This window comes from Achromobacter xylosoxidans (assembly GCF_001457475.1).
Classification (GTDB): Bacteria; Pseudomonadota; Gammaproteobacteria; order Burkholderiales; family Burkholderiaceae_B; genus Achromobacter; species Achromobacter xylosoxidans.
This window is the reverse complement of record NZ_LN831029.1, coordinates 3,911,788-3,969,458: the sequence shown is the minus strand read 5'-3', so window position 1 is coordinate 3,969,458 and position 57,671 is coordinate 3,911,788. Positions and strand designations below refer to the sequence as shown.

Sequence of the window (57,671 nt, the reverse complement as noted above, 5' to 3'; positions counted from 1 at the left end):
CGGCGCCGTCCAGCGTCAGGCTGGCCAGCTTGGTGGTGGCGCCGATGGCGCCGGTCAGCAGGGCCGTGCCGTCGATTTCCAGCGCATAGGCGCCGTCGGCGCCGTTGGCCAGCGTGACGGTGGTGCCGGTCAGCACCGCATCGTCGCCCAGCGTTACGTGGCCGACGTAGGTCTGCGTGCCGCTGCTGGTGACGCTGCCGCCGTTGATGGCCGTGCCGCCGGTGCCCGCCTGGTTGAGCGAGGCGATGTCGACCGCGCCGCCGTAGGTGGTGGTGCCGCTGCTGGTGACGGTCAGCGCGTTGGCGCCCGACACGGCGCCCGTGAAGGCGACCGCGCCGCTGCCGGTGGTCACGCTCACGGTGCTGGCCAGCGTGGTGGCGCCGTCGACGCCGAAGGCGCCGTTGGCGGTGGTGTACGCGCCGCGCAGCGTGGTGGCGCCGTTGTACTGCTGGGCGCCGGTGGTGGCGACCTGGCGCAGGTCGATGTTGTTGCCGGTGATGGTCAGGCTGGCCAGGTTGGAGGCATTGCCGCCCAGCGTGACGTCGCCGTCGTCGGCCACGATCACGGCCTGCTGCGCGCCGCCGTTCAGCGCGCCCGAGAGGGCGACGCCGCCGTTGGCGCCGTTGGCCGTCAGGGTGCGCTTGCCGCCGGCCAGCGTGGCGTTGCCGGTGATGCCGATGGCGCTGCCGGTCAGGTCGCCGTTGAGGGTGACGTTGCCGGTGTAGGTCTGGCTGCCGCTGGTGTTGGCGGCGGCCATGGCGATGGCCGCGCCGCTCACGGACAGGTCATGCGCGTCGGCGCTGGCGATATCGTGGCTGACGGTGACGTTGCCGGCGGTGGAGGCCAGCGCGACGTCGCCGCGGTTGCCGGCCGACAGGCCGACCGTGCTCGCCAGGTTGCCGGCGGAGGCGATGCCGATGTTGCCGTCAGCCGTCGCGACGCGGCCCAGCGTCAACGGACCGGAGGCGTCCACATAGATGTCGCCGCTGCCCAGGACATTGGCCTTGAGATTGCGGGCCGACGTGGTGAAGTGGTCGGCCTGGGTGCCGATGCCGGTCTTGCTGGTCAGGTCCAGGCTGTTGGCCGTGAGGGTGTTGTCCAGCCCCAGCAGCGAGCCCTCGGCGGCGCTCAGGATCACGGTGCCGCTGGCGGCGCCGGCGTTGACGATGCCGATCTCTACATCGCCATGCTGCGAGGTCAGCGCGATGGTGCGGTTGCTGCCGACGGCGGTGGCCGAGGCGTTCAGCGAGCCGGTGGCCGTGGCGCTGATGTCGCCGTTGGCGGTGCTCAGCGACGCGTCGAGCGCGCCGGTGTTGGTCAGCGTCAGGTTGGCCGGCGTGCTGGTGCCGGTCAAGCTGGCCCCGATGGTGCGGGCTTCGGTCACCAGCGTGGTGTTGCCGCCCGCGGCGCCGCTGCTGAAATTCAGCGTGGTGCCCTTGACGTTGATCGTGCGCGGCGTGGCGCCGGCGGCCACCACGTCCTGCGTGCCCTTGAGCGTGATGGTGCCGTTGGCCTGTACGCCGGCGCTGGCCAGCGTCAGCTTGCCGCCCGAGGACAGCAGCAGGTTGGCGGCGGTGTTCGACATGCCGCCGCTGGCGTCCAGATCGCCGGCCGTGGTCAGGTAGACCGAGCTGATGGCGCCGCTCTGCTGGATGTTGCCGCTGTTGGCGCTGAGCGCACGCGTGCCGATGTTGTTGACCACGATGACCGCGCCGTCGGCGGCGGTCGACAGGTTGCCCAGGGCGCCGAGGTTGGTGCGCAGCGCGATGCCGCCCGAGCCATTGCCCGGGTAGGCGGCCGAGCCGATGCTGCCGCCGGCGACGGCTGTCAGCGTGTTGCCCAGGACCAGGTTGTTGGCCACCGCGCCCAGGATGGAGCCGGCCGCATTCAGGCTGATGTCGCCGCCCGCCGAGGCGTCGATCGTGTTCACCGACAGGTCGCCGCTGGTGGTGGCGATCGAGATGTTGTTGCTGGCCGAGCCGTTGCGGCTGATGGCGCTGGTGACCAGGGTGGAGCCGGCGGTGGTGATGCCGATCGCGCCGTTCTGGGTGATGACCGACGCCAGCGTGGTGCCGGCCGCGCGGTTGTCGTTCAGGTAGATCGAGCCCGCGCCGGTGACTTCGGCGGTGATGTTGGCGGCGGTCGTCTGCAGGTTGTCGGGCGAGCCGGCGGCGCCGCCGATGCCCGCGCCGGCCTTGAGCACAACGTTGTTGCCGATGATGCGCGTGGAGTCCTCGCGGTCGTCGACGATGGTGCTGCCCGTCTTGCTGAAGTCGATGTTGACGCTGCCGGCGCCGGCGTCGATGTTGCCGGCCACCAACTGGCTGTTGGCGCCGTTGCCGGTGATCTTGATCGCGCCATTGGACGAGATCGCGTTGGCGATCTGCAGATTGCCGGCGGCGGCGATGTCGATGATGTTGCCCGACAGGTAGGAGTAGACGGAGTTGTTGTCCGCCGCCAGGTACATGCCGCCGCTGGTGGTGGCTTCGACGCGCTGGCCGGTGGCGTTGATGCGGCCGTTGCTGGCGCCGATGGCGTTGGCGGCGTTGAGCGCCACGCCGTAGGCCTTGACGGTGGCGCCGGCCGCGTCGGCCAGGATCGAACCGTTCTCGGCGTTGAGCGTGACCTGGCCGTGGTTGGCGCCGGCCTGCACGTTCTTGACCGTGATGTTGCCCGAGGTGGTCTTGACCGAGATGTCGTTGCCGGTGGCGTCGGTGCCCGAGGTGACGCTGGTCAGCGCCAGGCTGCCGTTGCCGGTGATGCGCGTCTCGCCATTGGCGACCGAGGTCGTCAGGCCGCCCAGCAGGTTGCCGCTGCTGTCCAGGTAGAGCGAGCCGTCGCCGGTGACGGTGGCCGACACCGGGCTGTTGGGCGCGGCGATCTTGATGGCCGCGTCGCGCGTGCCGATGCCGTTCTGCGCGGACAGCGTGATGGCGCCGGCGCCCGCGCCCGAGAGCGTGCCGCCGCCGTACAGGATGCTGCCGGTCTGGGCGTTCAGGGTCAGGGCGTTGCCGGTGCCGTAGCTGACCGTGCCGACCAGGATGTCGCCGGTGGTGGTGGTGACCGACAGGTCGCCGCCCGCGCGCAGGTTGCCCAGGTTGATCGAGCCGTTCTGCTTGAGCCAGATGCCGCCCGAGGCGGTGGCGGCGATGTTCTTGACCTGCGTGCTCAGCGCCAGGCCGGCCGAGCCGATGGTGTTGGGCGTGTCGCCCGTGCCGGTGGACAGCGTCAGGTCGCCCGCCACGATCTTGGACGAGCCGTTCATGCCCTGGATGGAGCCGCCCGTGTAGTAGTACGGGTTGGTCGACAGCGTTACCGAGCCGTTCTGCGTGACGTCGATGTCGTGCAGGTTGATCGCGCCCACGGCCTGGTAGGTGAAGTTCAGGCCGGTGGTGTCGCGCACCACGGTCAGCGCGGTGGCGTTGTTGGAGTCGCCGCCGCTGAACGTCAGGTTCTTGGCGTCGATGGTCAACATGCCCGCGCTGCCCAGGTTCGAGCCCTGCGCGTTGTTGCGGATGATGGTCAGGTCGGACAGGTCGGCCAGGTTGTCGACGTAGATGCTGCCCGGCGTGGCCATGGTCAGCTTCTCGGTGTTCAGGTGCAGGCGGGCCGAGTTCGACGCGCCGATCGAGGTGCCCGTGCCGTAGTTGGCCGTCAGGTTGACGCTCTTGCCGGTGACCAGGTTGCTGTTGTTGGCGCCGACGATGCTGCCGCGCGCGGTCGACAGGGTGACCGCGCCGTCTGTGGACGTGATGGTGCCCACGGTCAGGTTGCGGCCGTTGTTGGCGGTGTCGGCGCTCAGGGTGATATCACCGGCGCCGGAGGCCGAGGCCACCTGCAGGCCATAGGCTTCCGTCAGCGCGATGCTGCCATCGGCGCGGTCGGTCTTGGTGGCGCTGAGGTTGACCGTGGTGGTGCCGTTGGCCAGCGCGGTGGTGCGAATGGCGCTCTTGTTGCCGATCGAGCCATTGGCCGTCAGGTTGACGGTGGTGGCGTTGTTGATCGTGCCGCTCAGGATCGAGCCGCCGGTGTTGTTGACGGTGAAGGCGTTGCCGTTGGTGTTGACCGTGCCCAGCTCGATGTCGCCGGTGGTGTTGCTGACCGAGCTGGCGCCCGTCGAGACCAGGCTCGGCAGGCTGGTGTTGCCTTCCACCGTGATGTACGCGCCGCCGCCATTGGCGCGGCCGTTCAGCGTGCTGACGCGGGTGTCGATGGCGTTGCCGGCGCCGGCCGCGCCGATGGCGTTGTTGGCCGTCAGGGTCAGGGCCGCCGCGTCGATCTTGGTGGTGCTGTCGCCGTCGCCCAGCAGCGAGCCGCCGCGCGAGGTCAGCGTGACGTTGTCGTTGCCGACATTGATCTTGCCGACCGTGATGGTGCGGTCGCTGGTGACGCTGAGGTTCAGGCCGCCCTGGTCGATCACTTGGCTCAGCACCAGGCCGGCGCTGCTGCCGCTGCCGCCGTCGGTGGCCTGGAATCCGATGTTGCCGCCGTCGCGGGTGGGCGAATTGATGCCGTAGCTGCGCGCGGCATTGCCGGTGGAGTACAGCGTCAGCGAATCGATGTGCGTGTCGGAATCGACGTAGACGTCGCCGGCGTTCTGGATGCTGACGATCGGCGCCGACAGGTTGATTTCGCGGCCGACCGCGCCGATGGCGCCCGAGCCCTGGGTGGTGATGTTGACCTGCGCGGCGGTGATGCGCTGGCTGTCGTCGGCGCTGCCCAGGATGCTGTTGTTGCTGGACAGGCGCACCGTGCCGGTTGGCTGCGTGTCGATGATGCCGATGTCCTGGCCGACGTTGCTCGACAGCATCAGGTTCAGGCCGGTGTTGTCGCGCACCTGGTTGACCTGCAGGCGGCTGCCGTTGTGGGCCACGTCGAACAGCAGTTCGTTCGACTGGATCTGGTAGGTCGCGGGCGCGCTGCCGGTGGCGTACAGCGACAGGCTGGCCAGGTCGCGGTCATTGTCCACGTAGACGTCGCTGCCGGCGGTGAGGTAGAGCTCGCTGGTGGTGGTGTGGATCGAGCCCGAGTCGTCGCCGGAAGCGACGCCGATCTGGCCGCTGGTACGCAGCGTGACCACGTCGCCAGTGATGTGCGAAGTCGGCGACAGGTTCAGGATATTGGCCCCCGAGCCATAGGCGTCCAGGCTCACGGTGTTGGCCGGGCCAACGTCGACGTTGCCGACGTACAGCGTGCGGTCACCGCCGAACGAGAAGTTCAGGCCGGTCAGGTCGCTGACCTCGGTCATGGCATAGGCGCCGGCGTCCGTGACATTGAACGTCAGGCCCTTGGCCGCGACCTGCAGCACGTTGTCCACTGCGCTGTTGGCGTGGTTGGCGGTGATGTTCAGCGAGAACAGGTCGCTGGCGTTGTTGACGTACAGGTTGCCGCCCGATTGCGTAGTCAGCTGGCGCGTGTCGGTCTGCACCGCGTTGCCGGCGCCACCGATGGACTGCGCGGCGGTCAGTGTCAGCGCCGGGGTGACGAAGCGGCCGGCGCCCTGCGTGATCGAACCGTTGGTCACGTTGACCTGGGCCGAGCTGGTGGCGCTGTTGTCCAGCAGCGTCAGGCTCTTGTTGTTCGACACCCACAGGCTGCCGCGGATGTTCGAGGACAGTGAGTCGACACTGACGAACAGCGGCTGGTTGGTGGCGTAGGTGCCCGTCACCGAGCTGGCGTTGAGCGTCAGCGCGCCAGTGGTGATATTCGGCGCGCTGGCGCCGTTGCCGTAGATGGTGCCGTTGCTGGCCAGAGTGACCGAGCCGCCGGCGGCGGTGGTGACCTTGTTGACGGTCAGCGCGCGGTCCGACGAGATCGACAGTGCCAGGTTGTCGGTATTGATGATGTTGCTGAGTGTCAGGCCCGAGACGTCGGTCGAATCATTCAGCGAGAACTCCGTCATGCCGGTGGCGCTGATGGCGTAGGTGTTGACGACCGCGCCGTTGGAACTGCTGTGATTGGCCGTCAATGACAGCGAATCGAGCTGCTTGTCGTTAGCCACGTTCACATTGCCAGCGGAGGCGATCGACAGGTTGGACGTGCTGGTCTTGGCAAAAACGCTGCCGTTGGTGCCCAGGGCGCTCAGGCTGACGCTGTTGCCGGTGATCAGGCCCGAGCCGCCGATGCTGGGGGCCAGGTCGCTGTTGACGTAGCGCGTGGTCAGCGACACCGAGCCGCTGCCGGCGTTGATGGTGTTCGAGGTGATCGCGGTGTCGGTGTTGATGGTCAGCGCCGCGCCCTGCATGTTGGCGCCGATCGTCATGTTGGTGCCGCTACCCAGCGACAGCGACTGCCCGCCCATGCCGGCGAAGGCATAGCTGTTGGTGTCGTAGTTGACGCTGCTGCCGGCGTCGCGGCGCGACAGGTACAGGTTCAGGCTGCTGAGCGCCTGGCCGCCGTTGTTCAGGTTGATGTCGCCGTTGTTGGTGACCGCCAGGTTGCTGGTGGTCACGCGCAGCGCCCGGGCGCCGGCGCCGATGGCGCCGGTATTGGCGTCGCGGGCGGTATAGCTGTCCGAGCCGGTGGCCGATAGCGTGACGCTGTTGGCCGTGATGCGGCCGGCGCCGCCATCGCTGGTGATGCTGGAGTTGACGCCGCCGCCGGTCGTGGCCAGGTTGACCGAATTGGTGGCGGTGATCGTGCCGGCCTGGATGTTCTTGCGGCCGCTGAAGCTGAAGTCGGTCAGGCCGCCGGTGACCTGTTCGAGGTACTGGGTGGTGCCGTCGTCGCTGATGCGGATGGTCTGGCCGGCGCCGCCGCCGATCTCGAAAGTGCTGGCGCTGCCGGCGGCCTTCAGGCTGTTGATGGCCAGGCTGCGCAGCACGGTGTCGCTGCTGACGTAGAAGTGGTTGCCGGCGGTCAGGCTGAGCGCCGACGTGCCGTTCAGGACCAGCCCGCCGCCCGTGACCGACGAGCCGATGGAGCCGCCGGTGCCCGCCGTCAGCGCCACGGTCGAGGCGCGGATGGCGCCGCTGTTGGCCGGATCGTCGTTGCTGATGTTCTGGTTCGAGGTCAGGCTGACCTTGCCGTTGGCGCCCGCGTCGATGCTGCCGACCAGCAGGTTCTTGCTGTTGGCGGTGAAGCCGAAGTCCAGGTTGGTGGCGCTGGCGATGTTCTTCAGGTGGATGCCGCTGGCGTCATCCGTCACGGTGAACGCCGTCAGGTTCGGCGCGGTGATCGCATAGGTGGCGTTGGCCGTGCCGTTGCGGGTGATGTTCAGGCGCGTCAGGCCGACCAGGTTGTCGACGGCGATGCCGCCGCCGCTGGCGAGGCTGACGTCCGGGGCCTGCAGGGTCAGCGCGGCGCCCGTCGCGCCAATGCTGCCGCCGGCCGCCAGCGCGATGCTGCTGGCGCGGATCTGCGTGGCGGCGTCGCCGTCGTCCAGCAGCGAACCGCCGGTGTTGGCCAGGGTGGCCGCGCCGGCGGCGCTCAGGCTGCCGATCGTGGTGTTGCCCGACGCCTGGGTGTAGCCGATCTGGCCGCTGCCGGCCTCCAGCCGCGTCAGCTTGATGTTGCCGGTGGTGCCGTTCAGGTAGACGTCGGTGCCGGCGGTGGCCTGCACGCTGGCCTGGCCGCTGCCGCCCACGCCGATGTAGCGCAGGCTGCCGTTGTACACGCCGCCGATGGCGCCGGCGGCGGTCAGCAGGATGTCATTGCCGCCCGCGTACACGTTGCCGGTGCCGTTGCCGAACAGCGAGCCGTTGGCCACGTTCAGGGCGACCGCGCCGTTCCAGCTGCGCACGGTGCCGGACAGCAGCGCGTCGCCCTGGCGCGTGTCGATGCGCACGTCGTCGGTGGCGGTGATGTTGTTCAGCGTGACGGTGCCGGTGGTGTTGGACGAACCGGTGGGGTGGGGCAGCTGGACGTAGAAGCCGCCATTGCCCGCCGAGCCGCTCAGGCTGCCGGCGATGATGTCCAGGTAGCCCGCGCCGCTGGCGCCGACCGCCTTGCCGGCGATCAGGTTGACCGCGTTGGCCAGCAGGCGGGTCTGCTTGTTGCCGTCGTCGCGGATGTCGCCGGCGGCGTTCAGGGTGATGCTGCCGCTGTAGCCGGCGTCGATGCTGCCAGCCGTGATGTCGCGGTCGCTGGTGAAACTGAAGTTCACCGAGTTGGCGTCGCGCACTTCGCGGATGGTGTGGCCGCTGGCGTCGTCGGTGATGTTGAACAGCAGCGACGGCGCGCGCACGTCCAGCACGTAGTGGTCGTCCGCGCTCTTGTGGCGGGCGGTCACCGACAGCGAGTTGAGGTCGGCGATGTTGGTGGCATACAGGTTGCCGCGCGTGTCCAGCGACAGGCTGGGCGCGTTGACCGCCACGTAGTTGGCGGCGGTGCCGATGTCCTGGTTGGCCGTCAGGCTGACGTTGCTGGCGGTGACGCGCGTATCGGCGATGCCGTCGTCCAGGATGCTGCCCAGGGTCGAGGTCAGCGTGATGACGCTGCCGGCGCGCAGGTTGCCCAGCTTCAGGCTCTGGTCGCCGGTGAAAGAGAACTGGTTCAGCAGCGAGCTGTAGACCTGGCGCAGCTCGTAGGCGTTGCCCAGGTTGTCATTGATATCGAAGGTCAGGAACGGCGCGGCCACCTGCAGCGTGTTGCGGCGGGCCGGGTCGGCGTGGGAATTGCTGATCGCCAGGTAGGTCAGCGTCTTGCCCGGGTTGTCGATGAAGATGTCGCCGCCGCTGCCCAGCGTCAGGCTGGTGGTGGCGGTGGTGAGGTGTTCGCTGGCCGTGCCCAGGTGTTGCAGGGCCTGCAGGTTGACGCTGCTGCCCGCCAGCACGCTGTTGGCATTGGCGCGCAGGACGCTGCCGCCCTGGGCGTTGAGCGAGAGCGTGCCGTTGCCGGCGTCCAGCTGGTTGGCCGTCAGGTTGGCGACGCCGGTCACATAGATGCCGTTGTTGGCCTTCAGGTCGTCCAGCAGCACCGAGCCCTGGGCCTGGTTCAGGAAGATGCTGCCGCCGGTGGCGTGCAGTTCGCCGGCGGCGGTGCGCAGGTAGGTGCCCGCGGTGCCGACGGTGTACGAGGTGTTGGAGGCCGGGGCCAGCAGGGTGACGACGTTGCCGGTGATCAGCGAGGCCGAGGTGCCGGTGATGCTGCCGGCGCGCGCGGTCAGCGTGACGTTGCCGCTGCCCGCGTTGACCTGGCCGGCGTTGATGCTGTTGCCGGTCAGGTTGACGGCGCCGCCGCCCGAGCTGACGTTGTTGGCCGAGACGCTGCCGGCGCCAGTGATGGTGATGGCGGCGTTGGCGGCCTGCGCCTGGGTGATGTTCAGGTTGCTGCTGGTGCTGTCCAGGTACACGCCGCCGCTCGAGACGGCGGACAGGCTGCTGGCGCTGGTCTTCAGGCTGCGTGCGCCGGTGCCGATGGTGCCGTTCGCCGCCGCCAGCGTCAGCGAGGACGTGGCGATCGTGGTGGCGTCGACGCCGTCGTCCACGATGTTGCCCAGGGCCGACGTCAGGACGGCGGACGCGCCGGTCTTGATATCGCCCAGGGTCAGGTTGCCCGTGGTCGTGGCGACCAGGCTGCCGGTGGTGTCGATGGCCTTCAGGATCGCCGAACCGGTGTTGTTCAGGTAGACGCCGCCGGTGCCGCTGGTGGCGGTCAGCGAGGCGGTCTGGGTGTTCAGCCCCTGGGCAGACGAGCCGATCGCGCCGCTCCTGCCGTCGCTGCCGGCGGCGCTCAGCGTGATGAAGCCCGCCTTCAGCAACGAGGTGGGCGTGCCCAGGATGTGGCCGGCCGTCGAGGTCAGCGCCAGCGCGCCGCTACCCAGGTCGATGTTGCCCGCGGTGATGGTGCGGTCGCCGGTGAACGAGAAGTTCAGGCCCGGCTGCGTGACCGTGCTCAGCTGGTAGCTGCCGTTGTCCTGCAGCGCGAAAGCCAGGTCGGGCGAGGTCAGCTGGAAGCTGTTGTTGACGCCCGGTTGCGCGTGGCGGCTGGTGATGTCCAGCGACGTCAGCGTCTGGCGGTTGGCCACGGCCAGGTTGCCGCCGGTCGCAAGCGACAACTGGGCCGTGCGGGTGTTGACCGCCGCGGCCGGATCGCCGATGTTGCCGCCGCTGGCGTCCAGCTTGACGCTGCCGCCGGCCACGACCTGGTTGGCGCCGCCGGTGTTGCGGATCGAGCCGGCGCTGGTGCGGACCAGCGCCGCGCCGCTGCCGGCGTCGATGACGTTGGCCAGGTTGATGTCGCCGGTGGCGTTCAGCGTGATCGCGCCGCCGCGGCTGGTCAGCTTGCCGATGTTGTCCAGCGTGCTGCCCACGCCCAGCGCTTCCAGCGTGATGGAGCCGCCCTGGGTGCTGATCTCGGTGTTCGCGTTCTCGAAGCGGATGCCGCCCGTCTGGGTCGAGCGCATCGTGAAGCTGTGGCCGCTGGTGGTCTTCAGGTTGATCGCGGCCATGTCCGCGACCGTGATCTGGCCGGTGGCTTCCAGCTTGATGTTGGTGGTGCCGGCCAGGCTTTCCAGCAGGCCGCGCGACACGGTGTTGTTGGCGGTGTTGGCGTCGCCGCCGTTGATGGTGCCGTCGCCGGCCGCGCCGTCCTGCGAGCCGCTGCCGCTGGCGGAATCGACGATGCGCAGGTCGGTCGGGTCGATCAGCAGCAGGCCGGTCTTGCCCTTGGGCGCGCGCAGGTCGGCCGAGCCGGTCAGGCCGATGTTCTTGTTGCTGGAGACTTCGGCGAAGCCGCCATCGCCGCCTTGCGCGCCGCCGCGCGCCGACAGGCTGCCGGCAAACGCCGTGGCGTCGTTGGACCACATCGTCACGTTGCCGCCCTTGCCGTTGACCAGCGCGTCGGCCTTGAGGCTGGCGCCCGCCGCCACCTTGACGGTGGACGACTTGCCGCTGAACGCGGCCGAGCCGTCGTCGGGCGCGACGCCCTGGCTGCCCAGCGCGATCTCGCCGCCGCCGGCCGCGCCGGACACGTCGATGGCGGCGCCGCGCGCCACGTTGACGTGTTCGCCGGTTACCACCACCTTGCCGCCACGCTCGCCGGCGTTGGCGCCGGTGGCCTCGACCGTGCCCGCCACATTGACCGTGCCGGCGTCGCCGCCCGACAGCACGATCTTGCCGTTCTGCGTGCCCACCGCCTTGGCGCTGACGATGCCGTCGGTGTTGACCACGTTGTCGATCACGCCCTTGACCGCGCGCGCCGTCATCAGGACCGTGCCGCCGTCGGCGCGGATCACGCCGTTGTTGGCGACCAGGGCCGAGACCGGTTTGCCATCGGCGTCCTTGGGCAGCTCGCTGACGGCCGAGGTGGCGTCAAAGCTCAGCAGGCCGTCGCCGTGGAAGTCGACCGTGACGGTCTTGGCGCCGGCCAGGGCCACGCGGCCCAGCTTGGCCTCGATCACGCCCGAGTTGCGCACGGCAGGCGCCACCAGCACCGCCAGGCCGCTGTCCTTGATGCTGATCGTGCCTTCGTTGACGATCATGGCGTTGGCCTTGGACGACGGCTTGTCGAACTTGTACTTGCCGGCCAGGAAGTCCTTGTCGCTGATGTTGGCGGTGGTGGCGACCAGGCCGCCCACGTCGATGCGGGCGCCCTTGCCGAACAGCACGCCGTTCGGGTTGACCAGCATCACCGTGCCGTTGGCGTTCAGGCGGCCGAAGATGGCCGACGGATCGTTGCCGACCACCCGGTTCAGCGTGATGCTGTTGCTGCCCGGCTGGCGGAAATTGACCGTCTCGTTGGCGCCGATGCTGAAGTCTTTCCAGTTGATGATCGCCTTGCCGGTCGACTGGTTGATGTCCAGCGTGCCGTTGCCGCGGTCATTGATGGTCGCGCCGCCGGCCACGACGTTGCCGCCGGTGGGGTTGGCGTGGGCGCCGCCGGAGACCAGCGAGCCGATCACCATCGCCATGGTGGTGAGCGCGGGCAGGGGCGGGGCCTTCAGGGACTGGCGGCGGGCGGATTGGGCGAGGATGCGGGATTGACGATTCATGGTCGGTCGCTTTTCTGTCGCGGATTAGTACTGGGCCGAGAGGCTGAAGAACACGCGGGGATCCTTGTTGCCCTGGGTCAGGACGTCGCTGCTCATGGGCTTGGCCACTTCGATCGTGGCGTACAGGTTCTTGGTCAGGTTGGCGCGCATGCCGGCGCCATACGAGGAAAGCTTGGCGCGCGTCAGCGGGGCGCTTTCGCTGCGCGACCAGATGTGGCCGCCGTCCACGAACGTGTAGACGTGCGCGCCCTGCGGCAGGAAACGGTCGCTCGACACGGCGTAGCGCAGTTCCAGCGAGGCTGCCACGCCCGAGTCCGCGGACATTTCGCCGTCGTCGTAGCCGCGGCCGAAGTTGGGGCCGCCCAGGGCGAATTCCTCGCTGGCCAGCAGCGGGCTGGCGCTGTACTGGCCGGCAAAGGTGGCCACCAGGCTGAAGCGGTCGGACAGCTGCTGCAGGCGGGTCAGTTCGGCCGTCAGTTTCAGGAAGTCGGGGCGGCCCTTGGCGCGCGAGGCCAGCTCATTGCCTTCCTGCGAGGCGCCCATGGCGTCCAGGCCCTGGTGCACGGTGCCGCGCACGGCGGTGATCCCGTTCCAGCTGTCGGTGCGGTCATAGCTCAGGCCGGCGCGCAGCACCCGCAGGCGGTCGCGCGTGAAGGGAATGCCGGTGATGTCGGTGGTGACGTTGCGCACGTCCAGCATGCCGAACGCGCGCAGGTTTTCCAGGCGCGAGCGGATCACCGGATAGGTGACGGTGGCCGAATACGCCTGAACGTCGCTGGCGACGTTCAGGGGAGCCAGTTCGCGGCCCGGTTCGCTCTTGGCGTAGCTGGCCGCGACGTCGACCGTCATGCCGCTGTCGCTGACCAGCATGTCGTAATTGGCGCCCACGGCTTTGCTGCGGTAGGCCGGAAAGCCCACCCTGCCGGTCAGGGTGAGGCTGTCGGCGCGCCCGCCGAACGAGTTCAGCGTGACCTGGCCGGTCATTTCGCTCCAGCCCAGGTAGGGCGAGGCGCGGTTGTCGATGCCCAGGCGCGCATCGACCGGCTTGCGCTCGCTGCGCACCACCAGCACCGAGCCGCCCACTTCCTTGGGCGAGGCCTCCAGCGAGGCGCGCACGGTCAGGCCGTTCAGGTCGTTGGCCAGCAGCAGCTGGCGCTCGACTTCGGCCACGTTGATGGGACGCACGCCGCGCAGGCGCTGCACCAGTTTTTCGACCGCCGCCTGCGCCGGGCCGATGTCGCCGTCGTACTTCACGTCGGAGATGTAGCCCTCGACCACCATGATGCGGAACTGGCCGCCTTCGATCGTCTGCGCCGGCACGATCACGCGCGTGGTGACGTAGCCGTCGTTGCGGTAGCGCAGCTCGATGTCGCTGGCCACCTTGAAGGCGTCCGCCACGGTGATGGTCTTGCCGACCAGGTCCTGGTAGAGCGGGCGCAGCGTGTCGGCGGGGTAGCGGGTCACCCCTTCGACACGCATGTCGGTCAGCGTGAACGTCAGCTTGTCCGCGCCGGCGGGCGCTTCGGTCGCGCCACCTTGCTGCACCGTCACCGGTGGCGCGGTGGGCGTGCTTTCGGGCATGACCGGCTGAGGCAGCTGGCGGCCCGGCTCGGCGCCCGAAGGCAGGTGAAGCTGCACGTTCTGCGCCGCCACGGGGCCGGCGGCTAACGCCAGCAGCACGGCGGCAACGCCGGCGCGCAGGGAGGAAGGAGGCTGGCGGAACAGGGCGGGGCGGCGGAGTGGAATAGGGCGGCGCATGGATGCTTGGGTGATAATTCGTTACATTCAGGCTTAAATGAAGCTATTTGATATATTTCGTAAACATCAAAAAACAAAATTTCTAAAGTTCTTTACAACTGTGGGGCACTGCGGGATTCTTGCTTGGGCGGTGGCATCCAGGAGATGCCCGGAGGAACGACCTGCCGGCGTGCTGTCGAGGGTGTTTACGTGATGTTGTTGTCGCGGGACGTTGCCGAAGATCGATGGGACGCCACGGATTCCCGGTCCATGGCTTGATGTAACAAACACTATCATGTGTGAATAATGATTGCGCCCACCAGGTTTGCCGGAATGCACGACACGTTTGCCGCAAGGAAAAATATTCACAAAACCGGCACGGTTCTGTGGGCTGTTACCAACGCGTCCAGCGGCCGGCATGAAAGAATGCGCGGCATGAATGACGCCTCCTATCCGCTTATCCCGGGCCAGCTTGCCGGCCTGCGCGTGCTGGTCGTCGAGGACCGTCCCGAGGACCGCATGCTGCTGGTGGATTTCCTGACCAGCCAGGACTGCCGGGTGTATGTGGCCGAGGACGGCAACGACGGCTATCGCAAGGCGCAACTGGTGCAGCCCGACATCATCCTGATGGACGTGAACATGCCGGTCTGCGACGGCCTGGCGGCCTGTCGCCTGCTCAAGGCCGACCCGGCCACGCGGGCCATTCCCGTCATCTTCCTGACCGCGGCGTCGTTGCCCATGGAGCGCGTGGCGGGCTTGTCGGCGGGCGCCGTCGACTACGTCGCCAAGCCGTTCGATTTCGAGGAAGTGCGCCTGCGCCTGCTGATACACCTGCGCGTGACGCCGGTGGCGCAGCCCGCCAGCGCGGCCGGCCCTTGCGAGGACGGCGCCCCGGCCGCGGGCACCGGGTCGACGCTCGATGGCGTCCTGTTCCGCGCCGCGCGCAAGCTGTTGCGCGAACGGCTGGACCACACGCCGGAGCTGGTGGCGCTGGCCCAGGCGCTGGGCACCAACGCGCGTCGGCTGAACCAGGCGTTCCGGCGGTGCGCCGGCACCACTGTGTTCGAATTCCTGCGCGAAGAACGCATGCGCGAGGCGCGCCGCCTGCTGTGCGAGACCGGCCTGGACATCCAGGCCATTTCGCAGGCGGTGGGCTATGGCAACCGCGGCAATTTCTCCACCGCTTTCCGCGAGCGTTTCGGCATGGCGCCGACCGCCCTGCGCCAGGAGCAGGATCCCCATGCCTGATCGTCGCGTGGGCTGGCTGGCCTGGTTGCTGTGGCTGGCCCTGTCCTGCCTGAGCCTGCCCGCGCGCGGGCAGGATCCCCAGCCCGTCATCGACCTGAGCACCGTGGGCGGCACCCTGCCGCTGGTCGGCGAGCTGCGGGGCATCGAAGACCATGCCGGCGACCAGGACGCCAGCCAGGTCCTCGATGGCGCCTGGCAGCCGGTGACCGCCCGCTGGCTGAACCGGGGGTATTCCGCCTCGGCGTTCTGGCTGCGGCTGGAGGTCAGCAACACGTCCGGCAGCGCCCAGGAACGCTGGCTCTCGTTCGGCGTGCCGCGGCTGGAGGACGTGCGTTTCTATCTGTTCGCGCCAGGGCAACGGCAGCCGTCCGGCATCCTGCTGGCCGGCAACCGCGAGCCGCTGGCGCGCCGCGAGATCCCGGCCACCGTCTCGGTGGTGCCGTTGCGGCTCGAACCGGGCCAGCGCATGACGGTATTGGTGCGGGTGCAGAGCCGTTCCGCCATCAGCATGGAGCCCACCCTGAGGACGCCGGCGGCGTTCGTCGGCGTGACCCAGCGCAACACCATGGTGGTGGCGCTGCTGATCGGCGCCCTGATGATGGTCGGCCTCTACGCCGCGGTGCTGGGCGCGGCCCAGCGCGACCCGGTCTACCTGTTGCTGTCCGCCGCCATCTTCATCGAGATTCTCTACAGTCTGTCGTTCCAGGGGCTGCTGTACCGCTACGTCCTGACCGGCGGCGGCGAGATGGTGTTGCGCGCGCCCAGCGTGCTGGCGACGCTGGCGGCGTCCCTGTTCGGTTTCATGGCGATGCTGTTCGCCGACCTGCACCGGGTGCGCATCTGGCGCGGCGTCTATCGCGGGCTGATCGCCGCCGGCGTGGCGGGCGCGGTCTGGGCCGCGCTGGGCGACTACCGCGAGGCGGCGCAGGCGTTGATCGGGCTGATTTTCCTGTGGGCGCTGGTGTGGCTGGTGTCCATGGCCGACGGCTGGCGCCGCGGCCATGCCAACGCGCGCATCTTCCTGCTGTCCTTCGCCATCTACTGTTCCTGCCTGTTCCTGCGGGTGGCCTACATCCAGGGGCTGCTGCCGGGCCGCTGGGCGGGCGGGCCGGAAGTCGCCTGGGACCTGCTGTCGGTGTCGCTGATGCTGGCCGTGCTGCTGCATGGCCGCTCGCGCCAGCATCGCCAGGAGCGGCTCGCGGCGCAGCGCGAACTGGCGCAGGCGCGCGAACGCGAACACCAGCGGCTGGACCAGGCCGTCACCGAGCGCACCCAGGCGTTGCAGGCGGCGCTGATTCTGGCCGACGAGGCGGGCCGGGTGCGGCAGGACTTCCTGGCGCGCATCAGCCACGATCTGCGCACGCCGCTGACCTCGATCATCGGCTTTGCCGACCTGATCCAGGCCGGCGGCCGCGACGACGCGCCGCGCGGCGCCGTCATCCGCCGCAGCGCCGACCACATGCTGGGCATGGTCAATGACCTGATCGACTACGCCGCCGGCGCCGGCGGCCAGGCATTGCGGCTGGCGCCCGAATACGCGCACGCCTTGCTCGATGCCGTGGCCAAGGAAGCCGCGCCGATCGCGGCGCGCCAGGACAACCGCTTCGAACTGCGGGTGTCGGACAGCGTGCCCGCCGTGCTGGAGATGGATGGCAAGCGCGTGCGGCAGGTGCTGTCCAACCTGGTCGACAATGCCGCCAAGTTCACCCGCGGCGGCGTGCTCACGCTGACCGCGGACTACGCCGCGCCGGCGGCGGGCGAGGCCGCGGGCTGGCTGACGCTGGCGGTGCGCGATACCGGCTGCGGCATCGCGCCCGAAGACCGGCAGCACATCTTTGAACCGTTCCAGCGGCTGACGTCCGCCGACAGCCAGCCCGGCGTCGGACTTGGCCTGGCGATCGTCCAGCAATGGGTGCAGCGCATGAACGGCCGCATCCACGTCGACAGTGAAGTGGGCCAGGGCACAACGATCAGCGTGGCCCTGCCGGTCAGGCAGGTGGACGAATCACGCGTGTCGCACCACTACATCGCCGCCGCGGCGCACGTGCTGCCCTTGCTGGATGGCGCGGGCAAGCGCATCTGGCTGGCCGAGGACACCCCGGAAATCCGCGAGTTCCTGGTCGAGGAACTGGCCAGCCTGGGCTTCCTGGTGGAAAGCGAAGCCGACGGGCGCGGCATGGTGGCGCGCATCCAGGCCGACGACGCGCGCCGGCCCGACCTGATCCTGACCGACCACCGCATGGAAGGCGCCGACGGTTCCGCCGTGCTGCGGGCCGCGCGCGCGCGCTGGCCGGACCTGCCGGTGGTGGCGGTTTCGGCGACGCCGCAGGAGACGCCGCCCCTGGACGGCGCAGGCTACGACGCCAGCCTGCTCAAGCCCATCAACCTGGTGGAATTGCGGCATCTGCTGGGCCGCCTGCTGCATCTGGCGACGAATCCCGCGGCCAATGAGCCGGCGCCGGCGGCATCGCCGCTGCCGCGCCTGTCGCGCGCCGAACTGGAACAGGTGCAGCGGCTGCTGGATATCGGCGGCATTTCGGACCTGATGGATTGGGCGCGCGCCGTGCAGGCGCGCGATCCGGCCTTCACGGATTTCAGCCAGCAGGTGCAGCGGCTGGCGCGGCAGGGCGATCTCGCGGCCATCGGCGAACTGTGCGGGCGGATGCCCGTGGCCTGAGCGGGCGTCAGGGCGGGCTGTCGCGAAACAGCCGCTCGGCGAGGAAGTCGACGAACACCCTGACCTTGGGCGACAGGTTGCGGTTGGAGGGCCACAGCGCCTGGAAGCGCCCCGCGCCATTGACCTGCGCGTCCAGCAGCGCGCGCAGCCTGCCGGCCGCCAGCGCCTCGCGCGCCAGGAAATCCGGCATGCAGCCGATGCCGAACCCCTGGATGGTCGCGCCCAGCAACGCTTCCATGTTGTTGCAGGTGAACGCGGCCGTCAGCCGCGGCGCGGCCTCGCCCGCGGCCAGCGCCAGCGGCCATTCCTGCAGCGTACCGGCGTTCGGATAGCGGAACCGCACCGCCCGATGCCGTTCCAGGTCGCGCGCGCGCTGCGGCGTGCCATGGCGCGCCAGGTAATCGGGCGCCGCGTACAGCCGCAGCCGGAAGCTGCCGAGCGTTCGGGCCGCCAGGCGCGAATCGGGCAGGTCGCCGCTGCGGATCGCCACGTCGACGCGCTCGCCGATCAGGTCCACGATCCGGTCGTTGAAGTCCATGTCCAGTTCGATGTGCGGATAGCGCGCCGCGAAGGCCGGCAGCACCGGCAGCAGGAAGTGGTAGCTGACCAGCGGCGCGCTGACGCGCAGGCGCCCGCGGGGTTCGCGCAGCGTCTGCGACAGCATGGCGTGCGCATCGTCCAGGTCTTCCAGGATGCGTTTGCAGCGCTCGTAGAACAGCCGGCCTTCCTCGGTCAGCTGCATGCGGCGCGTGCTGCGCTGGAACAGCCGCACATGCAGGTCCTGTTCCAGCCGGGCCACGGCCTTGCCGACGGCCGAGGGCGACAGGTCCAGGTCGCGTCCGGCGGCGGCGAAGCCACCCAGTTCGGCGCTGCGGACAAACGGCAACAGGCCGCTCAAACGGTCCATGGCGATTCCATTGAAGAAATTAATTCCCGTATGTGTGGATTTTTACCCTATTTATCCGCCCATTGCGCACAGGTATCTTCAATGCCGTTGCCTTCCACATCGATGTCTGCCATGCCGTCTGTCGTTTCGCCGCCGCTGTCCGCGGCCCGCAAGTTCCTGGTCCTGGCCGCCGTGTGCCTGGCGTGCGCGGCCATGCCGTTCACCTTTACCGGCCCCGCCATCGCGCTGCCCGCCATCGCGCGCGACCTGGGCGGCAGCCCGGTCGCGCTGAACTGGATCACCAACGCCTTCATGCTGGTGTTCGGCAGCTCGCTGCTGGTGGCCGGCGCGCTGGCCGACCGCTACGGGCGCCGCCGCGTCTTCCTGGCGGGCGCCGCGATCTTCATCGCGGCCTCCCTCGGCCTGGTCCATGCGCCGGACATCGTCGCCTTCGACCTGCTGCGCGCCGCGCAAGGCCTGGGCGGCGCGGCGATCTTTTCCGGCGGCGCCGCGGCCTTGGCGCAGGCGTTCGACGGGCCCGGGCGCATGCGGGCCTTCAGCCTGCTGGGCGCCAGTTTCGGCGCGGGCCTGTCGTTCGGGCCCATCGCCTCGGCCTTGCTGATCGAACGCTACGGCTGGCGCAGCATCTTCCTGCTGGTGATCGGCCTGGCCGCCGTTGCATTGCTGCTGGGCGCGCGTTGCCTGCGCGAATCGCGCGATCCGGCGGCGGGGCGCCTGGACTGGCCGGGCGCCGCCACGTTCAGCGCGGCGCTGGCGTTGCTGACCTGGGGCATCATGCGGGCGCCGCAAAGCGGCTGGGGCGATCCTTCCACGTTGGCGATGCTTGCGGCGGCGGTTGCGTTGTTCGCCGCGTTCGGCGTGATCGAGTTGCGCGCGGTCCGGCCGATGCTCGACCTGACGCTGTTCCGCTATCCGCGTTTCCTGGGAGTGCAACTGCTGGCGGCCGCGCCGGCCTATGCCTTCGTGGTGTTGCTGATCCTGCTGCCGGTGCGTTTCATTGCCGTCGACGGCCTTGGCGAAATCGAGGCGGGCCGCATGATGATCGCGCTGTCCGCTCCTTTGCTGTTGTTGCCGATCGTGGCTGGCCAGCTGACGCGCTGGCTGGCGCCGGCGCTGATCTGTGGCGCGGGGTTGCTGCTGGCGGCCGCCGGCCTGGCCTGGCTCAGCCTGGCCATGACGGCCGGGCAGGTGACGGCGCTGGTGGGGCCGATGCTGCTGATCGGCATCGGCATCAGCCTGCCGTGGGGTTTGATGGATGGGCTGGCCGTCAGCGTGGTGCCCGTCGAGCGCGCCGGCATGGCGACCGGGATCTTCAGCACGACCCGGGTGGCGGGCGAAGGCGTGGCGCTGGCCGTGGTCAGCGCGCTGCTGACCGGCTTGACCGCAAGCCACCTCGCCACGGCGTTGCCCGGCGCCGCGCCGCGGGCGACGCAGGCGGCCCAGCGCTTGGTCGCCGGCGACTTCGACGCGCTGGCCGCGATCCTGCCCGGGACCGGCCGCGCGGTATTGGCGCACGCTTCCGCGGATGCCTTCGCCGTGCTGCTGTGGATCCTGGCGGCGATCACGGTGCTGACCGCCCTGGTGGTGTTTCTCTTCCTGGGCAAGCCCGAGGCGCGCGAGGCGGCGCCGGCGGCGGCGCGGGCCTGAGACCGGTGTGGCGGCGCCTCACCCCAACCGCATCGACAGCTCGACGTCGTCGCCGAACGGCGTCGACAGGTAGCCCGAGTCCGGCGAACGCACGCGCGCCAGGTACTCAGGGCAATGGTCGGCATTGTCCGCCACGATCAGCGCGCCGGGTCGCAGCCGGCTTTCCAGCAAGGCCAGGATGTCGGAGTACAGCGCCTTGGCGCCGTCCAGCAGCACCAGGTCGATGCGCTCGGGCAGGTCGGCGGCCAGCGTCTGCAACGCATCGCCCTGGCGCAGTTCCACCAGGTCCGCCAGCCCGGCTTCAAGCAGATGGTCGCTGGCCAGGGCGACCTTGGAAGGCTCGAATTCGGTGGTGATCAGCCGGCCGCCGCCGTTGTCGCGCAACGCCGCCGCCAGGTGCAGCGTCGAAATGCCGAACGAGGCGCCGAATTCGATGATGGAGCGGGCCTGCGTGCTGCGCGCCAGCATGTACAGCAGGGTGCCGGTCTCGGGCGACACCGCCAGCGGCAGGTCCTTCATGCGGCCGTAGAACTCGCGGTATTCGGTCTTGCTGCGCATCAGCCGCGCCTGCTCGGCGTTCGACATATTGGCCAGGGCGGGGTCGGCATGCGACCAGGAGGCGTCGGCCTGGGTGAACAGGCGGTCCAGCAGCGCGGGCAGGGGCGCGGAGGTCAGGGTGTTGGTCATGATGATGGGTTTCCAGTCGGGGGGTACGGGTTTAGAATACGATGAATTCGTCGCATTTCCCTATTCGCATTTCGCGCGCCGCCATGACCACACGCCGCAGCACCCGGCTTTCCGAGAGAAAACAACCGCAGCAGGCCCGCTCGGCCGAGCTGGTCGCGGCCATCCTGCAGGCGGGGGCTCAGGTTTTGGCCAAGGAAGGGGCCGCGCGCTTCACCACCGCCCGCGTGGCCGAGAAGGCCGGCGTCAGCATCGGCTCGCTCTATCAATACTTCCCCAACAAGGCCGCCATCCTGTATCGCCTGCAGACGCAGGAATGGCAGCAGACCTCGGATCTGCTGCGGCGCCTGCTCGAAGACGCGCGCCACGCGCCGCCGCAGCGCTTGCGCAACCTGGTGCACGCCTTCGTCCGCTCGGAGTGCGAAGAGGCCGTCATGCGTGTCGCCCTCAATGACGCGGCGCCGCTGTATCGCGATGCGCCCGAGGCGCGCGCCACCAAGGAAGAGGGCGGCCGCATCGTGCTCGCGTTTCTCGAAGAGGCCCTGCCCAACGCGTCCGACGCCACCCGCGTCCTGGCGGGCGATCTCATCACCCACACGCTCAGCGCCGTCGGCAAGCAGTTCTCCGAAAGTCCGCGCACCGACGCCGAGATCGAGGCCTACGCGGACGCGCTGGCCGACATGCTGTGCGCGTATCTGGACAGCCTGGCGCGGGGCGTCGGCCAGGCACGCCGGCAAGCCCGCAAGTAACCTGTGGCATCCTCCTTCCGTGATGCACTCTCATACGACTGACACGATGCATGATTCCCTTCCCGTTGCGCTGGTGACCGGCTCCACCTCCGGCATCGGCGCCGCCATTGCCCGGCGCCTGTCGCGCGATGGCTATGCCGTGGTGCTGCATTCGCGCCAGTCGGCCGAGGCGGGCCGGGCGCTGGCCGCGGAGCTGGGTTCGGCCGTCTATGTGCAAGCGGACCTGGCCGTCGACGCCGACCGTGTGCGTCTGGTCCGCGAGGCGGTGGCGGCGTGGGGCCGGCTGGACGTGCTGGTCAACAACGCCGGCATCAGCCGCGTGATCGCGCACGGCGACCTGGCCGCGGCCACGCCCGCGGTCTGGCACGAGATGCACGAAGTCAACGTGGTTGCGCCATTCCGCCTGGTGGCCGAGGCGCAAGCCGCGCTGTCGGCGGCCGCGGCGCGGGGCCGGCCGGGTTGCGTGGTGAACGTCAGCTCGCATGCCGGCGTGCGGCCCAAGGGCGCGTCGATTCCGTATGCGGCGGCCAAGGCGGCGCTGAACCATGTGACGCGTCTGCTGGCGGTGTCGTTGGCGCCGTCGATCCGGGTCAACGCGGTGGCGCCCGGATTGGTGGACACGCCGTTGACGCGGGATTGGACCCAGGCGCAGCAGCTGTGGCGCGAACGGGCGCCGATGCGCCGCGCGGCGCAGCCGGACGACATCGCCCAGGCAGTGGCGTGGCTGGCGCAGTCCGACTACCTGACGGGCGAGATCCTGTTGTCGGACGGCGGGCTGAACCTGACCTGAGGCGCGGCCATCGCCACGGTCACGCGTCCGCTTCGGCGGGCGGCACGCCCGGCACGCCGCGCCGGATATTGCGCGAGTATTGCGCCGCATCGCGCGTGGCGCGGGCGCGGTCGGTGTAGCGGCCGGCGGCGCGGTAGGCCTGGACGCTGCCAGCGCCTTGCAGCGCTCCCAGGCGGTACAGGTATTCCGGCAGATATCCCGACAGCAGCAGGCGGTAGTCCAGCGGCAGGCCCGGCACGATCTTGTCGGCCAGCCGGTACACGATGGTGATGCAGTTGGCCGTCAGGGTGTTGTAGAAGCGCGGCTGGCGCCGCAGGCGCGTGGCCGTGTCCACGTACGACAGCAGCAGCTTGCGCGGCGCGCCGGGCGGCATGTGGACGCGGTACAGATAGCCGTCCTCGCCCCGCACATTGGTGCGCACGCGCAGGCTGTCTTCCTCGGCCGAGGCCAGCACCGACAGCTCATACTGGCGGAAAAAACCGCCGATTTCCGAGAACGTGTCGTTGCGCTTGCGGCGGATCTCCACTGAGAACACCACGTACTGGCCGTCGCTGAAGCCGAACGACACCAGGGCATGCGCAATCGCCGGGCGGCCCCAATACGACAGCGCCAGGTCCACCGATGCCAGTTTCGACAGGTCGTAGTGGCGGGTTTCCCAGCGCGCGTCGAAGTCGGTGCGCGAGCGCCAATCGAAGTTGCGCACGTCGTGCAGCGTCAGGCGGTCGCCGTCGACCTCGCCATGGGTGGCGCGAGCCACTTCGGGCATCCAGTCGCGGTCGTTGGATGGCCGCATGCCCCAGATCCACCACGCCAGCAGCGCCAGCAACAGCGCGCCGAACAGCGCGGCCGGCAGCAGGTAGCCCCATGCCAGTCCCGCCAGCGCGGCGGCGGCCAACGCCATCCAGGCCAGCGGCGCCAGCAGGCGGGCGCGGCCCCGCCCTGGCGACTGGAACCACAGCGCCAGCGCGCCCCACAGGGCGCCGGCGACGACGGCGGCCGCCAGCAGCGCCGTCATGACTGGGTCTGGGTATTGCGGGCGACCGCCTCGCGGTCCTGGCGGCGCCAGCCGGCGCGCAGCGCCGCGATCTGACGCAGCGCCGCCTGCGACATCTTCCACCAGCCGAACGGCCGCGGATCGGCCAGCATGCTGAGCGCGCGCGCATAGTCCAGCGTCAGGCCCGGGGTCCAGGCCATGGTCAGGGCGCGCTTGCGGATCTGCGCCGCCACCCACAACTCGGGCGTGAACAGCAGCCGCCACAGCACCGCCCAGCCGGCCCGCGGGCCGTGCAGGCGGCCCACCACGCCGTCCAGCGCCGCTTCCAGCGCGGCCGAGACCGAACTGGAGCAGTTGCGGTGGGTCAGGTTGTAGATCTCGGTCTTGCGGTACTCGTCCCAGAACGCCTGCAGCTTGGCGGCGTCGTAATTGCGGATGCGCACCTGCATGGTCGACGGGCACCAGGCCTTGGACTCGGTGGCGTAGTCGGGCTGGTACACGCCGGGCACGTTGTTGTCGGCGGTGGCGCGCAGCAGCGTGCCGAACTGCTCGGGCGAGTGGTCGATCTCCACGGCCGGATAGAGACTGATGTAGATGCCCTCGGGCGATTCCAGCGCGGCATGGCCGGTGGACACGACGCCGTTGATGTCCACCGCCGCGATGTAGCGGTCGACCACCGGGTAGTTGCGCGTCTCGGTTTTGGCCGAGCCCGAAGGCGTCCATACGTGCACGGTCAGGGCGCGCTCGCTGGCTTGCGGCGGACCGTCGAACACCTTCTGCGCCGGGCCGTCGGCGCGCGTCGGCATGAAGGCGGGGTCGGGGTTGGTGGCCAGCGCCGGATTGGCATCCAGGTTGCGCACGCGGCGCGCCAGCCACAGCAGCTTGAGGCCCGAGATGGCCAGGAACAGCCCGATGCAGTAGGGCACCGTGCCGACATAGTGGGTGGGGTAGGGCTGGAAGAAGAAGATCGCCAGCAGCACCTCGGCCACGCCCGAGGCGAACACCACGCGCCAGCGCTGGTAGCGCACCACGTAGGCGGCGATGCACTGGATCAGCCCGTCCACCAGGAACAGCAGCCCGAAGATCATCGACAGCACGAAATGCCCGTGATGATGGCCCGCCAGCACCAGTGTGCCGGCCACCAGCACGAACACCCCCTTGGTGTAGCGCAGCACGCGCTGGCCGCCCACGCCGGACTTGGCGATGGCCAGCGTCGCGATGCCCTCGGCCACCAGCAGCGCGGCGAAGAAATTCAGGGGAAAGTACAGCGCGTTGTCCAGGGCGTCGAGGAACACGAACGCGCCTGCGGCCAGCATCAGCCAGCCGCCGATCATCAGGGCGCGGGCGCGCTTGTGCAGATAGTCGACACCGAGCAGCAGCAAGACCAGGTGACTCATGGGGCGGGGCTCCATGCAAGGGCGCAATGCCACGGGATGGCAAGTATCGCATGCAGGGTACCGCGACTGCGGCCCGCGCGTCGAGTCGCGCGCCGCCGCCGGCGCCGAGGCGCCGGCGGCGGGCCGGTCAAGCGATGGCCGGCATGGCCCGCGGGCGCAGCGTGGCCAGCACCCAGTAGACGCCGCCGCCGATCCCCACGCCGAAGAACCAGCCATAGGTGGCCCACCAGGCCGGCAGCAGGTCGGTGAAGTTGGGCAGGATGGTCGAGAACACGCTGCCGATGCCGGTGGCCGCCAGCGCGTTCATGTTCCAGCCGCCCCGGTAGCGGTATTCGCCATGCTCGTCATACAGCGCCGCAACATTGATGCGGCCCTTGGCCACCAGGTAGTAGTCCACCAGGATGATGCCCAGCAGCGGTCCCATGGTGGCGCCGATGGCGTTGACGAAGTGGGCCGCGCCGCCTTCCCACGGCGCGAACGGATACAGCACCAGCGCGATCAGCGCCGCGATGTAGCCGCCGCACTTGAAATTGATGCGCTTGGGAAACACGTTCGAAATATCGAAGGCGGCCGACACGAAGTTCGCCACCACGTTGATGCCCAGCGTGGCCACCGCGAAGGTCAGCGCGGCCAGCAGCGCCAGCACCCAGCTGTCGAACTTGGTGGAGATCTGCTCGGGGTGCAGCAGCACCTCGCCGTAGACCTTGTAGGCGGCGATGGTGGTGACGCCCGCCACCAGCGAAAAGGCCACCAGGTTCACCGGCAGGCCCCACAGGTTGCCGCGTTTCACCGCCTGCTTGTCGCGGGCGTAGCGCGAGAAATCGCAGAAGTTCAGGTAGAGCGCGGCGAAGTAGGTGATCCAGGTGGCGCCCACCGCCATCAGCGCCCAGAAGCTGCCCGGCGCGCCCGTCACGCCGGCGTCGCGGGTCTTGTCCAGCAGCACGTCCATCGGGATGCCGTGCTCCAGGCTGAAGCCGCCGGCTTTGATGCACAGGCCGACCGCCAGCACCAGCATGGCGATCCACACCGCCGGGCCGGCCCAGTCCTGGAAGCGGCGCACGGTTTCCATGCCCTTCTGGATGATGAGCAGCTGCAGCGCCCAGATGCCGACGTAGCAGATCAGCTCCAGGCCCGAATGCCCCAGCCATTGCGTGTTCTGGTGGAAGGCCAGCAGGCTGTCGTTGCGCACCAGCAGCGCCACGATGGCGCCCGACGCGGCCGCCGTCTGCGCGCCATACCAGAAGCACGCCACCACCGCGCGCACCAGCGCCGCCAGGTTGGCGCCCCAGATGCCGAACGAAGCGCGCGCCAGCACCGGGTAGGGCACGCCGGTCTTTTCGCCGGCATAGCCCATCAGGTTCATGAGGAAGAAGATCACCAGCGAACTCAGGCCGATGGCGATCAGGAAGTTGACGAAGCTGCCGCACAGCAGGAACAGGCTGGCGGCCAGGTAGTAGCCCCACAGGCTGTGCACGTCCGAGGTCCAGACGTTGAAGATGCTGAAGGCGCCCCAGCGGCGTTCCTTCGTGGGGGCCAGGTCTTCGTTGTAGAGACCGGGGGAAGGATTTCGGATATCGATGGCGAGCTCCCTGGCCCAAGGTTGGGCATGGCCGTAAAGGAAGCCGGGCGGACCAATTACAGCAGCAACACTTGGACGGAGCCTGGCGCGTACTATGGTGTGCAAAGAGTGTATACAACCTTTGCGCCAATACGCCCCTGGGGTTTTCCCTTCCGGCAAAGGGCCTGCCTGCGCAGGCCCTGGCGGCCAATCAGCCTGGCACCGCGCCCCGCAGCCACTGGCCGGCCAGGTCCAGCACGATGCGCGCCTGCTCGCGGTGCGGCACGTGGCCGCAGTTCTCCAGCAGCGCCTGCTTGCCGCCGGTCAGGCGGGCGATGATTTCGGGGTGCGCGACCGAGCCGTACTCGTCCACTTCGCCGTGCAGCGCCAGCACCGGGCATTTGACCTGGCGCAGCGCGTCGTCGAGCTTCCAGTCGGCGAAGGCCGGCGACAGCCAGGTGTCGACCCAGGCGCTCAGCACCCACGCGGCCTTGTCGCCGTGATACTTCTTCAGGCGGTCCAGCTGGCCCGGCTCGGCGAAGTTGCGCTGCGCCGCGCGGATGCCATCCAGGGTGCGGTTCTCGGCGAAGGTCTGGGCCGACTCGGTGATCAGGGCGTCGCAATCCTGGGGATGGGTCGCCGCGCAGCAGATGCCCATGCCGCCGCCGACGCTGTGGCCGAAGGCGATGAAGCGGCCGATGCCAAGCGCCTGGCGCACGGCCTGGAAACCGTCGCGCGCCTCGGCCTCGACGAAGCCGGTGGTCAGCGTGGCGGGGTTGGGATCGGAGCGGCCAAAGCCCAGGCGGTCATAGGCGATGACGGCGCGGCCGGTGGCCGCGGCCAGCTGTTCGGGGAAGTCGCGCCACAGTTCGACGCAGCCCAGCGAATCATGCAGCAGCACGATCGGCGCCGCGTCCGCATCCCGCCCGGCGGGATCCCAGCGCCGCGCGAACAGGCGGCCTTGCGGGGTGGACACGTGGACATCCTGGCTGGCAATCGACGACATGTAGGGATCCTGGGAAGCAAAAGGGCGCCGAAGCGCCGTTTGAAGGAATCCCGGGATTATAGGAAACCGCCCGCGCTATTCCTCGGCGGTCCACTCGACCTGCACGCCCAGGCTGCGCAGGTTCTCGACGAAGCGCGGGTGGGCGCGGCGGATCGGCGTGGCGTTGCGGATCTCGGAACGCCCCTCGATGCTGCTGGCGATCATGAACAGCGCGATCGCCACGCGGATGATGTAGGGGCTTTCGACCACCGCGGGCGTCAACGGATTGCCGCCGAAGGTGATGACACGGTGCGGGTCCGACGAGAACACGTGCGCGCCGAACTTGGACAGCTCGCCGGTCCAGCCCAGCGCGCCGTCGTAGACCTTGTTCCAGAACATCGCGTTGCCCTCGGCGCACACGCCCAGGGCGATGAAGATGGGTAGCAGGTCCACCGGGAAATACGGCCACGGCGCGGCCTCGACCTTGGTCAGCACGTTGCTGGTGAAGGGCGTCTGCACCTTCAGCGGGCCGTCGCGCAGCGCGCGCGACCAGCCGTTCTCGTGCACGATCCTGACGCCGAACTTGGCGAAGGTGCGGTCGATCAGCGGGAAATTGGACGGCGTGCTGTTGCGCACCACCACGTCGCCGCCGGTGATCGCGCCCAGCGCCAGGAAGGTGGTGATCTCGTGGAAGTCTTCCTCGAAGGTGAACTCGCCGCCGCGCAGGGTGGCGCCGCCGCGCACCGTCAGGCGCGAGGTGCCGATGCCGTCGATGTTGGCGCCCATCATCGTCATGAAGCGGCAGAACTCCTGCACGTGCGGCTCGGACGCGGCATTGGTCAGCGTCGATTCGCCGGCCGCGGCGGCCGCGCACAGCACGAAATTCTCGGTGGTGGTGACCGAGGCGTAGTCCAGCCAATGATGGGTCGGCTTGAGCGGGCCGGCGCTGCGCACCAGCAGCGAACCGCTGGCGCGTTCGACCTCGCCGCCGAACGAGCGGAAGATGTCGACGTGCGGATCGATCTCGCGCACGCCCAGCGTGCAGCCCTTGACGTTGTCCTCCAGCCGCGCCACGCCGAAGCGCGCCAGCAGCGGCGACACCAGCATGATGGACGAGCGCATCTCTTCCGGCAGGCGATGGCGCGCGGCGTCGAACGTGGTGTCGCGGTGATGCAGGTCCAGTGTGCGGGTGCTTTCATCCAGCCGCACTTCGCTGCCCAGCGTGCGGAAGATGTCGAGGATCTTGCGCACGTCGGTGATGTCGGGCACGCCATGCAGCCGCAGCGGCTGGTCGGTCAGCAGCGTGGCGCACAGGATCGGCAGCACCGCGTTCTTGTTGGCCGACGGGATGACGCGGCCGCGCAGGGGCGTGCCGCCGTGGACGATGAGATTGGACATGGGCGAGAAGCTTGGACGACAGGTGGAACGGCAAGGGGGATGGCAAGGGCAAGCGCGGGGGAAATTGTACCCGGCATGCCCCGGGGCCGCGTCAGGCCGCCGACCTTGGCGCGTTGCGGAACTTGCGCAGCATGACGGCGCCGCCGATCGTCAGCGCCAGGCCGCCGCCCAGGTAGGGCAGGCCGAAGATCAGCATCCAGAAGAAGAACGCCGTCTTGGCGTCGCGCGCCTCGGAGGACCCCGCCGGATGCGAACCCAGGTCCATCGTCGGCAGGGCGGCCGCCAGCGTCAGTATCAGGGTCACGCCCAGCACCAGGCAGCCCCATGCGATGCGGCGCCGGTTGTCGGCCACGCGCAGCAGCGCGGCCGCCGTCACCCCCGCCACCACCAGGCACAGCACACTGCCGGTGATCAGCATGCGATCCAGCGCCTCGGGGTCGAAGGGGGCGCCGGGCTGGTCCACGCCGAAGACCATCTGCAGCAGCGAGTTGATGACACCGTAGGCGGCGCGGCCGATGACCAGGCCAAAGCCGACGCTGGTCAGCCACTTGATTAAGGTCGGGTTCATTCAAGATATCCTTGCGGTTGCCTGAACGTCAAAGAATACGCTATTACGAGGCTTGCCCAGGATGTCCGAACATCATCAGTTCATCTTTCCCCGCTACCCCCATCTGCCGCCGCCCGACTGGCCGGCGCTGCAAGCGCGCCTGCTGGCCGGCGGCTACCTGCTGGAGCCGCGCGGCGATCGCGTGCCGCGCGAGGCTCTGGACAACCTGAGCCTCGGCCTGGCCGGCCTGAAAGAGGGCTCGTTCCAGTACCGCGAAGGCCTGCGCACGACCGGCGACGTGATCGCGCTGTACCAGTCCGCCGGCCACCTGCCGCCCGAGGTGCCGGTGCGGCATCACGACACCATGGAAGAGACGCTGGCGCTGCTGGCGGCGCATGGCATCGTGCCCGATCCGTCGTTCGACGATGAGTGCAGCAGTTGGCGCAGCCCGCATTTCTGCCTTGGACCGGCCGCCCGCGCGCTGCTCAATCCCGGGCAACGCGCCCATTACGACGCCGACCCGACGGGGTTCAGCGTGATCCTGCTGGCCTACGAGGGGCCCGAGCCGTACGTCGGCGTGGGCGAGAACCTGGAAATGCCGAGCCTGCCGGGCTCGGATGAACCGTTGGAGGAACTGCCGCCGTTCGGCTCGCACGTCGACTTCATCGGCGCGGCGTACGAGGACCCGGCGGTGCGCTGGCGCAATCCGGCCGACGGGCGCGATTACCACCTGTTCGACCTGGACTGGCATTTCAGCATGGCGCTGGGGTTTCGCATGATCCGCGCCAACTGCCTGGAAGAAGGCAGCGCCGAGGCGCTGGCGCGGCTGGTTGGCGAGCTGGTCGGCCAGCCGATGGCGTGCAGCCATCGCCATTTGTAGACACGGGCATTGAACCCGGCGCGGCGGCCCGGGGGCGCCGCGTCGGGGCCAGCGCGTCGATCAATAGTAGATGTCGACGTAGTCGGTCAGGCCGCCGCACGCTTCCATCTGCTGCAGGCGCCAGTACTTGCGCTTGCCGGTGGCGCGGAACTCGTAGTCGCCGGTGCGTTCGCAGCGGCGGCCCTTGTCCGGCGCGTCCACGATCAGGATGGTGCCGCGGAACGTGAAGCGGTCGGCCGAGATCGACAGCACCTGGCCCTTGATCGTCACCGAGCCGTTTTCGTTGGTGTGGCCGCCTTCCAGGCGCACCACGTCGTTGTCGTCGACCGCGTTCAGCTTGCCGCGCGCGTCGGTCCACAGCCATTGCACGCTGATGCCGCTGTTGTGCAGCAGGCGCTCATAGGCGGCCTGGCTCTTGATCTCGGTCTTCTGTTCGGTGCCGGCGGGAGCCTGGGCTTGCTGCTGCGCGGGGGCCGGGGCCGGCGTGCGGGCCGGTGCCTGCTGGGCCGGCTCGCCGCGCGGCGGCAGGCGGCCTTCGTCCTGGGGTTGCGCCTGTTGTTGCGTCTGCGGCTGTTGCGTCTGCGGCTGGGTGGCGGCGCCGCCGCGCGGCGGCAGGTCGCCCGCCAGGGAGGTGGCGGCGGTCGCGGCCAGGGCCAGGCCCAGGGCGACCGCACGCAGGCCGGCTATCCGTTTCTTGCCGGCCAGGGCCGGGGCGCGATCTTGGTTGTTGTGCATGATGGTCGTGAAGAAAGGAAGGGGGAAGCGCATCGCCGTTGGCGCGCCGCATGGCCGCATCAACGGGGACGTAACTTAGCACGCGGGGTCCGGCGGGGTAATTGCCGATTTCCGTCTTGTGTATCCAATTGTTAACAGAGTCGCCACGAGGATACCAGCGGCCCGTGACGGCGGCGCGCACGGCTGCGCGCCAAGGCCGGTGCGCTGTCCCGTGGATGCGCGCGTATCCGCGGGCCAGCGCCCTAGAACAGCTCGTCCAGCTGTTCGAAGAAGCGGCGCTTGGCCGGGTCGTCCGCGACGTCCAGGGTGCCGAGAAAAGTGGCCGCCGCGTCCTCGGAAATGTCGCGCAGGTTGCGGTGGATGAAGGCCACGTCCTGCCAGCGGTCGGCCACGCCGCCGCGGCCCAGGTCGATGAAATGCAGCCGGTCGCGTTCGTCGACGAACACGTTGTTGTCGCACAGGTCGCCATGGCTGAACGCCGGGTCTTCCCGCGGCAGGGTGGCATGCAGCCGCGCCACCAGGTCGGCCGGCGTTGCCAGGCCGGGCCATTGCGTCAGGTCGTGGTCGTCGGCGCACAGGCCGCGCGCCAGCAGATAGTCCAGCTCGCGCAGCCGCATCGGCGCGCCGGCGTCGAATGGGCAATCGTCCGCCGGCACCGCGCGCAATTGGCGCAGGGCCTCGCCGAACAGCCCGATGGCGGTGTCGGCATCGTCCATGCGCGCCTGCAGCGGCACGCCGGGCACGCGCCGCGTCAGCATGAATTCGCCATCGGCGTTGTCCGCCACCCGCACCACTTCCGGCACGTTCAGATGGCCGGCCAGCCATTGCAGCACTTGCGCCTCGCGCCGCACGCTGTAGGTGGTGGGCGCATACACCGCCGCCGACGCCTTGAGAAAGAAGACGTCGTTGCCGCGGGTGAAGTGGTAGACCCGGCTGGGCGATTCGCCGACCTGGTCGGCGATGAGCGGGGCGTCGCCGATGAAGTCGGCGATGGGGCCTGGCAGGGTGTAGCGGGCCTGGGCCTTCAACGCTTGATGCCGTGCTCGAATTTGGGCCGGGCGCGGAAGTTCTTCAGCATGTAGGCCAGGTATTCGGCCTTGCTGATGCGCCCGTCGCCGTCCGTGTCCATGGCCACGACCTGTTCGACGGTGGCTTCCTGGAGCAGGGGGCTGCGGCTGAGATAGCCGTCGGCGTTGACGTCGCGCTTGTTGAACGACATCTCCGCCCGGGTCATGTATTCGGCCTCGCTGATGGGGCCGGTATTGGCGTTGTCCAGGGCGTCGTCGGTGGCGGGCGCGGGCTGGGCCGGCGTGTCTTTTGCCGGCGTTTCCTTCGTTGGCGTTGCCTGCGCCGGCGCGGACTTGGCCGGGGCCGTGGAGGCGGCGGCGGGCGTGGATGCCGCCATGGCATTGCCGGCAGCGCAGGCAAGCAGCAACGCGGCGGTCAGGCTGCCCATGCGGGTGGCGTTCTTCATCGTTTTCCTTTTTATGCGACAGATGCGGCGCGCGTCGCCTTGCCGTGCCCGTCGCCGGGCCGCAACGCGGTCTCGCGCGCGGCTCATTTTACCTGAATCCGCGATGAAGGGGCCAGATACAATCCTTGGTTACCAATCACGCCATGCATATCAAGAGGATCGGCGATGACGACACTCGTGGTCGGCGCCAGCGGGGCGACCGGGCGGCTGCTGGTCGGCCAACTGCTGGAACGCGGCGAGCCGGTCAGGGCGCTGCTGCGCTCGCCGGATGCGCTACGGGCGTGGGCGGGCGATCCGCGGCTGTCGCTGGTCCAGGCCAGCGTGCTGGACCTGGACCCGGCCACGATGGCGCGCCACGTGGCGGGCTGCACGGCGGTGGCGTCGTGCCTGGGCCATGGCATGAGCTTGCGCGGCATCTACGGCCAGCCGCGGCGGCTGGTGGCCGATGCGGTGCGGCGCCTGTGCGAGGCCGTCATGGCGAATGCGCCGGGCCGGCCGGTCAGGTTCGTGCTGATGAACACTGCCGGTAACAGCAACCGCGACTTGCGCGAGCCGCTCTCGCTGGCGCAGCGCGCCGTGGTGGCGCTGGTGCGCGCGCTGGTGCCGCCGCACGCCGACAACGAAGCGGCCGCCGACTACCTGCGCGTCGTGGTCGGCCAGGCGCATCCCGCGATCGAATGGGCCGTCGTGCGGCCCGACAGCCTGGTCGACCGGGATGCCGTCAGCGGCTACGAGGCGCATCCTTCGCCGGTCCGCAGCGCCATCTTCGACGCAGGCCGCACCAGCCGCATCAACGTCGCGCATTTCATGGCGGAGCTGGCCATGGGCGGCGCGGCCTGGGAGCGGTGGCGCGGGCGCATGCCGGTGATCTACGACACGGCGGCGGGCTGAATCGCCACAGGGCGCTGGCGCGCACCGCCCGCGCTTATTGCGGCAGCAGCCGCAGCCCCGTGCGCTTGACGAATTCGTCGTAGCCGATCGGCGGCCCGGCCTTGGTGCCGGCGCTGTTGGCCTGCCAATGCACCCACGAGCGGTGCGTGGTGGCGTCGTACACGACCTTGTACAGATAGCTGGGCACGGCCACGCCGGCGCCGATGGTCTTGGGGCGGTCGCCATACACCGGCCCGGTGAACACGTATACGTCGCCCGCCGCCCGCATCACGTATTGGCGCGTGTCCTGCTCGATGCGGCTCCACGGGCCGGCGTTGTGGCTCTGGTCCTGCGGCACCATGTTGGCCAGCGAAAAGCTCTGCGCCATGGCCTCGGGCGTGGCCATGTCGCCGGCCGGCGCCATGTGGCCGCGCGAGTAGCCCGAGCCGCGGTAGTCATCCAGCTCCGAACGCTCGGCGCGCGGCACCCGCGCCTCGGCGTAGAACTTGTCGGTGCGGTGCAGTCCCTTGGCCTGCGCCAGGTTCTGGCGGTTCAGGCGCTCGGCCACGAACACAGGCGTCTTGGTCGCGCCGTTGTGCAGGATGGCGAACGAGGAAAAACAGACTTCGCGCAAGCGTTGCGCGGCGGGCACCGCGGGCGGCTGCGCGTTCGGGAAGAACTGCGGACAGTCACTGAAGGCGGTCTGCACCAGCGCCGCATTGGGTGCGGGCAGCGCCACCGGCGCGCTGCGTTGCAACGACGGCCATTCCAGGCGCGACAGCATGTCGCCGACCGCCGCCGGCATCTTCCATTGCGGATGCAGCACATAGGTGGCGGCGCCGAAACTGGCGAGCGAGGTGACGATCAGCGCGCGCAGGAAGCGCGGCACGCGGCCGGCGGCGCGGCTTTGGGATCGGGAGGGGGAGCTTCTCTTTCTGGGAGCGGGTTTCTTCGCGCGGGTCATGCTACCTGGGGCTACGGACCTGCCGCCCTGGCGGGCGACCACTATGACCCCGGATTGTAGATGAGTGATGGATTTGTCACGCCGTGCGGCATGCGCGCCGCGGGCGATGCGATGTCGCACCCGGCGAGGCCACGCCGGCTGGCGCGTTTCAGGCGGGCAGGTCCTGCCGCGCGATCGTGATGACCCACTCCACGAACGTCTTCACCGCCGCTGTCGCGCGCGCCTGGGGATAGACGATGGCGATCGGCACCGGCGCGCAACGCGCCTGCGCCAGCACCTCGCGCAGGCGCCCGCTGCGCAGGTAGATGCCTGCGGCCAGCTCGGACAACTGGATCAGGCCCAGCCCCTCCAGGCCGCAATGCAGATAGGCCTCGGTCTCGTTGACCGCGTAGCGTCCGGGCAGCGCCAGCGCCACGTCCTCGCCATCGACACGGAAGCGCCAGTCGAGCGGCCGGCCGCTGGCGTTCGACAGGTAATTGACGACCCGATGCGCCGCCAGCGCCGCCACCGAGTCCGGCTCGCCGAATCGGGCCAGGTACAGCGGCGATGCGCAGGTGAGCCAGCTCAACCGGCCCAGCGGCCGGGCCACCAGCGTGGAATCGGCCAGCGCCCCGCTGCGGATCGCGCAGTCGATGCCTTCATGCACCAGGTCCAACGGGCGATCGTTCAGGCCCAGCACCAGCTCGATATCCGGATAGCGCGCCTCGAACTCGCGCAGGCGCGGCACCACCAGGGCGCGGCCGATGGCGCCCGGCATGTCCACCCGCACCCGGCCGCGTGGTGTCTGCGCGTCGGCGGCCAGGGCATGCTCGGCTTCGGCGATCTGCGCCAGGATGGCCTGGCACGCGGCGTAGTAACGCGCGCCGGCCTCGGTCAGGCTGAGGCTGCGCGTCGTGCGCCGCAGCAGCGGCGTGCCCAGCAGCGCTTCGAGCTGTTTGATGGTCGTCGTCACCGACGAGCGCGGCAGCGCCAGCGTGGCCGCGGCCTTGCTGAAGCTCTGTGCCTGCACGACCCGCACGAAAGTCGTCATCGCTTGAAGTTTGTCCATGGGCGGCCTGCGGCGATGCGGATAGGGAAGGGCGATGTTAGCAAGCGCCCGGCCAAGCGAGGCGGCGCGGCCGGTTCGCGGATCGCGCTTTGTGTGTTCAGGCGCGGCGAACAATGGCGCTGGCGGGCGCTCCTACACTGCCTGCGTCCGACGGCCGGGCCGCGGCGCGATGTCCGCGCCGGCCGCATTCATCCTTGTCTGTGGAGTTTCCTATGTCGAATCCCGATGCAACCCTGGTGCTGGGCGCGGGCCAGCTCGGCCTGGCCATGCTGCGCGGCCTGGCGCCGCGCGCGGCCCCGGGCACGCTCGCGGTGCTGTTGCGCCCGTCGTCCCTGCGCACCGACGATCCGCAAAAGCAGCGCGATCTCGCCACCCTGCGCGCGCTGGGCGTGCAGATCGTGAGCGGCGACCTGCTGGCGCAACCGACCGCCGAACTGGCCGCGCTGTTCGGCCGCTTCGGCACCGTGGTGTCGTGCACCGGCTTCGTGGGCGGCCCCGGCGTGCAGCGCAAGATCGCGCGCGCCGCGCTGGACGGCGGCGTGCGGCGCTTCGTGCCCTGGCAGTTCGGCGTCGACTACGACCTCATCGGCCGGGGCAGTCCGCAGGACCTGTTCGACGAGCAGCTCGACGTGCGCGACATGCTGCGGGCGCAGTCCGCCACGGAGTGGCTGATCGTCTCGACCGGCATGTTCACCAGCTTCCTGTTCGAACCGGCCTTCGGCGTGGTCGACCTGGCGGCGCGGCGGGTGAATGCGCTGGGCGGCTGGGATACGCAAGTGACCGTCACCACCGCCGACGACATCGGCGCCCTGACCGCCGCGATCCTGCGCGCCGAGCCGCGCCTGGCCAACCAGGTGGTGTACGTGGCCGGCGATACCGTGAGCTATCGCCAATTGGCCGACACGGTGGACCGGGCGCTCGGCATCGAGACACAGCGCCAGGCCCGGACGGTGCCGGCGCTGATGCGCGAGCTGGCCGCCGCGCCTGGCGATCCGATGCGCAAGTACCGCGCCGTGTTCGCGCAAGGGCGGGGCGTGGCGTGGGATCCGGCGCGGACCTTCAACGCCGCGCGCGGCATCGCCACGCAGGGCCTGACGGCGTGGGTGCGCGAGAACCGGCAGGCGTTGCGGCGGGCGGCGGGCGTCGTGGCGTAGGAGCGGGGCCGAAGCGGGCAGGGGGCAAAGCGGGCAGGGGCCGGCGCATGGCCGCCGGCCGGGTGTCACTCCGCCTGCGCCTCGCGCTGGCGCGCCTCGAATTCGGCGCGGTCGAGCAGGTCGAAGTACAGCACCTCGCTCCACATCAGCCCCAGGATGTAGTCCACGCGCTGGTTGCGGCCGCCATCGAAGCTGTCGTCCAAACGCAATCCGTGCAGGGCATCCAGCGGCGCGGCGCCGCGTTCCCGGGTGGCCGCCAGCAACTGCCGGCCGGCCTCGGCCGGATCGGCCGGCAGCGCGTCGAGCGCGGCGCCCGCCTGGCGGCAACGCGCCAGCTCTTTTTCCACGCTCGCCTTGAGCGCGGCCTCTTCCGATTCGGCCATCACGTCCAGTTCGATGGTCTCCAGCAGCAGGTAGTCGTCGCGGTGCGCCTCGAGAAAGGCGATGGTCTCGTCCAGGGCCGCCAGCAGTTCGGTCGGGGCCGTGGTCGCAGGCCCGGCCGGCGCGGCGTCGGCGGACGAGAACAGCCGCCGGATCCTGCCGAGCAGCGACGGCGCCGGCTCGGCCGCTGGCGTCGCTGCCGTCGCGGGCGCGGCGGCGCCCACCGCCGCCCGCACGATCTCGGCAAAACGCTTGATGCGCGCCAGGCCGGGCTCGAAGCGGCTGCTGATGGCGTACAGCCGGGTGCGCCGATGCGGCTCGTCGTCTTCCAGGCCGTCGGCGATCAAGGACGCGCACAACTGCGGATCGCCCGACATCAGCAAGCGGTAGGAGAACGGGACGGCATACGGCCATTCGGACAGGCCGCAGATCGTTTCGGGCCGGTCGGCATAGCTGGCGGGGCGGTTGCTCAGGCTGTACAGATAGGATCGATTGGCCATGGGGGCGGGACCTCGAAAGGGGGAGGGGCGCCGGCGCAAGCGCGCGGCGGGGCCGCGGCGGGATTGTCCGGGCGCCGCGTGGCGCTATTGGACCCCAGCCAGCGCGGGGCACCGTTGCAGGCTGCCACGGTTTGCCACCAGGTGTTTCGGTGGAGCCTGGAGCGTCGGGCCGCCCGCGGCCCGCGCGAGTTCCCGGCCTTCCAAAGGTCGGCTTATCCGCTGCGCGAGATGCGTCACGGATCGGAAGCGGCGGTCATCATAATTCAGGGATCAATTCCCATTCTCATGAAAGACCCTGACCGAGGATCCGATGACCGTACGCTTTTCGCCCCGCACCCGTGCCTTGCGCCTGCCCCTGATCGTGCTCGGGCTGGGCCTGTCCGGCGCCGCGCGGGCCCAGCCGGTCACGCCGCCCGCGCCGCAACTGCCCGCCGTGACCGTGCCGGGCGCCGCCGTCCAGGAAACCGCCACCGGCCCGGTGCGCGGCTTCGTCGCCGAGCGCGCGGTCACGGCCACCAAGACCGATGCGCCGGTAATGGAGACGCCACAGTCGATCAGCGTCATCACCCGGGACCGCATGGAATTGCAGGGCGCGCAGTCAGTGCAGCAGGCTACTGGCTACAGCGCCGGCGTCACCGCCAACAATCGCATCGACCATCGCCGCGATGGCGTCAAGATCCGGGGGGCGGACTCGACCCATTATCTGGACGGACTGCTCAACAGCGCCTGGTACTACAACAATACCCGGCCGGACCCCTACGCGCTCGAACGTATCGAGATCCTGCGCGGGCCGTCGGGCATGCTTTACGGACAAGGCTCCATCGGCGGCATTCTGAATCTGGTCAGCAAACGGCCGCAGGCCGAGGCAATGCGCGAACTTGGCGTCAGCTATGGTTCGCACGACCGCAAACAGGTCCAGGCCGATTTCACCGGCCCCCTCGATGCTGGCGGCTCATGGCTGTATCGCATCGTCGCGTTGGGTCGCGATAGCGACAGCGCCGTCAAGCATGCCAAGGACAACCGCTATTTCGTGGCGCCGTCCTTGACCTGGCGGCCCAGCGCCGCCACCTCGCTGACCCTGCTGGGCAACCTGCAGGAAGACGACAGCGGCACCATGGCGGGGTTTTTCCCAAGGCGTGGCACAGTTACCGACACGCCGGCCGGGCGCATCCCGCAAGACTTTTTCGTCAGCGAACCGGACTTCGACAAATACGTAGCCCGCCAGCGCGCGGCCGGCTACCAGTTCGAGCATGCCTTCAACGACAGGCTGACCGTGCGTCAGAATTTGCGCTACACGCAGAGCGCTGTCGACTATCGCAGCATCTACACCGCCGGCTTCACTGGCGCCAGCCATGGTTGGGTTCCGGGCAGCGACACCCTGCTGCGCCGCAAGCTCTACCAGGAACAGAAGGCGTTGCGGCAAGGGGTGGTGGACACCCAGGCGCAGTTGAGCCTGCGCGCCGGCCCCGTGCGCCACACGGTGCTGGCGGGCATCGACTATCAACGCGCCATCCTCGATTCCCGGCTCGGCCTGGGAGGCACCGCGGCGCCGATCGATGTGCATCATCCGGTCTATGGCAACTATGTGGCGCCGACCTCGTACGCCTGGTCGACCTATCGCGCCCATCAGACCGGCCTGTACCTGCAGGATCAGCTTGAATGGGAGCGCTGGCTGCTGATGCTGGGGCTGCGGCACGATCATTCCCGCACCAGTGTCGACAATGATCCGAAAGGCGGCGCGGACGACAGCGCGCTGACCAGGCGTTTCGGCTTGATGTACCGTTCCGTCGCTGGCTTGAACCCTTACATCAGCTATGCCGAGTCATTCGAGGGGCAGACGGGGCTGAACAAGGCCAATGAACCGTTCAAGCCGCTGCGTGGCAAGCAATGGGAGGCGGGGGCCAAATACCAGCCTGCCGGCCGTAACCTCACGCTAACCGCCGCCATCTTCGCGATGATCGAGAACAACCGCAAAGTGCCGGGCGTGGTCAATGGGCGCGCGGATACGGTGCAGGTGGGCCAGGCGCGCACCCGAGGCCTTGAACTGGAGGCGCTGGCCTCGCAGGGCAATCTCGACCTGGTGGCCAGCTACACCTACCTGGATGCCCGCGTCGCCAGGGGCAAGCCTGCCGAAGAGGGCAGGCAACTGTCCGGCATCGCCCGGCACATGGCATCGTTCTGGGCCAACTACCGCTTCCGCGCATTCGGCGTGTCAGGCCTGGTCGCGGGGGCCGGCGCGCGCTACAACGGCACCCACGATGACGGCACCGGCCACAATGGCATGGCCGCCGTGACCCTGTACGATGCCGTGCTGGCCTACGATGCGGGACCGATGCGGATGGCGCTCAATGTCACCAATCTGTTCGACAAGCGCTACGTCGACGTTTGCCTGGCGCGCGGCGATTGCTTCTTCGGCACCCGGCGCAGCGTGGTTGGCAGCGTGACGTACCGCTTCTGACCGGGCCAGGGCGGGCCAATGCCTCCAGCGCCGCGATGATCGCTTCCTGGCATTCCGCTGAAACAGTGTGACTATAATTCCGCCTCATCATGTAATAAGACTGGTTCTTATTGCCATTCACATGCGAGCGGAGTTTCCATGGCTGTAAGCCTTTCGTCCCGCCGGCGCCCGGTGCATTTCCGGGCCCGGCAATTGCCTTTGATCGTATTCGGCCTGGGCCTGCCGGGCGCCGCCCTGGCGCAGTCCGCCCCTGCCGAGGTCCACTTGCCCGCCGTCACCGTCACGGGCAGCGACGTCGAACAGACCGCGGTCGGCCCCGTGCAGGGCTTTGTCGCCAAGCGTGCCGCCACCGCCACCAAGACCGACACCCCGGTGATGGAAACGCCGCAGTCGATCAGCGTCATCACCCAGGATCGCATGACGCTGCAGGGCGCCCAGTCGGTGCAGCAGGCGGCGGGCTATACCGCTGGCGTCACGGCCGGCGCGTTCGGGCCGGACAATCGCGGCGACTCCATCAAGATCCGCGGCACCGATTCCACCCAATACCTGGACGGCCTGCTCAACGCCGTGGGGTCCTACAACAACACCCGGCCCGACCCCTACGCGCTGGAGCGCATCGAGATCCTGCGCGGGCCGTCCGGCATGCTGTACGGGCAGGGCGCCATCGGCGGCATCGTCAACCAGATCAGCAAGCGGCCGCAGCCCGAGGCGATGCGCGAGATCGGCGTCAGCTACGGCAACCACAACCGCAAGCAGATCCAGGCCGACCTCACCGGCCCGATCGACGAAGACGGCAAGTGGCTGTATCGCGTGGTCGCGTTGGGGCGCGATAGCGACAGTTCGGTCAAATACGTCGACGACGACCGCTATTTCATCGCGCCGTCGTTGACCTGGCGGCCCAGCGCCGCGACCTCGTTGACGCTGCTGGCCAATTTCCAGAAAGACAATAGCGGGTCGATGGTCGGTTTCTTCCCGTGGCGCGGCACGCTCACCAGCACGCCGGCCGGCCGCATCCCGCAGGACTTCTTCGTCAGCGAACCCGACTTCGACAAGTACACCGCCAGGCAGAGCGCGGTGGGCTACCAGTTCGAGCACGCCTTCAACGACAACGTCACGGTGCGGCAGAACCTGCGCTACACGCACAGCGAGGTCGACTATCGCAGCATCTACACCGCCGGCTTCAACGGCGCCGGGCATGGATGGGTGCCGGGCAGCGACACGCTGCTGCGCCGCGTGATCTACCAGAACCAGCCGACCCTCAAGCAGTTCGTGGTCGACACCCAGGGCCAGTTCAAGTTCCAGACCGGCCCGATCCGCCACACCCTGCTGACCGGCATCGACTACCAGCGTTCCGTGCTGGATGCGCGCCAGGGGGTGGGCGGCACGGTCGCGCCCATCGACGTGCACAACCCCGTGTACGGCAACTTCACGCCGCCCACCTCGACGGTCAGCGCGCCGACCTCGCGCGGCAACCAGTTGGGCCTCTACATGCAGGACCAGCTCGAATGGGAGCGTTGGCTGCTGATGCTGGGGCTGCGCCACGATCGCTCGCGCGCGTCGGTGGACGATACGCCGTCCGGGTCGCGCGATGACAGCGAAATGAGCAAGCGCTTTGGCCTGATGTACCGCTCCGAGGCCGGCCTCAATCCCTATCTGAGCTACTCGGAATCGTTCCAGGGCCTGGCCGGCTTCAACCGTGCCAACCAGGCGTTCAAGCCGCTGCGCGGCAAGCAATGGGAGGCGGGCCTGAAGTACCAGCCGCCGGGCGAGAACCTGACGGTCACCGCCAGCGTGTTCGACATGACCGAGAAAAACCGCAAGGTCGCCGGCGTGGTCAACGGCATTGCCGACACGGTGCAGGTCGGCGAGGCCCGCACCAAGGGCGCCGAACTGGAAGCCCTGGCGTCGCTGGGCAATGTCGATCTGGTGGCCACCTACACTTTCCTGGACGCCAAGGTGGCCAAGGGCACGCCGGCCGAACAGGGGCGCCAACTGGCCAGCATTCCCCGGCACATGGCGTCGTTCTGGGCCAACTACCGCTTCAGCGTGATGGGAACCCCGGGCTTCCTGGCGGGGGCGGGCGTGCGCTACAACGGCAGCAGCGACGACGGCACCGGCCAGAACGGCGTGCCCGCCGTCACCCTGTATGACGCCGTGCTGGCCTACGATGCGGGTCCCATGCGCCTGGCGCTGAACGTCACCAACCTGTTCGACAAACAGTACGTGGGCACCTGCCTTGCCCGTGGCGATTGCTTCTTCGGCACCCGCCGCACCGTGGTGGGCAGCGTGACGTATCGCTTCTGACACCAAGCGGGCGGGGCGGCCTAATTGGGGACTTATTGCCCCCGATAGCGGCCGCCCCGTCACATATCCGCGGCGGATTTCCCCCTAAAATTGCGAACGCCGCCGCAATTTCCTCCTGGCGTGCCACCTCTTTCCGGCCGAGATGCACGTCGATCTGCTCACCCTTTACTTCATCACCATCGGAACGCTGCTGGCCAGTGCCGGCCTGACGTTCTGGGAGCATCGGACCCATCCCAATCGCAGCCGTTCGCTGGGTATCCTGGCGGCCGGTTTCGGCACGTTGGCCGTGGGCTGTATCTGCGCCTTGTTCCGCGCCGACATGCCTGCCGCGATCGGCGCGCCGCTGAGCAATCTGGTCATCCTCAGCGGCTACCTGCTGGTGCTGAACAGCGTCGCCTCGCTCAGCGGGCGCCATTACCGCAAGCGTTCGGTGGGCCTGCTGGCGGTCATGGCGCTGATCTGGCTGGCGGCCGGCGTGCCGGGGCAGGACGTGGTCTGGAAATACGTCAGCGCTTTTCCCATTGCGCTGGTCAGCGCGCTGACCGCCTGGGAACTGCTGCGCTGCGATTCCATGAAGACGCTGAAGACCCGCAACTTCGCCATCGCCGTCGCGGGCATCCATGCGTTGGTCTATTTCTGCCGGACCTTCCTGCTGCCGTGGTGGGTCGCCGTCGAGGGTCCGTCGGTGCAGTTGCTGGCCAGCAATATCACCATGTACGAAGGGGTGTTGTATTCGGTGCTGCTGCCAATGACGCTGATCAAGCTGATCCGCGAGGAAACCCATGCGCAGTTGGTGCGCGAGTCGCAGACCGACTACCTGACGCGGCTGGGCAACCGCCGCTGGTTCTTCGAGCAGGGCGCGCGCCTCATCGCGGCCAGCGCGGGGCGCGAGCCCATCGCCGTGCTGGCGTTCGACCTGGACCAGTTCAAGGCCATCAACGACCGCTACGGCCACCACACCGGCGATCTGGTGCTGGCGGCGTTCGCCACCGTGGCCCGGGATGCGCTCGGGCCGCAGGTCATCCTGGCGCGCCTTGGCGGCGAGGAATTCGCCGCGCTGCTGGCGGGTGACGACGCCCGCCGCGCCCATCAATTGGGGGCGGCCGCGGCCCGCCGTTTTGCCACCACCATCGCCAACCCGGCCGATGGCCTGGGCATCGCCGCCACCGTCAGCATCGGCCTGGCCTGTTTCGACGAGGACGCGCCGCCGCTGGCCGATGCGCTGGCGCGTGCGGACCTGGCGCTGTATCGCGCCAAGTCCCTGGGCGGCAACCGGCTGGAGGAGGCCCTGGCGCCCGAACGGGCCGCCGCGGATTGAGGCGCCGCCGTCCCAGGCAATGACGCGGCCCGAGGGGCGGGATGCCCGGCGGCCGTTCGCGCGCCGGCCGCCGCTTTGGATCGATGCTTTGGGTCGACGCTTTGGACAGATAATGACGGCCATGACGACTTCCACGCCCGCCTCTTCCGACCGCGACGGTTTCTGGTTCGACGCCGCCGATCCCGACATGGCGCTTGAACGCACCGGCAACCACGTCCGCCTGGCGCGCGCCGAGCCGCCCTGGCTGGTCGTCGATCAATCCATTGCCACCATGACGCTGGGCCGCCGCTGGCCCGGGCAGTTGTGGCGCGTGCGCGTGACGCAACTGGGCGACATGTCCGGACTGGTGGCGCAACCCGGCTACTGGCGCGCCGCCGCGATCGAACTGCTGCAACCGCTGCCGCCGGGCGCGCTGTTCGGCCCGCACGGCCAGGCGGTGGTCGACATCCTGGCCCGCATTCCCGAACTGACGCGCGAACAGGCGCGGGCGCTGGGCGCCGATCTGCCCGCCGACGGCTGGGACCGCTACGGTCGCGCCTGGGAGCGCTGGTCGAAAGACGAAGAGGGCGTCCCCACGCCTGCCGATGCGCCGCCGCAATCGGAATGGTATGGCGTGCTGGCCGCCGCGCGCTGCCGGGGCGGAGCGCGTTCGCCCGTGCATGGCGGCTTGCTGCAGATCCACGGCCTGCTGCGGCAACGCGCCCAGGCCGTCGATGGCGACGCCGCGTTCATTCGCGAAGTGGACGAGGACGGCGAGGTCGACGAGTCGCTCGCGGCGCCGTGGGACGGGGCCAGCGACGCCTTGCTGTTTGCCGCCATGGCGCGGGGGGCGCCGCAATACCTGTCGACGGCGGACGCCGATGTGCTGTCGCAGCCCTGGCGCGAGGTGTTTGGCGATCCGGCCGGATCGATGTGAGCCAACTCGGCCATGGCAGCCGTAAGGGCATGCCGGGCGGTGGAAGGGCGCGCCGGCGCGCTTTATTCCTCGCCCCGCCAGGACTTGCGCCGCCGCGCCCGCGGCTTGGGCGCCACGCCCAGGCGCGGATCACGCGCCAACGCCAGCGCCACCAACCGGGCCGCCAGCGTCTCGAACGCCTCGTCGGTCTGCGGCAGGTACAGCCACTTGCCCAGTTCCGGGTGCGGCAGCAGGCTCGGCATGTCGGCCAGCAGCGCCGCGTGGCGCTCATGCGAGGTGCACACCATCACGCCGTTCCAGGGCGTTTCGCGGTCGGCCACCACCAGGTACAGCGCGCCGTCCAGGTAGGCGGCGTCGCAGCCGAACATCTTGCGGCGCAGATAGCCGGGATCACGCTCGAGCGGGTCGAGGATCCACAGCAGTGAATTGGCGCGGGCGGCGCGCTGGCGGGAGGGGGGCGAGAACAGGTCGGGGCGTTGGGGCATGACGGCGGCAAGGGCGGGGCGACAACGCAAACGGTATCAGACTCCAGGGCCGTCCCGTCCGACATGTGATGTCTGCAAGCGGCCGCCCCAGCGCGTCGGACTACAATTCCGCTCCATGCCCTGGCGACCGGCCCGACCCGGACCGCCAGCGGTCCAGTGGTTTGCACCGCCGGCGAGGTGGCAACCGGTATGTCGTTTGTACGTGCAGCGTAGATAAAAGGTCCCCCGATGCGCCTGAACCAGTGCCAGAATTTCCACGACTTTCGCCGCATGGCGCGCCAGCGGCTGCCCGGCCCGATCTTCAACTACATCGACGGCGCCGCCGACGATGAGACCTCCTACCGCCGCAACACCGAGGCCTTCGAGGCCTGCGACCTGGTGCCCGACGTGCTGCGCGGCGTGGCGGATGTGGACATGTCCGTCACCGTGATGGGCCAGAAGCTGGCCATGCCGGTCTATTGCTCGCCCACCGCGCTGCAACGCCTGTTCCACCACGACGGCGAACGCGCCGTGGCCGCCGCCGCCGGCAAGTTCGGCACCATGTTCGGGGTGTCGTCGCTGGGCACCGTCAGCCTGGAAGAAGCGCGCCAGATCAGCGGCGGCCCGCAGGTCTACCAGTTCTACTTCCACAAGGACCGCGGCCTGAACCGCGACATGATGGCGCGCGCCAAGGCCGCCGGCGTGCAGGTCATGATGCTGACCGTCGACAGCATCACCGGGGGCAACCGCGAGCGCGACAAGCGCACGGGCTTTGCCATCCCGTTCCGCCTGAACCTGGCCGGCATCGCCCAGTTCGCCATCAAGCCGGCCTGGGCCATCAACTACGCCACCCACGAACGCTTCCGCCTGCCGCAGCTCGACGGCCACGTCGACATGGGCGGCGGCGCCATGTCCATCAGCCGTTATTTCACCGAGATGCTGGACCCGGCCATGACCTGGGACGACGTCGCCGCCATGGTGCGCGAGTGGGGCGGCCAGTTCTGCCTGAAGGGCATCATGTCGGTCGAGGACGCCAAACGCGCCGTCGACATCGGCTGCACCGGCATCGTGCTGTCCAACCACGGCGGCCGCCAGCTCGACGGCTCGCGCAGCGCCTTCGACCAGTTGGCCGAGATCGTCGACGCCGTCGGCGACCGCATCGACGTGATGATGGACGGCGGCGTGCAGCGCGGCACGCACGTGCTCAAGGCGCTGGCGCTGGGCGCCAAGGCCGTGGGGCTGGGCCGCTACTACCTGTTCCCGCTGGCTGCCGCCGGGCGGCCCGGCGTGGAAAGGGCGCTGGAACAGATGCGCGTGGAGATCGAGCGGGCGATGAAGCTGATGGGGTGCCGGACGGTGGGGCAGTTGCAGCGGCGGCACCTGCGGTTCCGGTGATTGAGGGAGCTATGGGCGGCCGGGCAGGGGATCAAGTTGCCGAATGATTTGCCGTCGAATCTGAGGAATGCTTGCTTGGCGCTGTGTCCAGAACTATGGAAGGTGAAAAATGGCCGAAGAAGTTAATTTTCAAATCCGAATTCGAGCGACCGAGGAGGGCGAGCCCAAAAATCTGACGATTGCAGAACTAGGTGTTTTGCTCACTGGGATAAACCGCGCAATAAATAAAGCGTCGACCTCAGGAAGAGCGGCTGGGTATTCTCCTCTTAGCCAGGAACCGATAAAAATCCGGTCTGAAATAACTAGCGTTGAAAATGGATCCATTCTGTTTTCCGTTGTCACTTCCGTCTCCGATTTCGTGCGGGAGAACGTGATTCAGACAACCTTCCTGGCCGGTATTCTCGGAAATGCCGCGTGGGACTTTACGAAGATCTTGAGCAAGGAAATTCGTCGAGCTCTGAATAGGGTAGGCAACGAAGCTGCCCAAGTGACTGAGCGAATTGAACCCGTCCTTGGTTTGAATCAGGGTACGGTTTCCGAGGAGAGCAAGGCCGCTTCCCTTCAATCGCCGATGAAAGACGTGGCCGACGCCTCGGAACGTTCCAACGAACTATCTTCGCGCCCGAAAACGATATATTCGTTTTCCTTTGAGCAGAATGGGAGCGTTAAGATTGCGGTATCCTACTCTGCAATCAAGCGGGTATAGCTTGAAATGGGCTGGGTAACACTTCAATTGGGATTTCCGTCAGGATACTCGTGTGCACGCAGTGTCCTAAATGGCTCTGCTATTTTGTGATGGCACTAAACTGCTTGACATCGCTGCGGATGAAAGGCATCTCTCTCATGTGCCCTATTCAAATAGTCGATGTTCCGGAGCCGTTATGCATATTCGTCCTCGTCTGACCGCTTCAATCGCCGTCCTCTCGCTCTTTGCGGGGTCGGCCGCCATGGCCGCCAATTCCCAGGCCGAAGCCCCCAAGGGGCCGACCGCCTGCGCCTTCAGCGCCTGGGCCAACTACGACAAGCCCTCGATCACCGTGCGCGCCGCGCCGTCCGCCGGTGCCAAGGTCCTGGGCCAGATCCCCGCCAAACCCGCCGCGGGCGAGCCGGAGTATTCGTACAGCGTCACCTTCGACGTGAAGGAAGCGAAGGACGGCTGGCTCAGGATCGCCAATGCCAGCGACGCCTACAACGAGGATGAATATCCGGAGCGTGCGCCGCGCAAGCTCTACAAAGGCGAAGGCTGGATTCGCGCCGACGATGCCCGGGTCGGCATCCAATCCGCGCGCGGCTATGCCAGGCCCGACGCCGCCAGCCAGCGCCTGGTGGACCTGGGCAGCGACTGGCTGACCGAAATGGGCAAGATCCAGGGCATCCGCGCGTGCCACGAGGACTGGGTGCTGCTGGATTACCTGGTGGACCGCAAGCGCTCGCCGCAGGACGAGATCGTCGAGCGCGCCAAGGGCGAGCGACTGGCGGGGCGGGCGTGGTTCCGGGGGCTGTGCGACGTGCAGGAAACGAGCTGCGACATGAAGTCGGTGGATCGGTAAGGGTAGGGTTCATGTCAGTGATCCTGGCGTGGGCGCATGTATTGCGGAACCGGAACAGGGCGACCCGTGGCTGACTCCAAGATGGTTCAACAGTGCTTATTCATGACTTCAGCGGATGAGGCTGAATTCGCTGGCGCGCTCATGAAAGCCCGCCCCTCGATCCGGTTCATCAACATGCAGGAGCAGCCGGACGTCGAGCGGCCGGGATACAGGACCCGAATCGATGCGTGTGAAGGGGTTCATGTAACGATCGTGGATTCCTCCATCATCTCCGAAGAGGATTTTCACAATCGCTACGTGAAACGTCATCCCTCGGGAAAGGGGTGGATCTACGCGCTGGTTGGGTCAGGGCTGGTCAGCCTTTTGAGGTCAAGAGCGGCGGATTTTCTTCCGGACTCCCTTCTCAACGGCGAGCTGCGGGCATCAATTCCGGCGGGTGACGAGAATACCGAGGCATTCGTGGCGATCGTGCTGCGCGAGGCAAAGGCGCGCGCGGAGAAGCTGGTATCCATTGACGCGGCTACCGGCCAGCGCGGAACCAGGGTCGACCGGAAATTCATTGCATGGCCGGACGCGGCGCGCAGATTCGATGGCGTGAACGGGGCATACCTGGCCAATGGCGCGCACGCATTATTTGTCCCGACGGGGGTTGGGAAGTAGTTCCTGCCAGGCCAGGCCCGACGCGGCCAGGACGGCGGCACCATAGCCCGGACGCGCGCGTGCCACGCGTCGAAAACCCCTACAAGGCCTGGCCCAATCGGGGCAATCCCTATTGTGCATATCGGCAACATAAATGCACATGATAAGAGTTCGCATTACACTTCCTTGCCAATCGTTCACCAATCCTGCAAGGAAGCGTCATGCAAGACCCGCGGCCCGCCAGCCTGATTTTCCCCATTCGTCCACGCCTCGCCCTGCGGCGCACCACCAGCCTGGTGCTGATGGCGCTGGCCAGCGGCACAGCGCTGGCGCAGGAATCGGGCGTCGCCACCTTGCCCACCGTGCAGGTCCAGGCCGACGGCGACCTCACCACCACCGAGGGCACGGGTTCGTACACCCCGCGCGCCACGGCCGCCAGCACCGGTCTGCCGCTGACGCTGCGCGAAACCCCGCAGTCGGTCACCGTGGTCACGCGCCAGCGCATCGAGGACCAGGACATGCGCTCGCTGACCGACATCCTGGGCAACACGCCCGGCATCTCGGTGCAGAACTACGACAGCGAGCGCTACACCTTCAGCTCGCGCGGCTTCGCCATCAGCAACTATCTGTACGACGGCGTGCCCACCAGCTTCGAGACCGGCTATTCGGCGGGCGAATCATCCATCGACCCCATCATCTACGACCGCGTCGAAGTCGTGCGTGGCGCAACGGGCCTGCTGACCGGCACCGGCAACCCGTCCGCCTCGGTCAACCTGGTGCGCAAGCACGCCACCAGCCGCGAATTCACCGCCGACCTGAGCGTCAGCGCCGGCACCTGGGACACCTACCGCGCCAGCGCCGACCTGTCCTCGCCGCTGAACGCCAGCGGCAGCGTGCGCGGCCGTATCGTCTCGGCCTACCAGGACAATCATTCCTACCTGGACGGCTACCAGAACCGCAAGAAGGTCTTCTATGGCGTGGTGGACGCCGACCTGACCGCCCACACCACCTTGAGCGTCGGCTTCAACTACCAGGACAACGACCCGCAACGCAGCAGCTGGGGCGGTTTCCCGCTGTGGTACGCCGACGGCGGCCGCACCGACTGGAAACGCTCGCTCAACACCGGCGCCGACTGGACCAAGTGGGCCAGCACCACCGAAGGCGCCTTTGCCAGCCTGGAGCACCGCTTCGACAACGGCTGGCGCGTGCAGGCCGTCGGTTCGCACTCCAAGCACGAAATGGACGGCAAGCTGCTCTACCTGACCGGTTGGCCCGACCGCGTCACCGGCCTGGGCATGGGTGCCTCGGCCCAGCGCTACTACGGCGACCGCAAGCAGAACAGCCTGGACCTCAAGGCTTCCGGCCCTTTCTCATTGTTCGGTCGCCAGCACGAAGCGGTGGTCGGCGCCAGCTTCACCCGCCAATACGCCGATTTCCGCAACCGTGGCGCGGTCTCGCCGGCGCCCATCGGCAATTTCCTGGACTGGGACGGCTCGTATCCCGAACCACAATGGAGCGACACCTCCACCCTGGCCAGCCGCTACACCACCAAGCAGGCCGGTTGGTACGGCGCGCTGCGCTTCAGCCTGTCCGACCCGCTCAAGCTGATCGTCGGCGGCCGCTACAGCACGTGGAAGACGGATGCGGTAGGGTGGGGCGGCAGCAGCCGGCAGGCGTTCGACAAGGACGCGTTCGTGCCGTACGCCGGCCTGCTGTACGACATCAACGAGAACTACACGGCGTACGTCAGCTATACCGGGATCTTCAATCCGCAGGACAAGCAGGACCGCAACGGCAACTGGCTCGATCCGCTGGAGGGCAAGGCCTACGAGGCCGGCATCAAGGGTGAATTCCTCGAAGGCCGCCTGAATGCCTCGGCGGCGGTATTCCAGATCAACCAGGACAATCTGGCGCAGGACGACGTCGGCTATCTGGTGCCCGGCACGCTCAACCAGGCCTCGCGCGCCGCCAATGGCACGCGCAGCCGGGGCTTCGACCTGGAAGTGTCGGGGGAAGTCTCGCCCGGCTGGAACGTGGCGGCGGGATGGTCGCACTGGACCGCGCGCGATGGCGACGGCAGCCCCATCCAGACCGACCAGCCGCGCAGCCTGGTGCGCTTGTTCACCACCTACCGATTGCCGGGCGACTGGAACCGGTTGACGGTGGGCGGCGGCGTCAACTGGCAGAGCCACGTCTACACGATCGCCAACGGCCCCAATGGCGAGGAGCGCGTGGGGCAGGGCAGCTATGCGCTGGTCAACCTGATGGCGCGCTACCGGTTCGACAAGAGCCTGTCGGCGCAGTTGAATATCAACAACCTGATGGACCGCAAGTACTACTCGCAGATCGGCTTCTACAGCCAGGGCGCGTGGGCGGCGGGGCGTAGCGCGACCTTGACGATGCGGTATCAGTATTGAGCGCGAGCCCGGCCCGTTCGGCCGGGCTGACTCATCGTCCTGGAGACGGCGCCCGCCATGCGTATCGCGGGCGCCGGGCCAGCGTCAGAAGCTCGGCTTGCGGCTGTTCGACTGGTTGATGAACTCGATCCGCGCGTTGGTCCAGGCCGGGTCATACAACTGCACGCTGACGCCGCTGTATTTCAGCACCGCCTGCGTCATGTCGGTCGAGCAACCCATGCCGGGATTGGTGCTGGGCTTCTGGCACCACTCCAGGTTCAACTGGTTGGGAAAGTTCGACTGCTTGCCGTATTTCTGCACCACGGCCTGCGCCATGGCGTCCTTGTTGGCCGGTGTCCACGGCATTTCGTAGCTGACCTGGGACACCGCCAGCGGACGCTGCTTGTCGACCGGCACGCGCGGCTCGAAATGCACCACCAGCCGAACGCCGTCTTTTTCGTAGCTGAAATTCTGCGGCTGCTTGGTATTGGTGACGGGGTTCAGCGTCGGGTAACCCGCCTTGATCTGATTCTTGCCCACGCCGAAATTCTTCGCCGCGGCGGCGACCGCTTCGTCGTAGTCCATGCCCGTCTTGACGCCGGCGATATCGAAACTCCGGGCGTCCACCGAGCGCGGCGGCTCGGCCTTCGCGGGGGCGGCAACCACGGCGGTGATGGCGGAGATCAGGAGTGCGGCTTTGAACTTCAAAATAATATCCTCTGCAAATGGCGACCGGCCTGATCGAGGGCGCGGCCGGGGGGGGCCTTTCAGTGAAGCTGGTCGGAGCCTTCCGGCTGTAGTCCCGCCAGGCCATTCCAGTCGGGATCCTTGTATGTGCCCAGTCGGATGGGATAGACCGGATGCCCCGCCAGGCAGGCATTGAACGCATCCAGGAACGCTTCGACGTCGTGCGTGTAGAAACGCCATTCCTTCTGGTGATTGCCGGTCAGGCAAGCCACCTGCACCCCGATGTCGGAGTCGTCGAAAGCCTGTTCGATGGCTTCTTCGAAGCGGTTGGTGCTTTGCTTGTCTTCTTCATTGGGCATGCCGTTTCCGATGCCCGTGTACGGCCAGGAAATGATGACCAGGTTCTCATTGACCTGGCGTGTGGGCGCCGGCGGCAGGCCGGTGCGCAAGCGGACCACGACCAACAGATCGTTGATGCGGGCTTCGCCCACGGACCAGAGGTCGCCTGGAAAAATACGGCTCATTGAATGGGATCCTGGGTTGCTGGCCGGGCCCGCGGGCCCGGCGCTTCTTATTGCCCGGCAACGTTGCGCGCACGCGCTGCCGAGGGAAGGTCCGCATTATCAAGGGCGGATTTGCGTGTGTCCCCAATAAAGTGCAACCGGATCTTTCGCCAGGTCGGCGAGCGCGGGGATTACTGACGGGGATAAGAGCCCAGCAGCCGTATCTCCGGATGGGCCGCCAGCATGGACGCCAGCGGCTCCTGCCGGGCGTGGCCGGCCACTTCGATCACGTAGCGATGCGTGTCCAGCGTCTTCTTGCTGGGCCGTTCGTAGATCGTCAGCACCGGCACCTTGGCATCGACCAGCGCCGCCAACGTGTCGTTGAACCTGTCGTCGGATGTGTCGACCAGCAGCGAGGTCTTGTCGCGCCCGGTCGGCGCCGGCATCGCGCGGCCCAGCACCCACCAGCGGGTCACGTTGTGCGGTCCTTGCTCGATGCCATCCACCAGCGATACCAGCGAATAGACCGACGCGCCGACCTTGGGGCCGAACGACGCCTTGTCATGGCCCGGGCTGTCGGCCACCGTCTTGGCGGCGGCGCCGCCGCTGGCGGCCTCGGTGCGCTTGACCTTGGGCATCTCGCGGTCGACCCACGGCTTGACCTCCTCGAACGCCACCGGGTGCGCCAGCACCTCCGTGACGTCCGCCAGTTTGGTGCCCGGCTTGGCCAGCAGGCTGTAGCCCAGCATCTTCGGATATTCGGCCACGATCATCACGTCCGGCAGGTCCAGCACGGCATCCAGGTACGGCGTCACGCCCACCACCGACGTGGTCACGGGCACGCAGGCGCGTTCGATCTTGCCGGACTGGTAGCCCTTGAACAGGTCGTCGCGCGTCAGCGGCACCAGGTCAGCGGGGCCGAACAGATCCAGGCAGGCCTGGTGCGTCCAGGAACCCGCGGGCCCCAGGTAGCCGATCTGGCCGGCCGCGCTGGCGGCCAGCGGCAGTGCGAACATCGAGCAGCCGACGAGCGTCGACAGAATGGTCTTCTTCATGCTTTCCCCTTGTAGCGCGCGGGTCAGGCGCCCGCGTTGGCATACTCTACAACGGCAATGTCGCGAAAGGCGCGGATCAACGCCAGCCGTGGCGACCCGCGCGACCAGATCAGGCCGAAGCGGCGAGGCTCGCAGGGCTCGGGCAGCGGCAGGGCGAGCAGGCCGAGCCGTTCGATCGCGCCGTTGGTGGAGCGCGGCAGGATCGCCACCCCCAGGTCGCGGCTGACCATCACCGCGATCGATTCGATGGCGTTCAGCTCGAAGCGCTCGCGCGGCGTGATGCCGACGCGCCGCAGGTAATCATCGATGTGCTGCCCGCCCCAGTCGCTGCGCTGATAGCGGATGAACGGTTCGGCCGTCAGTAGGCTGTGCGGGTGCCGACCGGCATGGCGCGGCGCCGCCGCCAGCACGTAGGGTTCTTCGCGCAGCAACTGCCAGCCCAGACTCTTGGACAGCGGGTAGGGCGCTTGCAGCGCGATGGCGGCGTCCAGTTCGCCGCTTTCGATGGCGGGGTAGAAGCGCGCCGAATGGCCCGGCTGGATCTCGACGTTGATGAGCGGATGGCGCCGCACCAGATGTTCCAGGATGGCCGGCACCATCGAATTGAGCGCCGTATTGCCGGCGCCCAGCCGCAGCTCGCCCATCATCTCGTCGGAACGGGCCAGGTAGCGGATCTTCTCGATCCGTTCCAGCACCTCGCGCATCGGCCCGATCAGTTCGGTGGCCTTGGCGGTCAGGTGCACGGTGCGGCCGGCGCGCGCCACCAGCGCCACGCCCAGCTCCTGTTCCAGCTTGCGGATCTGCTGCGCCACCGCGCCGTGGGTCAACCCCAGGCGGCGGGCGGCCTCGGCCATCGAGCCATGGCGCGCCACGGCGGCCAGCGTGTGCAGGAAGTCGGTGTTCATGATGATAGATATTCTATCGTCTTATCGTAATTTGGCTGTCCCCGATCGCACGTCTCCAGCGCCACAATGCGGCCAGGAGACATCAATGAGAAGCAAGCTTTTCGTGCCGGCATCGCGTCCGGAACTGTTCGGAAAGGCCCTGGCCAGCGGGGCCGATGCGCTGTCCTTCGACCTGGAGGACGCGGTCGCGCCGACCCGCAAGCAGGAAGCCCGCGCCGCCTTGGCGGCCTGGCTGGCCGCGCCCGCGTTCGCCGCCGTCCGTGAACAACATCACAAGAAAATTATCGTTCGCGTCAACGCCGCCGACACGCCCGACTTTGCCGCCGACCTGGCCGCGCTGCGCGGCCTGCCCATCGACGTGCTGAACCTGCCCAAGGTCGAAAGCGCCGCCGCGCTGCGCACCGCGATCGACGAGGCCATGGACGCCGGCTTCGCCGGTGAATTCCTGGTCACCGTCGAAACCCCGCGGGCGCTGGCCGACGCCGCGCAACTGGCGGCGGCCCATCCGCGCGTCGCCGGCCTGCAACTGGGCCTGGCCGACCTGTTCGAGCCGCTCGGCATCGAGCGTTACCAGCCCGACACGCTGCGCGCGGTGATGCTGTCCCTGCGCCTGGCCGCCGGCTGCGCCGGCAAGTACGCCATGGACGCGGCCTACGCCCGCGTGCGCGATGCCGAGGGCTTTCGGGCCGAGGCGCAACTGGCGCGCTCGCTCGGGTTCCTGGGCAAGTCCTGCGTGCATCCCAGCCAGATCGCCATCGCCAACGAAGTGTTCGGCTTCAGCGCGGACGAGATCGCCCAGGCCGAGCGCATCGTGTCCGCCAGCCGCGAGCATGACGGCGTCGGCGCCTTCGTGCTCGACGGCAAGATGATCGACGCCCCCTTCGTGCGGCGCGCCCAGGACGTGCTGCTGGCCGCCGGCCGCGCCGCCTGACGCGGCCGCGCTACCGATTTTGAGTGAATCCGCAATGCAACAAGCATCCCCTGCCGACCTGCCGCTGGCCGGCATCAAGGTCCTGGACCTGAGCGCCTACATCGCCGGCCCCTATGGCTGCGCCCTCTTGGGCGACATGGGCGCCGACGTCATCAAGGTCGAGCCGCCCGAAGGCGACAACCTGCGCAAGTACCCGTCGACGCTGGCCAGCGAAAGCCGCGCCTTCCTGGGCATCAACCGCAACAAGCGCGGCCTGTGCCTGAACCTGAAGGAAGCCGCCGGCCACGAGATCCTGCTGCGCCTGGTGCGCGAGGCCGACGTGCTGGTCCACAACTTCCGGCCGGGCGTGCCCGAGCGCCTGCGTATCGACTTCGCCACGCTGTCGGCGGTCAACCCGCGCCTGGTCTATTGCGCCATGACCGGTTATGGCGCGGTCGGCCCGATGGCGCGCCACGCCGGCTACGACCAGGTGCTGCAATCGATGACCGGCATGTGCGCCGCCCAGGCCAAGGCCGACGGTCCGCCCGAAGTGCTGTACGGCTCCGTGGTCGACTACTACGGCGCCGCCTTGATCTCCAACAGCGTGGCGGCGGCCCTCTACCGCCGCGAAAAGACCGGCCGTGGCCAGGCGATCGAGGTCTCGTTGTTGGGCAGCGCGCTGGCGATGCAGTCGGCCCGCCTGGTGTGGGCCGACGGCGAACCGCGCCACATCGAGCGCGACATGCGCTCGGGCGGCATCACCGGCATCCATCCCACCCGCGACGGCTACCTGTACCTGTCGGCCAACACGCCGCACTTCTGGCGCGCGCTGTGCGGTCACCTGGACCTGCCCGAGCTGGCCGAACACCCCGACTACGACTCCGTCAAGAAACGCGCCGCCCAGGCCGCCGTGCTGGTGCCCCTGGTGCGCCAGGCGCTGGCGCGCGCGTCGGCCCGCGAATGGGCCGAGCGCTTCGGGCAGAGCGTGCCTTGCGCCGAAGTGCGCCCGGTCGAGGACATGTTCGATCATCCCCAGGTCGAGGCCATGGGGCTCATGCGGCCGTACCACAACCCGCAGGCCGGCGACTACCTGGGCCTGGCGCAATGGGCCCACTTCGGCGGCGCCGCGCCAGCGCCTGCCGATGAGTCGGGGGAGGGACGCGGCGAATCTGGAGCAGGGCGCGGTGGGTCCGGAGCAGGGCGCGGTGGGTCCGGAGCAGGGCGCGGCGCGCCCGGCCTGGGCGAGCACAGCGAAAAAATTCTGTCCACCCTGGGATACACCGCGTCCGAAATCCAACAATTGCGGCAATCCTCGGTGGTGCAATAGCCGCCACAACGATCATAAGACTCGTCCGAGACAGAACGAGGAGACAAAAAAATGCGTCCACGCTACCAGCAGCGTCCCGACGGCTCCAACTGGGGCGACTTCGGCGACGACGACCAGCTCGGCACCCTGAACCACCTGGACCGCCAGGCGCGCCTGGCCGCCGTCGCGGAAATCCGCGAAGGCCTGTCGTTTTCCCTGAGCCTGCCGCTGACGGTGCCGCGCGCGCCCGTGCTCAACCCACGGCGCAAGGGCCCCGTGATCCAGCCCGCCGAAAAGAACGGCGTGCCCGTGTACCGCTATCCGCTGGCGCGCGACGTGCCGGGCGCCACCGACGTCGTCAGCGACGACCGCGTCACGCTGTCGCCGCAGTACTCCACCCAATGGGACGCCCTGGGCCACGTCGGCGCGATGTACGACGCCCACGGCACCGGCCAGCCGCAGCCCACCGGCTACAACGGTTTTACCGTCAGCGAACCGCGCGCCGACGGCTTCACCGGCACCCAGGACCTGTCCATCGCGCCCATGGCGCGGCACGGCATCCAGGGGCGCGGCGTCATGGTCGACCTGCGCGCCCGCTTCGGCGACGCGCATCGCAAGGTCTCGTACCAGGACCTGATGGACGTGATGCACGCCGACGGCGTGCAGGTGCGCCCCGGCGACATCCTGTGCCTGCATACCGGCCTGGCCGACCTCGCGCTCACGCTGGGCGATGACGAGCAGGACCGGCTCAAGACCAGCTGCTGCGTGCTGGACGGCGCCGACGCGCAATTGCTGGCCTGGATCAGGGACAGCCGCATCGCCGCCATCGCCGCCGACAACCACGCGGTGGAATTGCGCAATCATCACCTGGAGAGCGGCAGCGGGCCGCTCCTGCCGCTGCACGAACAATGCCTGTTCAAGCTGGGTTTGCCGCTGGGCGAACTCTGGCACCTGACCCCGCTGGCGCACTGGTTGCGCCAGCACGACCGCCACGCTTTCTTCCTGACCGCCGCACCGATGTACGTGCCCGGCCTGGTGGGCGCGCCGGTCAACCCCATCGCGACCGTCTGACCTCGGACGGACCGCGCCACGATCCTTGATCGATTCAACATCCCCTGCAGGGGAGACGTGAGGAGCACACATGAAGAAAACCCATCACGCGGCCCTGGCCGCACTGCGCCCCGTGGCCGCCGCATTGGCCCTGGCCGCCACCCTGGGCGCGGCCCACGCCGCCGGCTACCCCGACCAGCCCATCACCGTGGTGGTGCCGTACTCGGCCGGCGGCGGCGCCGACAACGCCGCCCGCATCATCGCCCAGGGCATGGGTGAAGTCGCCGGCCAGAGCGTCGTCATCGAAAACAAGGGCGGCGCCAGCGGCTCCATCGGCGCCGCCTACGTGGCCCGCGCCAAGCCCGACGGCTACACCGTGCTGTACGACGCCTCCGCGTTCTCCATCAACCCCGTGCTGCGCAAGCTGCCCTACGACGCCAAGAAGGACTTCATTCCCGTCTCGCAGGCCGTCAGCGTGCCCAACATCCTGGTCGCCGCAACCGGCTCGGCCTTCAACAGCCTGCCCGACTTCATCAAGGCCGCGCGCGCCAACCCCGGC

Annotated in this window: 42 protein-coding genes (2 of these 42 only partly in view); 21 read left to right on the top strand and 21 right to left on the bottom strand. The window is 68.5% G+C overall.

The annotated features are described in order from the left end of the window. Positions 1-11,932 carry the 5' portion of a filamentous hemagglutinin N-terminal domain-containing protein gene (locus AT699_RS17820; RefSeq protein ID WP_024069352.1) on the bottom strand. The gene continues 2,729 nt to the left of window position 1, outside the view, so only the first 11,932 of its 14,661 coding nucleotides appear in the window; it begins with the start codon at positions 11,930-11,932; the stop codon falls past the left edge of the window. 24 nt (positions 11,933-11,956) lie between these two features. Continuing rightward, the gene (locus AT699_RS17815; RefSeq protein WP_024069351.1) at positions 11,957-13,690 is read right to left on the bottom strand and encodes a ShlB/FhaC/HecB family hemolysin secretion/activation protein; all 1,734 of its coding nucleotides are present in this window, start codon (positions 13,688-13,690) and stop codon (positions 11,957-11,959) included. A gap of 405 nt (positions 13,691-14,095) precedes the next feature. On the opposite strand from AT699_RS17815, the gene AT699_RS17810 reads away from it, so the two are divergent. Continuing rightward, positions 14,096-14,917, top strand: coding sequence for a response regulator transcription factor (locus AT699_RS17810; protein WP_006386325.1), 822 nt, complete (start codon positions 14,096-14,098; stop codon positions 14,915-14,917). Continuing rightward, a complete protein-coding gene (locus AT699_RS17805; protein WP_024069350.1) occupies positions 14,910-17,594 on the top strand; it encodes a hybrid sensor histidine kinase/response regulator in 2,685 nt (894 codons plus the stop codon). The genes AT699_RS17810 and AT699_RS17805 overlap by 8 nt, the downstream gene beginning before the upstream one ends. Positions 17,595-17,601: 7 nt before the next feature. On the opposite strand, the gene AT699_RS17800 is transcribed toward AT699_RS17805, so the two are convergent. Continuing rightward, positions 17,602-18,501, bottom strand: a complete 900-nt coding sequence (locus AT699_RS17800) for a LysR family transcriptional regulator (RefSeq protein WP_006386327.1) — start codon at positions 18,499-18,501, stop codon at positions 17,602-17,604. A 111-nt stretch (positions 18,502-18,612) separates the two neighbouring features. On the opposite strand from AT699_RS17800, the gene AT699_RS17795 reads away from it, so the two are divergent. Continuing rightward, positions 18,613-20,148: an MFS transporter gene (locus AT699_RS17795; RefSeq protein WP_006386328.1), complete on the top strand. Its 1,536-nt coding sequence runs from the start codon at positions 18,613-18,615 to the stop codon at positions 20,146-20,148. An 18-nt stretch (positions 20,149-20,166) separates the two neighbouring features. Here the strand turns inward: AT699_RS17795 and AT699_RS17790 are convergent, their stop codons facing one another. Further along, on the bottom strand, positions 20,167-20,835 hold the full coding sequence (locus AT699_RS17790; RefSeq protein WP_024069349.1) for an O-methyltransferase: 669 nt from the start codon (positions 20,833-20,835) through the stop codon (positions 20,167-20,169). Between the two features lie 83 nt (positions 20,836-20,918). Here AT699_RS17790 and AT699_RS17785 point away from each other — a divergent pair, with 83 nt between their 5' ends. Together AT699_RS17785 and AT699_RS17780 are read left to right on the top strand one after the other, a co-directional pair. Beyond that, positions 20,919-21,581: a TetR family transcriptional regulator gene (locus AT699_RS17785; RefSeq protein ID WP_035182448.1), complete on the top strand. Its 663-nt coding sequence runs from the start codon at positions 20,919-20,921 to the stop codon at positions 21,579-21,581. Positions 21,582-21,627: 46 nt separating this feature from the next. Continuing rightward, a complete protein-coding gene (locus tag AT699_RS17780) occupies positions 21,628-22,371 on the top strand; it encodes an SDR family NAD(P)-dependent oxidoreductase (protein WP_024069348.1) in 744 nt (247 codons plus the stop codon). A 19-nt stretch (positions 22,372-22,390) separates the two neighbouring features. Here AT699_RS17780 and AT699_RS17775 read toward each other — a convergent pair whose 3' ends face one another. The 6 genes from AT699_RS17775 to AT699_RS17750 form a co-directional block, all read right to left on the bottom strand. Beyond that, on the bottom strand, positions 22,391-23,386 hold the full coding sequence (locus AT699_RS17775; RefSeq protein ID WP_024069347.1) for an Lnb N-terminal periplasmic domain-containing protein: 996 nt from the start codon (positions 23,384-23,386) through the stop codon (positions 22,391-22,393). Next, positions 23,383-24,762, bottom strand: coding sequence for an HdeD family acid-resistance protein (locus tag AT699_RS17770; protein WP_006384613.1), 1,380 nt, complete (start codon positions 24,760-24,762; stop codon positions 23,383-23,385). Before AT699_RS17770 ends, AT699_RS17775 begins: the two co-directional genes overlap by 4 nt. Positions 24,763-24,889: 127 nt before the next feature. Further along, complete coding sequence (locus AT699_RS17765; RefSeq protein ID WP_035182450.1) at positions 24,890-26,341, bottom strand: NCS1 family nucleobase:cation symporter-1; 1,452 nt, start codon at positions 26,339-26,341, stop codon at positions 24,890-24,892. 190 nt (positions 26,342-26,531) lie between these two features. Continuing rightward, the gene (locus AT699_RS17760; protein ID WP_024069345.1) at positions 26,532-27,326 is read right to left on the bottom strand and encodes an alpha/beta fold hydrolase; all 795 of its coding nucleotides are present in this window, start codon (positions 27,324-27,326) and stop codon (positions 26,532-26,534) included. Positions 27,327-27,401: 75 nt separating this feature from the next. After that, positions 27,402-28,703 carry a UDP-N-acetylglucosamine 1-carboxyvinyltransferase gene (locus tag AT699_RS17755; protein ID WP_024069344.1) on the bottom strand — a complete coding sequence of 434 codons (1,302 nt, stop codon included), beginning with the start codon at positions 28,701-28,703 and terminating at the stop codon, positions 27,402-27,404. A 91-nt stretch (positions 28,704-28,794) separates the two neighbouring features. Next, on the bottom strand, positions 28,795-29,271 hold the full coding sequence (locus AT699_RS17750; protein WP_024069343.1) for a hypothetical protein: 477 nt from the start codon (positions 29,269-29,271) through the stop codon (positions 28,795-28,797). Between the two features lie 61 nt (positions 29,272-29,332). On the opposite strand from AT699_RS17750, the gene AT699_RS17745 reads away from it, so the two are divergent. Continuing rightward, entirely contained in the window at positions 29,333-30,130 is a 798-nt protein-coding gene (locus AT699_RS17745) for a hypothetical protein (protein WP_024069342.1), read from the top strand. Between the two features lie 60 nt (positions 30,131-30,190). On the opposite strand, the gene AT699_RS17740 is transcribed toward AT699_RS17745, so the two are convergent. From AT699_RS17740 to AT699_RS17730, 3 genes are all read right to left on the bottom strand, one after another. Then, complete coding sequence (locus tag AT699_RS17740) at positions 30,191-30,865, bottom strand: hypothetical protein (RefSeq protein ID WP_038504954.1); 675 nt, start codon at positions 30,863-30,865, stop codon at positions 30,191-30,193. 242 nt (positions 30,866-31,107) lie between these two features. Then, on the bottom strand, positions 31,108-31,893 hold the full coding sequence (locus tag AT699_RS17735) for an APH(3') family aminoglycoside O-phosphotransferase (RefSeq protein ID WP_006386339.1): 786 nt from the start codon (positions 31,891-31,893) through the stop codon (positions 31,108-31,110). Next, entirely contained in the window at positions 31,890-32,339 is a 450-nt protein-coding gene (locus AT699_RS17730; RefSeq protein ID WP_006386340.1) for an EF-hand domain-containing protein, read from the bottom strand. Before AT699_RS17730 ends, AT699_RS17735 begins: the two co-directional genes overlap by 4 nt. A 165-nt stretch (positions 32,340-32,504) precedes the next feature. Between AT699_RS17730 and AT699_RS17725 the strand changes: the two genes are divergently transcribed. Then, positions 32,505-33,230 (top strand): NAD(P)-dependent oxidoreductase, encoded by a 726-nt coding sequence (locus tag AT699_RS17725; RefSeq protein ID WP_006386341.1) that lies wholly within the window; start codon positions 32,505-32,507, stop codon positions 33,228-33,230. A 34-nt stretch (positions 33,231-33,264) separates the two neighbouring features. On the opposite strand, the gene AT699_RS17720 is transcribed toward AT699_RS17725, so the two are convergent. Together AT699_RS17720 and AT699_RS17715 are read right to left on the bottom strand one after the other, a co-directional pair. Then, complete coding sequence (locus tag AT699_RS17720) at positions 33,265-34,173, bottom strand: DNA/RNA non-specific endonuclease (protein ID WP_080564238.1); 909 nt, start codon at positions 34,171-34,173, stop codon at positions 33,265-33,267. A 148-nt stretch (positions 34,174-34,321) separates the two neighbouring features. Next, the gene (locus AT699_RS17715) at positions 34,322-35,221 is read right to left on the bottom strand and encodes a LysR family transcriptional regulator (RefSeq protein ID WP_006386343.1); all 900 of its coding nucleotides are present in this window, start codon (positions 35,219-35,221) and stop codon (positions 34,322-34,324) included. A gap of 212 nt (positions 35,222-35,433) precedes the next feature. Here AT699_RS17715 and AT699_RS17710 point away from each other — a divergent pair, with 212 nt between their 5' ends. After that, on the top strand, positions 35,434-36,375 hold the full coding sequence (locus AT699_RS17710; protein ID WP_024069340.1) for an aromatic alcohol reductase: 942 nt from the start codon (positions 35,434-35,436) through the stop codon (positions 36,373-36,375). A gap of 65 nt (positions 36,376-36,440) precedes the next feature. Here AT699_RS17710 and AT699_RS17705 read toward each other — a convergent pair whose 3' ends face one another. Further along, on the bottom strand, positions 36,441-37,256 hold the full coding sequence (locus AT699_RS17705) for a DUF7822 domain-containing protein (protein WP_024069339.1): 816 nt from the start codon (positions 37,254-37,256) through the stop codon (positions 36,441-36,443). A gap of 310 nt (positions 37,257-37,566) precedes the next feature. Between AT699_RS17705 and AT699_RS17700 the strand changes: the two genes are divergently transcribed. The 4 genes from AT699_RS17700 (at position 37,567) to AT699_RS17685 (ending at position 44,252) form a co-directional block, all read left to right on the top strand. Then, entirely contained in the window at positions 37,567-39,714 is a 2,148-nt protein-coding gene (locus AT699_RS17700) for a TonB-dependent siderophore receptor (RefSeq protein WP_024069338.1), read from the top strand. 138 nt (positions 39,715-39,852) lie between these two features. Further along, positions 39,853-42,018 (top strand): TonB-dependent siderophore receptor, encoded by a 2,166-nt coding sequence (locus AT699_RS17695; RefSeq protein ID WP_232254217.1) that lies wholly within the window; start codon positions 39,853-39,855, stop codon positions 42,016-42,018. Between the two features lie 142 nt (positions 42,019-42,160). After that, positions 42,161-43,336, top strand: coding sequence for a GGDEF domain-containing protein (locus AT699_RS17690; RefSeq protein ID WP_024069336.1), 1,176 nt, complete (start codon positions 42,161-42,163; stop codon positions 43,334-43,336). Positions 43,337-43,457: 121 nt separating this feature from the next. Beyond that, on the top strand, positions 43,458-44,252 hold the full coding sequence (locus AT699_RS17685) for a hypothetical protein (protein WP_232066901.1): 795 nt from the start codon (positions 43,458-43,460) through the stop codon (positions 44,250-44,252). 62 nt (positions 44,253-44,314) lie between these two features. On the opposite strand, the gene AT699_RS17680 is transcribed toward AT699_RS17685, so the two are convergent. Continuing rightward, on the bottom strand, positions 44,315-44,737 hold the full coding sequence (locus tag AT699_RS17680; protein ID WP_024069334.1) for a hypothetical protein: 423 nt from the start codon (positions 44,735-44,737) through the stop codon (positions 44,315-44,317). Positions 44,738-44,965: 228 nt separating this feature from the next. On the opposite strand from AT699_RS17680, the gene AT699_RS17675 reads away from it, so the two are divergent. The 5 genes from AT699_RS17675 (at position 44,966) to fhuE (ending at position 50,717) form a co-directional block, all read left to right on the top strand. Beyond that, complete coding sequence (locus AT699_RS17675; RefSeq protein ID WP_024069333.1) at positions 44,966-46,111, top strand: alpha-hydroxy acid oxidase; 1,146 nt, start codon at positions 44,966-44,968, stop codon at positions 46,109-46,111. A gap of 109 nt (positions 46,112-46,220) precedes the next feature. Continuing rightward, positions 46,221-46,817, top strand: coding sequence for a hypothetical protein (locus AT699_RS31595; protein ID WP_127481478.1), 597 nt, complete (start codon positions 46,221-46,223; stop codon positions 46,815-46,817). A gap of 241 nt (positions 46,818-47,058) precedes the next feature. Further along, positions 47,059-47,661: an SH3 domain-containing protein gene (locus AT699_RS17670; protein WP_024069332.1), complete on the top strand. Its 603-nt coding sequence runs from the start codon at positions 47,059-47,061 to the stop codon at positions 47,659-47,661. Positions 47,662-47,727: 66 nt separating this feature from the next. Next, positions 47,728-48,321, top strand: coding sequence for a hypothetical protein (locus AT699_RS17665; protein WP_058207383.1), 594 nt, complete (start codon positions 47,728-47,730; stop codon positions 48,319-48,321). A 200-nt stretch (positions 48,322-48,521) separates the two neighbouring features. Beyond that, positions 48,522-50,717, top strand: a complete 2,196-nt coding sequence (gene fhuE / locus AT699_RS17660) for a ferric-rhodotorulic acid/ferric-coprogen receptor FhuE (protein ID WP_024069331.1) — start codon at positions 48,522-48,524, stop codon at positions 50,715-50,717. 84 nt (positions 50,718-50,801) lie between these two features. On the opposite strand, the gene AT699_RS17655 is transcribed toward fhuE, so the two are convergent. The 4 genes from AT699_RS17655 to AT699_RS17640 all read right to left on the bottom strand — a co-directional run bounded on the left by AT699_RS17655 (position 50,802) and on the right by AT699_RS17640 (position 53,846). Further along, on the bottom strand, positions 50,802-51,404 hold the full coding sequence (locus AT699_RS17655; RefSeq protein WP_024069330.1) for a hypothetical protein: 603 nt from the start codon (positions 51,402-51,404) through the stop codon (positions 50,802-50,804). Positions 51,405-51,463: 59 nt separating this feature from the next. Then, positions 51,464-51,907, bottom strand: coding sequence for a DUF695 domain-containing protein (locus AT699_RS17650; RefSeq protein ID WP_024069329.1), 444 nt, complete (start codon positions 51,905-51,907; stop codon positions 51,464-51,466). Positions 51,908-52,077: 170 nt separating this feature from the next. Beyond that, on the bottom strand, positions 52,078-52,941 hold the full coding sequence (locus tag AT699_RS17645; protein WP_024069328.1) for a prephenate dehydratase: 864 nt from the start codon (positions 52,939-52,941) through the stop codon (positions 52,078-52,080). Between the two features lie 23 nt (positions 52,942-52,964). Beyond that, on the bottom strand, positions 52,965-53,846 hold the full coding sequence (locus AT699_RS17640) for a LysR family transcriptional regulator (RefSeq protein ID WP_020928192.1): 882 nt from the start codon (positions 53,844-53,846) through the stop codon (positions 52,965-52,967). A gap of 85 nt (positions 53,847-53,931) precedes the next feature. On the opposite strand from AT699_RS17640, the gene AT699_RS17635 reads away from it, so the two are divergent. From AT699_RS17635 to AT699_RS17620, 4 genes are all read left to right on the top strand, one after another. Then, complete coding sequence (locus AT699_RS17635; RefSeq protein WP_024069327.1) at positions 53,932-54,777, top strand: HpcH/HpaI aldolase/citrate lyase family protein; 846 nt, start codon at positions 53,932-53,934, stop codon at positions 54,775-54,777. 34 nt (positions 54,778-54,811) lie between these two features. Further along, positions 54,812-56,083 (top strand): CaiB/BaiF CoA transferase family protein, encoded by a 1,272-nt coding sequence (locus AT699_RS17630; protein WP_058207382.1) that lies wholly within the window; start codon positions 54,812-54,814, stop codon positions 56,081-56,083. Between the two features lie 51 nt (positions 56,084-56,134). Then, entirely contained in the window at positions 56,135-57,133 is a 999-nt protein-coding gene (locus AT699_RS17625; protein ID WP_024069325.1) for a cyclase family protein, read from the top strand. A gap of 70 nt (positions 57,134-57,203) precedes the next feature. Continuing rightward, positions 57,204-57,671, top strand: partial view of a tripartite tricarboxylate transporter substrate binding protein gene (locus tag AT699_RS17620; protein ID WP_024069324.1) — the 5' end (the start) only. It continues 519 nt past the right edge of the window; the window shows 468 of its 987 coding nt (coding positions 1-468); the start codon lies at positions 57,204-57,206; the stop codon falls past the right edge of the window.

What these genes read in the sequence shown, in the direction of transcription:
- AT699_RS17730 (WP_006386340.1), bottom strand. Translation starts at nt 32,339, where the DNA reads ATGAAGAACGCCACCCGCATGGGCAGCCTGACCGCCGCGTTGCTGCTT.
- AT699_RS17785 (WP_035182448.1), top strand. Translation starts at nt 20,919, where the DNA reads ATGACCACACGCCGCAGCACCCGGCTTTCCGAGAGAAAACAACCGCAG.
- AT699_RS17810 (WP_006386325.1), top strand. Translation starts at nt 14,096, where the DNA reads ATGCGCGGCATGAATGACGCCTCCTATCCGCTTATCCCGGGCCAGCTT.
- AT699_RS17625 (WP_024069325.1), top strand. Translation starts at nt 56,135, where the DNA reads ATGCGTCCACGCTACCAGCAGCGTCCCGACGGCTCCAACTGGGGCGAC.
- AT699_RS17800 (WP_006386327.1), bottom strand. Translation starts at nt 18,501, where the DNA reads ATGGACCGTTTGAGCGGCCTGTTGCCGTTTGTCCGCAGCGCCGAACTG.
- AT699_RS17680 (WP_024069334.1), bottom strand. Translation starts at nt 44,737, where the DNA reads ATGCCCCAACGCCCCGACCTGTTCTCGCCCCCCTCCCGCCAGCGCGCC.
- AT699_RS17815 (WP_024069351.1), bottom strand. Translation starts at nt 13,690, where the DNA reads ATGCGCCGCCCTATTCCACTCCGCCGCCCCGCCCTGTTCCGCCAGCCT.
- AT699_RS17705 (WP_024069339.1), bottom strand. Translation starts at nt 37,256, where the DNA reads ATGGCCAATCGATCCTATCTGTACAGCCTGAGCAACCGCCCCGCCAGC.
- AT699_RS17750 (WP_024069343.1), bottom strand. Translation starts at nt 29,271, where the DNA reads ATGAACCCGACCTTAATCAAGTGGCTGACCAGCGTCGGCTTTGGCCTG.
- AT699_RS17630 (WP_058207382.1), top strand. Translation starts at nt 54,812, where the DNA reads ATGCAACAAGCATCCCCTGCCGACCTGCCGCTGGCCGGCATCAAGGTC.
- AT699_RS17780 (WP_024069348.1), top strand. Translation starts at nt 21,628, where the DNA reads ATGCATGATTCCCTTCCCGTTGCGCTGGTGACCGGCTCCACCTCCGGC.
- AT699_RS31595 (WP_127481478.1), top strand. Translation starts at nt 46,221, where the DNA reads ATGGCCGAAGAAGTTAATTTTCAAATCCGAATTCGAGCGACCGAGGAG.
- AT699_RS17790 (WP_024069349.1), bottom strand. Translation starts at nt 20,835, where the DNA reads ATGACCAACACCCTGACCTCCGCGCCCCTGCCCGCGCTGCTGGACCGC.
- AT699_RS17795 (WP_006386328.1), top strand. Translation starts at nt 18,613, where the DNA reads ATGCCGTCTGTCGTTTCGCCGCCGCTGTCCGCGGCCCGCAAGTTCCTG.
- AT699_RS17770 (WP_006384613.1), bottom strand. Translation starts at nt 24,762, where the DNA reads ATGAGTCACCTGGTCTTGCTGCTGCTCGGTGTCGACTATCTGCACAAG.
- AT699_RS17740 (WP_038504954.1), bottom strand. Translation starts at nt 30,865, where the DNA reads ATGCACAACAACCAAGATCGCGCCCCGGCCCTGGCCGGCAAGAAACGG.
- AT699_RS17755 (WP_024069344.1), bottom strand. Translation starts at nt 28,703, where the DNA reads ATGTCCAATCTCATCGTCCACGGCGGCACGCCCCTGCGCGGCCGCGTC.
- AT699_RS17695 (WP_232254217.1), top strand. Translation starts at nt 39,853, where the DNA reads ATGGCTGTAAGCCTTTCGTCCCGCCGGCGCCCGGTGCATTTCCGGGCC.
- AT699_RS17745 (WP_024069342.1), top strand. Translation starts at nt 29,333, where the DNA reads ATGTCCGAACATCATCAGTTCATCTTTCCCCGCTACCCCCATCTGCCG.
- AT699_RS17670 (WP_024069332.1), top strand. Translation starts at nt 47,059, where the DNA reads ATGGCCGCCAATTCCCAGGCCGAAGCCCCCAAGGGGCCGACCGCCTGC.
- AT699_RS17725 (WP_006386341.1), top strand. Translation starts at nt 32,505, where the DNA reads ATGACGACACTCGTGGTCGGCGCCAGCGGGGCGACCGGGCGGCTGCTG.
- AT699_RS17685 (WP_232066901.1), top strand. Translation starts at nt 43,458, where the DNA reads ATGACGACTTCCACGCCCGCCTCTTCCGACCGCGACGGTTTCTGGTTC.
- AT699_RS17675 (WP_024069333.1), top strand. Translation starts at nt 44,966, where the DNA reads ATGCGCCTGAACCAGTGCCAGAATTTCCACGACTTTCGCCGCATGGCG.
- AT699_RS17805 (WP_024069350.1), top strand. Translation starts at nt 14,910, where the DNA reads ATGCCTGATCGTCGCGTGGGCTGGCTGGCCTGGTTGCTGTGGCTGGCC.
- AT699_RS17775 (WP_024069347.1), bottom strand. Translation starts at nt 23,386, where the DNA reads ATGACGGCGCTGCTGGCGGCCGCCGTCGTCGCCGGCGCCCTGTGGGGC.
- AT699_RS17710 (WP_024069340.1), top strand. Translation starts at nt 35,434, where the DNA reads ATGTCGAATCCCGATGCAACCCTGGTGCTGGGCGCGGGCCAGCTCGGC.
- AT699_RS17640 (WP_020928192.1), bottom strand. Translation starts at nt 53,846, where the DNA reads ATGAACACCGACTTCCTGCACACGCTGGCCGCCGTGGCGCGCCATGGC.
- AT699_RS17715 (WP_006386343.1), bottom strand. Translation starts at nt 35,221, where the DNA reads ATGGACAAACTTCAAGCGATGACGACTTTCGTGCGGGTCGTGCAGGCA.
- AT699_RS17720 (WP_080564238.1), bottom strand. Translation starts at nt 34,173, where the DNA reads ATGACCCGCGCGAAGAAACCCGCTCCCAGAAAGAGAAGCTCCCCCTCC.
- AT699_RS17690 (WP_024069336.1), top strand. Translation starts at nt 42,161, where the DNA reads ATGCACGTCGATCTGCTCACCCTTTACTTCATCACCATCGGAACGCTG.
- AT699_RS17645 (WP_024069328.1), bottom strand. Translation starts at nt 52,941, where the DNA reads ATGAAGAAGACCATTCTGTCGACGCTCGTCGGCTGCTCGATGTTCGCA.
- AT699_RS17650 (WP_024069329.1), bottom strand. Translation starts at nt 51,907, where the DNA reads ATGAGCCGTATTTTTCCAGGCGACCTCTGGTCCGTGGGCGAAGCCCGC.
- fhuE (WP_024069331.1), top strand. Translation starts at nt 48,522, where the DNA reads ATGCAAGACCCGCGGCCCGCCAGCCTGATTTTCCCCATTCGTCCACGC.
- AT699_RS17635 (WP_024069327.1), top strand. Translation starts at nt 53,932, where the DNA reads ATGAGAAGCAAGCTTTTCGTGCCGGCATCGCGTCCGGAACTGTTCGGA.
- AT699_RS17700 (WP_024069338.1), top strand. Translation starts at nt 37,567, where the DNA reads ATGACCGTACGCTTTTCGCCCCGCACCCGTGCCTTGCGCCTGCCCCTG.
- AT699_RS17760 (WP_024069345.1), bottom strand. Translation starts at nt 27,326, where the DNA reads ATGTCGTCGATTGCCAGCCAGGATGTCCACGTGTCCACCCCGCAAGGC.